Below are 56022 nucleotides of genomic sequence, written 5' to 3' on the forward strand. Positions count from 1 at the left end.
GAAATCAGGCGCCGTCCCGGGTCAGTTCCAAGTGGAAATCAACATCCTGCACTCTCGAGGTCGATGATGTTTAAAACCGCTGACGGCGGCCTGATGAGGCCTGCCGATTACCTGCCCACGGCCCGGCGCGTCCGTCTGAAGTCTTCCCGGACCTGCACCGGGAGCCTTGTGCTCGGCGCCGATTTCGGTCAGCGCCTGGAGTTCGAAAGCAAGCTCGAGCGCGATGCGATCTTGACTTTCTACGCGCGCCCTGATGTCGAGCGTGTTCTCAGCCAATACCCTCGTGTAGCCTACATCGGCGCCGATGGCAAGCCCCACCAATACACCTTCGACCTCCAGGTCACGCTGACCAGCGGCGAGGTCGTCGCCGTGGAAGTCAAGCCCGAGATCTACGTCGAAAAGAGGGACATTCGGGCCCTGCTGGCCCGGATCGCCGCCCAGATGCCGCGATCCGTTGCCGACCGCGTCAGCCTGGTGACGGAGCGCAACCTCGACGCGGTCACGGTCGCCAACGCCGAACTGATCCATACCTCCCGTTTCCATGATCCCCTCGCTGACGAACAGGTGAGCGCGGTGCTCGCCCGCGCCACGGGCACGGTCATCGTCGCTGAGATCGCCCGCCGCAGCGGCCTCGGCCCCCGCACCGTCAGCGCGGTTGCCCGGCTTATCCGGGCCGGCGAGGTGCGGCTGGAACGCCACGAGCACATCGGCATGGGGGCCCGCGTTTGCGCAACTGAGATCAGCCAGGAAAGGAAAGCAGCATGACCAACGTCGTCACCAAGTATCGCTTCAGCGACCAGGACCTGCTCCGCGTCTCGAACGTGCCCTATCGCCCGCTGGGCAAGAGCGCGAACGGCTACCTGATGGTGCGGCACGATCTGCCGGGCGGCCTCACCGAGGAGATGTCCCACGAGCAGATCGCCGAATACGCCCGGCGGGGCCACCTGCAGTTCGAACAGGGGTTCTTCTCCCCGCCCGGTGTCGCCAACCGGGCGCGCGCGCCTGAGCAGATGGTCTGTGGCCTTCCGGCCAGAGACAAGAAGGAGATCAAGCGTCGGGAATGCTACGTCCTCGCCTTCAAGCGGCTCGAGGCGGAGTGCGCAATCCGGCGAACGGAGCGCTCCATCAAAGACGCGGAATTTGCGATCCACGGCCTTGCGAACTCGATCTACCTCGAGGGCGAGAACCCGGGCCGCCGGCGCGCGGGCAAGGAGTTCAAGGGGATTTTGATGCCTTGCGCGCGGACGCTCAAGACCTGGGTCAGGAACTATGAGCGGGAGGGCCTGGCGGGTCTTCGCGACAGGTGGGAGAAGTGTGGCAAGAAAGGTCCCGACTTCAATTCCGTCGAGCAGGGCCTCCTGCATGAGGTTGTCCGCGGCTACGCGACGCCTCAGCGGCCTAACATGAAGATGATCCACCAGGCCCTTCAGGCCCGGTTCATGCAGGAAAACGAGGAGCGTCGCGTCAACGGCCTACCTCCGCTGAGGACGCCGTCCCGGAGCACGGTCGAACGGGCGATCCGGAAGCTTGATCCCCTGCTCGTCTACGCCGGCCGTTACGGCGAAGACGCCGCACTCCGGCACGCGCGCACCGTGGGGCGCGGGAAGACCACCATGCGGCCGTTGCAGATCGTCGAGATGGACGAGTGTGAGATGGATCTCTTGACGATCCTGGCCCTCTCCGGCGGGGACCGGATCGCCACCGAGGACGAGCTGAAAGCCATGGGACTCGACGGCGCCAAGAAGCGCATCTGGGTCACCGCCGCCATCGATCGGGCCACGCGCTGCATCCTGGCGATGCGGATCAGCTTGGCCCCGAGCCATCGCTCGGCGTTGGACGGGCTGCGGATGATCATGGAGGACAAGCGTGAATGGGCGGACAAGGTCGGCGCTCTGCGGCCCTGGTCGATGTGCGGACGCCCGGAGGAGATCGTCTCCGACAACGGTGCGGGCTTCGTCAGCAGCGAGTTTCGGACCGCGGCCGAGGACCTGGGTATTCGGGTGACCCGGACGGTGGCGAAGGTTCCGCAGATGCGGGGCGTGATCGAGAGTCTCTTCGCGACCATCGCGCAGGACCTCGTCGCCCGCCTGACCGGACGGACCTTCGGATCCATCGTCGAACGGGGTGACCACCCCAGCGAGAAGAACGCGGCGCTCACCCTTGATGACCTGGCGTTCGCGCTCGTCCGCTGGGCCGTTGACATCTATCACCGCCGTCCTCACTCCGGCCTCGCCGGCGAGACGCCGGCCGAGGCCTGGGAGCGGCTTACGGACGAGCACCACGTCCTGCCGCCGCCCGGCGCGCGCGAGATGCGGATCGCCTTCGGGGTGCAGCTGGAGCGCACTCTGGCCAAGGACGGTGTCCGCGTCATGCACGTGCGCTATCACGATCTGGCGCTCGCGCAGAAATATGTCCGCAACATGGGCACGAAAGTCACCGTCCGCGTCGATCCGCACAACCTCGGCGCGGTGGAGATCCTGGACAACGGGGTGTGGCGCGAGCTGCCCGCAGTTGACCAGCGGTTCGAAGGCATGAGCGCAGCGGACTGGGCCCGGGCGGTCGAGACCCGCAACCGGCGCCGTCGTGAGACCGAACAGGAGGTTTTCGAGGCGACCTGGGCCACCTACGAGGCCATCCGTGAACGCAATCGTGAGGCCCGCTCCCTGCGCGGGCTGGTGGAGGACGAGTGGAACCAGGATCGGTTCGATCGCACGCAGGAGCGTCTGACCGCCTTCTTCGCCACTCGGGACCGCGAGTTTGATCCGGAAGCTCCCGACCCGCTGGCGGCGGGGATCCCGACCGGGACGGGGCAGCCGCCTGCCCGGCGGTCCAGGCGCGGCGAAAGCGGCATCGGCCGCGTGCGGAAGGAGGACTAAGATGTCAGACCTGCGCAACAGTTATCTTCGGACCAGCCGCGACGACGAGATGGCGAGGAGGATCAAGCGCCTTCTCGCCCGAGACCCGGAGGGCAACGTCCGGCCTGCGACCATGGGCCCTAACGGCGAGACGCGGGGTTTGGTTGTGACCGGCCCCGCCGGCGAAGGGAAGACGACGCTGCTTCAGCGGTCGCTCTCCAATCACGAAGGGCTGCAGTCCAACGGCGACGACCTCCCGGTGCTGCACGTCGACGTTCCGAGCCCGGCAACGATGAAGAGCCTGGCGATCGAGATCGTGCGCGAGTCCGGCTACCCCGTCGTCTCCGAGCGCAAGGAGGGCTGGTTCCTGTGGGATCTGGCCCGCCGCCGCCTCCAGCTTCGCGGTGTGCGCGTCCTGTGGTTGGATGAGGCGCATGACCTCTTCAGGTCGGGAAACCAGGCCAACGTGCTCGCCGTGACCAACACCGTCAAGACGCTCATGAAGAAGGAGACCGGTGTCTCGATCGTGCTTTCCGGGCTCGAGATCCTCGAAGCGCTCGTCCGGAAGGACGACCAGCTCGCGCGGCGGATGTCTTTCCACCGCCTTTGCCCTCTCGACCCGGATGTCGACGTGGAGGCGGTGGAGGACGTTCTGAGGTCCAAGGCCGAGGACGCCGGCCTCGCGCTGAACCTTTCGGGAGATCTCGCCGGCCGTCTGCTCGCGTCGTGCGACGGCCGGTTCGGGATCATGGTGGAGACCGTCACGGAGGCGTGTGAACTGGCCCAGGACGAAGGCTTGACGACGCTGGATGTATCTGTGTTCGCCGACGCTCTGGCAGATCGGCTCGACGTGCTTCCGCCGGCCAACCATTTCCTTGCCCACGACTGGCGCGTGCTGCGCTCCCGGTTCGCCGATCAAGAGGCGACGGGGCCCGAGAGCCGGGGTCGGAAATGATGCGCCTTCAACCTCATGTCGCGATGGATTCCTCCGAGACCCTGTTCTCGTGGCTGGGCCGGCTCGCCGCCATCCACGCCGGTCTCGACCTGGTTCCGTTCCTCAACGATCTGCAGATCAAGTCGCGGGAAATCGAGATCGGCGCCGACGGCACGCACGCCCGCCTCGCCGACCTGACCGGCGTGTCGACCGCGCAGATGGCGCGGCAGCATTACTTCAGTGTCGACAGTCGCCGGCTGCGGTTCCGGGCCGAGACCTTCGCGTCGGAATTTGCTCCCAAGGTTCACCGGATGGTTTGCCCTCTCTGCCTCGAGGAGGACGGAGGGTCGGACCCGGTTCGCGGACCGCGCGGCTGGCGGTGCCGCCTTCTCTGGACGGTGCGCTATTGCGCCGCCTGCCCCAAACATGGCGTGGGCCTGGTCTCGCCGGTGAACAAGGAGATGGGCTACGTGCCCGCCCATGACACGGCGCGCGCGATCGGTGCCCGGCTTCCGGAGCTGATCGCCAAAACCGCTCCGCGCCCCGTCACGTCCCTTCAGCTCTGGGTGGCCCGTCGTATGATGGAGCAGCGCGGCGACGGCTGGCTGGACGGTCAGGACATCGACCAGGCAGCGAAAGCGACCGAGATGCTGGGCGTGGTGCTGGCGCACGGACCGATGCCGAACATGAACCTGATGTCGGCGCAGGACTGGGACCAAGCTTGGGAGGCGGGGTTCGAGGTGACGTCCCGCGGGGCCGAGGCGATCATGGGGGCACTGGAAGGCCTCACCATCCGGGGACGGGCATCCACACTTTCCTTCAAGGGTCCGCAAGCGAACCTCGGTCGGCTTTACCAGTGGCTGGCCTTCAACGAGGCGTCGGGCTGGCGAGCAGGCCCGATCCGGGATCTCGTCCGGGAGCACATCATCGACAATTACAACGTCGGCGCAGGTGACGTTGTGCTGGGTGAGGCTGTTCTGCGCCGCCGCACCCACACTGCGATCAGCCTCCATCGAGCTACAGGGATTAACTCCCGAACCGCTGCGAACCTGATGGAGGACGTCGGACGTCCTGGCGGGGTGATGGACGCCGCAGATGCGGAGAAGCTGGCTGCCGATTACGAGGCCAGCATTCCGCTGTTCCACGTTCCGAAATATCTCAACTGCAGCCGCGTTCATGCCCAGCTGTTGGCTGAGGCGAGGATCATCAGACCAATGGGCAAACCCGGGAAGTGCCGGCTTCATTCCCGTTACCTTCCCACGGAATTGGATTCGTTCCTCGATCAACTGATTGCGCGAACCGTAGACATAGAGATCACTGGTGACTTCGCGGATTTTGCCAAATGCGCCATGAAGGTCTGGGTGCCCAGCCCACGGATCGTTCAGGCTGTGCTGGATGGCACGCTTTCCAAGGTCGCCCTTGCGCCGGGAGTGCCAGGTTACTTGGGCATTCGGGTGTCAGTTTCGGAGGTCAAGGAAAAACTTCGTTCCGATTGACCTCCGGTGTGAATCGGCAGGATAGTGAGAGGGCCCGCGAAAGCGGGCCCTTCTTTGTTGCGGTGTGTGGATCATCAAGGAAAGACTCTCTGAAGATCGGGGCAAAGAAGGTGAAGATGCGGCAGGATTATCGTTTAAAATCAGTTGAAAACAACAAATCTATGTGACGTTAGCCATCGGCCGCCCGTCCGTCCTTGTCCGCCGCGCCCCGTTCCGGCGCGACGCGCGCAACGTCGTCGTGGCCAAGGTGTGCCGGGCGGTGAGGACGATCGCGGTTGCTGCCTGATGCCGGTGTCGGATGATGGCCGGCCCTTAACCCCGCGTTAGGCAGGACCGCGTAGGCAGGGCGGCATGGCGCGTCCTGTCCTTTCCCTCTTTCTGATGCTGCTGGCGCTGATCGCGCCGGTCGTGTCGCGGGCGGCTTCGGCGGCTGGCGACGGCCGCGCCGAAGCCTACGCCTCCGTGTGTGAACAGGCGGCACTGCAGGCCGCGGCCGAAAGCGGCGTGCCGCCCGACATCCTCACCGCGCTGACGCTTACCGAAACCGGCCGCAAGCTGAACGGCCGCCTGCGTCCCTGGGCGTGGAGCGTCAATGCCGAAGGCGCGGGCAACTGGCACGACGATCCCCGGTCCCTGCTGGCCTTCGCCGAAGAGCGGGTGCGGCAGGGTCGCACGAACATGGATCTTGGCTGCTTCCAGATCAACTACCGGTGGCACGGGGACCAGTTCGAGTCCCTGTCCGACATGCTCGACCCGCTGTCGAATGCCCGCTATGCGGCCCGCTTCGTGCGCGAGCTCTACGGGGAAAGCGGCGACTGGCGCGCGGCCGCCGGCGCGTTCCATTCCAAGACGCCGCAATACGCGACGAAGTACCTCGCCCGCTTCGACCAGCTGCGCGCGATGCTGAACCAGCGCGGCCTGCCAGCGGCCGAGCCGGGCGGCGTCCGGACAGCGGGACTTGGGGCGGGGGGCCCCGCCGCGGCGGGGCCGGGGGCGGAGACGGCTGAGCCGCGACGGCGTGGCGTGCGGCGGTTCTGGCGGTCGGACCTGCCGCGCGGCATCCCAGTCCGCGCGGGCACGTCGACCGCCCTGCCTGCGGGCCTGGAAACGGGAATGGAGATGTACGCCGGGTCAGACGGCCGCCGCCTGGCCGCGATTGATCCGGACATCGCGGCGCTCGACCGGTTCGTGGCACGGGCGAACGGCGCCTCAATCGACGACCTGCGCGGGCCGCCGGGCGCCGACTTCGGGAGCGACTTGGGGGCCGACTTCGGGGCCGATGACCTCCCCGGCGGCTGGTCGGGGCAGACGCCGGCCGCGTTGCCGGACGACCTGACAACGGTGGAGGTCGCCGCCCTGCCCGACCAGCCGCACGAGGTCATGATGCTGCTCGGCGCCGCGCCCGGGACCGGCGCGCAGGGCGGCGGGTCGCTTGCGGCGCTGGCGGATGGCAGGGTTTCCCTGCTGGGGCAGCCGCGCGCGCCGATCCTCGCCGGCGGGGCGCAACCGCTGCCGGGGCTGCCCCAGGCTCTTTTCGGGCCGCCTGCGTCGAATTCGTCGCTATGGCAGATGGCGGCGATCGAATGAGGCACAGACCCCGACAAGGCCGCAGGCCGGGTTGCCCGACAGGCTACCTTGCGGAACTGGCGGCATCGGCGCTAGTCGGGGACAGGGCGCGGATCGCCGACCCGCCGCGCCGCCCGTCCGGCCCAGGAACGATCCATGTCCCCGCCCAAGTTCGCGCCCGACTTCGCGCCCGGCTTCTCGCCCCGGTCCGATGTGGCCGTGATCATCGCCTGCGATGCCCGGTACCTGCCCTACGCCGCCGTGCCTGCGCTGCAGCTCGCGGCGCAGCCCGCGCGCGGCTTCGACGTGCTGATCGGATCGCCGCAGCGCGTCGAGTTGCCGCAATCGCTTGCCTCGGCCGGGATCGCGTCGTTCGGAGCGGTCGACCCGGACCTCGCGGGATCGCTGCCGGGGGACGCGCGACGGTCGCTCGCCACCTACATGGACGTGTTCGCGGCCCGCGCGATGGCGGGGGTCTATCGCCGCATCCTCGTCCTCGACGCGGACGTGGTGATCGATGGCGGCGATCCGGCGCGCCTGATGTCGGCCGACATGCGGGGGCGGGCAATCGCGGCCGTCCGCGACAACCGGCAGTGGCGCAATCCCGGCAAGCTCGCGCCCGAGTTCAGGACGATGGGCTGGAAGGCCGCGCCCTATTTCAACGCCGGCGTGGTGATGGCCGATCCTGCGGCCTGGGTCGCGCAGGACCTGCCCGCGCGCTCGGCGGCCTTCGCCCGCGACCATCTCGCGCGGCTCGGGCGCGACCAGGCGCTGCTGAACGGCGTCCTGCGCGGCGACTGGGCCGAGATGAGTCCGCTCTGGAACTGGCAGTTCACCTGGGCGTCATCGCATCTTCTGGGCATGGCGGACCCGTTCGTGGTCCACTTCATCGGCCCCCTGAAGCCCTGGCTTGCCGAGGCGGCCGGCACCGTCCCGACGCGCTACCGCAGCCTTTACGACCGGCTTCCCGGCGACATCCGTCCGGCCGACCTGCCTGCGGGCCTGGGTCGCCGGCACTGGCCGACGCCGCGGGCGCTGCGCCGCACGCTCTGGCGGCAGTGGCGCGCCGCGGGGCCGATGCTGGCCTACCTGGACCGCTTCGCCGACCCCTGCGACCTGCTCGATCCGTCCCGCGCCGCCTGATCGGCCGCCGCACCGCAGTCGGGTGGCTGGCCGATCAGGACGCGGACCTGCGCGGCGAGATCCGAAAGCGCCGCGTCGGGCAGGCCGAGGTGATCCAGGTGCGCCACCGTGTTGAACAGGTAATCGGCGTTCGGCCCCCGCTTTCCACGGGCCGCCGCGATGATCCGCGCCTGCTCGATGCCGCTCAGGCCGCCGGCGTACTGCCAGTGGTCCTGCCGCATGACGTAGGTCAGCGCCTGCACGTGGCGGCCGTCGACCAGCGCGACAGGCACCTCGACCTCGCGATAGGCTTCGGTGACCAGTTCGCGCCTGCGGATCTCGGCCACGGCGCCGGGCCACTGGTCCGGGTCGAACCGCAGCGCGACCCCGCTGCACGAGCCCTCGGCGCAGGGATCAAGGCCCAGCACCAGCCCCGGCGCCTCGACCGTGCCGCGATACTGGACCGAGCGCAGGCAGAAGCTGCGCGCGTAGCCCTCGACCCGCCCGACCACGGTTTCGGCGACGGGCACCTGCGGGTCCCACATCAGCGAGCCATAGGCGAAGATCCAGTATTCGGGCGGCATGGCTTGTCCTTTCACCGGGGGTCAGGTTAGGCGAAGCGGCCCGGCGATGCCAAGGCAGACGAACGGCCGCGGGTGCGGCGAGGGGGACGGCATGCGGATCTTTCTGGTATTGCTCGCGGCGGTCGCGGCGATGGTGGCGGGGGCCTGGCTCGGCGGCGAGACCCTGCTCGCGCGCCGGGCGGCGGCCTGGATCGCCCAGGATCCTGCCCTCGAAGCGGCCACCGTGGCCCCGCTGCGCGAGCCTGACCGGATCGGCCTCGGCCTGACCGGCGCGACGGTCGAGACCGCCGGGGGCCGGGCGGTCTTCCCGACGCTTGCGCTCTGGGCCGCGCCGACCAGGCCCAACCGCTTCCACGCGACGCTGCCGCCGCAGATGACGCTGCCCGTCGCGGGTCGCCCGCAGGAGGTCACGGCAGACGGCGCGGGCCTGTCCACCACGGTGTCACCGCTACATTCCATGTCGGTGACCGAGGCCGCGCTGACCAGCGGGCCGATCACGGTCGCGGGCGCGCCGGCGCTTCAGGGCATCAGCCTGACGGCCGCGATGGTGAAGCTCGGCAACCGTGCGCCGCGCGGCGCCCGGACGGCTTACCTGATCACCGCCGACGTGACCGGGCTCATGCCGGCTGCCTTCACGGCGGCGTCCGGAAATGCGGGCGCCGCGACCCTGTCTGGGCCGCTGGGGACGAAGGGGACGGCGCGGGTCTATCTCGACCGGCCGTGGACGGCGGGTGCGGGCGCGCCCCGGCCGCAGCTTCAGGGGCTGCAGACCGACGGGCTGGAGTTCACCCTGGGCGAGGCGTCGGCAAGGCTGCTGGGACGGGTCGAACGCGATGCGGCGGGCTTCGCCTCGGGCACCGCATACATCTATACCGCCGATGCCCGCGCGTTCCTTGATGCGGCGGCGGCGAGCGGCGCCATGCCTGCGGGGCTGGTGCCGCTGGCGGCGACGATGCTGACGAACCTGGCGGGCCAGCCGGCAGGCCAGTCGCCGGGCCAGTCCGCGGGTCAGCCGGAAGCTGGACCGCAGGCGTCCGCAGCGGCGGAGGCCGGTTCGCAACCTGCCGCCCCGCCCGCGCCCGAGCCGGGCGAGATTCGGCTGCCGCTGGTGTTCGAGAACGGCAAGGCCACCGTCGGCGGGATGCCGGTCGGGCCGGCCCCGCGTCTGGACTGAACCGCCCAGGGGGCGGCCCCTCAGCCCTGCGGCTTGCCGGCCGCCAGCAGCGCGCGGCCGAAATCGGGCGCGGCGGTGTCCTGGCCCGCGTCGATGATGCCGCGGCGGATCGCGCGGGTGCGGCCGAAATAGTCGTGCAGCAGCGGCCCGTCGCCCATCCGGATCGCGCGCTGCAGCATGAACAGCTCTTCCGTGAAGCGGCCGAGGATGTCCAGCGTCGCCTCGCGGTTGTGCAGGAACACGTCGCGCCACATCGTCGGGTCGGACGCCGCGATCCGGGTGAAGTCGCGGAACCCGGCGGCGGAATAGTTGATGACCTCGCTTTCGGTCACGCGGCTCAGGTGGTCGGCGACGCCCACCATCGTGTAGGCGATCAGGTGCGGCGCGTGGCTGGTGACCGCCAGCACGAGGTCGTGGTGAACCGCGTCCATCATGTCGGCCTTCGCGCCCATCCCGCGGATCAGCGCGCGCAGCCGCGACTGTGCCGCCTCGTCCGTGCCGGGCAGCGGCGTGAGAAGCCACCAGCGGTCGCGGAACAGCGTGGCGAAGCCGGATTCGGGCCCTGAATGTTCGGTCCCGGCCAGCGGGTGGCCGGGGATGAAGTGGACGCCCGCGGGAACATGGGGCGCGACCGCATCGATGACCGACTGCTTGACCGATCCCACGTCTGTCAGCACCGCGCCGGGCACGAGATGCGGCGCGATCTCGCGCGCGACCTCGGCCATCGCGCCCACCGGCACGCACAGCACGACGAGATCGGCGCCTTCGACGGCCTCGGCCGCGGTGTCGAAGACCCGGTCGACAAGCCCGATGCGGCGGGCGGTGTCGCGCGTCGCCTCGCTGCGCGCGTGGCCCGTGACCTCGTCCGCAAGGTCGCCCTGGCGGATCGCGTGGGCCATTGACCCCGCGATCAGGCCTAGCCCGATCAGCGCCACGCGGCGGAACGGCCGGTCGGTCATGCGGTCCGCTCCGCCGGGCCGGATGCCGCCCGGTCGGCCATGAAGCGGCCGACGATGTGGGCCACCCGGCGGCATGACGCCTCGTCGCCGACGGTGATGCGCAGGCATTCCGGCAGGCCGTAGCCCGCGACGCGGCGGACGACGATGCCTTCGGCCCGCAGCGCCTCGTCGCAGGCGGCGGCGGTCGGCTCGTCCTCGAAGCGGGCGAGGATGAAGTTCGCGGATGACGGATCGGACGGCACCCCGCGGTCGGCCAGCGCGTCGGCAAGCCAGGCCCGCATCCGCGCGTTCTCGGCCCGCGAGCGGTCCACGTGCTCGCGGTCCATGACCGCCGCCAGCGCCCCGTCGAGCGCGGGGCCGGACAGGTTGAAGGGGCCGCGGATGCGGTTCAACACGTCGATGACCCCGCGCGGGCCGTAGCCCCAGCCGACGCGCAAGCCGCCTAGGCCGTAGATCTTGGAGAAGGTGCGCAGCATGACGACGTTCGGCAGGTCGGTCGCCAGCGCCGCGCCGCCGTCATAGTCGGCGCCCGCGTATTCGGCATAGGCCGCGTCGATGGCGACGATCGCCTGCGGCACCGCGCGGGCCAGCCGTTCCAGGTCGGACAGCGGCACCATCGTCCCGGTCGGGTTGTTGGGGTTGGCCACGAACACCAGCCGCGTCGCGGGCGTCGCACCCTCGATCAGCGCGTCGATGTCGGTCGTGCGCTCGCGTTCCCGGACGCGCACCGGCGTCGCACCCGCGGCCATCGCGCTGATCGGGTACATGAGAAACCCGTGTTCCGTGAACAGGACCTCGGTCCCCGGTCCGGCATAGGCCTGGCAGAGAAAGTGGATGATCTCGTCCGATCCCACCCCGCAGATGATGCGGTCGGGGTCCAGCCGGTGAACCTCGCCGATCGCGCGGCGCAGGGTCGCGTGGTCGGTCGGCGGGTAGCGGTGCATGACGTGGGCGGCGCGGATCACCGCGTCGCGCGCCTTGGGCGACGGCCCGAACGGGTTCTCGTTCGAGCTCAGCTTCAGCACCTCGCTGCGCCCTGCGACCTGCGCCGCGCCGGGTTCGTACAGCGCGATGTCCATGATGCCGGGCTGTGGCTGGATCGTCTGGCTCATCGGCACTCTCCCTCGCGTCGGCGTTTCTTAGGCTTGCGGCGGACGCTTGGAAAGGGCCGCGGGCCGGGGCCGGGCGGCGCATGGCCCGCACGCCACAGGAAAGCCCCGGGCGCGGGGATGCCGCCGCCCGGGGCCCCGGTGCAAGCCCGATCAGAACGGGCTGTCGGGGAAGTAGTAGCGCTCGGCGTTCTCGGGCGTGATCAGCTGGCTGCCGATGATGTAGCGGCCCGCCATCGGCGCGTCCGACACGAAGTGCAGCGCCGTCATCTCGATCGCGGACGAGATCAGCGCCGGCGGGTAGGTCACGTTCACCGGCAGCTGCGGGTCCTTGTCCATGATCCGCTTGACGATGTCCTTCATGCCGGCGCCGCCGACGACGACCATTTCGTCCTCGCGGCCCGCCTGCGCGATCGCTTCCAGGACGCCCACGGCCATGTCGTCGTCGGCCGCCCAGACGGCGTCGATTTCCGGGTACTTGGCGAGGTAGTCCTGCATCACGTTGAAGGCGTCGTCGCGGTTCCAGTTGCCGTGCTGCATGTCGAGGATCTCCTTGTCGGAGCCTTCGAGCGCGGCCTGGAACGCCTCCACCCGCTCGTTGTCGAGCGTGGTCGGGATGCCGCGCAGGACGACGATCTTGCCGCCGGCCTTCAGGTTGTCGCGGAAGTATTCGCCCGCGACGCGGCCGAAGGCGGTGTTGTCGCCCGCGACGTACAGGTCCTCGATCCCCTCTTCCGCGAGGCCGCGGTCCACGACGGTCACGAACTTGCCCGCGGCCTTCACCTGCTTGACCGGGTCGGTCAGCGGCTCGGATTCGAAGGGCAGCACGACCAGCCCGTCGATGTCGCGTGTGGCCAGCATGTCCTCGATGTCCGAGACCTGCTTGGCGGCGTCGCCCGCGGTCGCCAGCACGAAGCTGACGTTCGGGTAGGTCTCGCCCAGCCGGTCGATGGTCTGCTGGGCGTGCCAGTTCAGCCCGCCCATGAAGCCGTGGGTCGCGGACGGGATCGACACCCCGATCACGACCGGCTCGGCGGCCCCGGCGGCGTCCTGCGCGAAGGCGGTCCCCGCCGCCATCGACAGCGCGGCCGCGGCCACGGTGAGTTTCAGCAAGTTGCGACGGATCATTGGTTCCTCCCTAGATTATCCGTTCGGGTCAGGTTGCGTCCTTAGGCATCGGCGGGGCGCTTCTCGCGCTGCAGGACCACGGCAAGCACGATGATGATCCCCTGGATCGCGCCGTTCAGGTACGGGCTGACCAGGTCCGCGAGGTTCAGGATGTTGTCGATCAGGCTGAGGATCAGGACGCCGACCACGGTGCCCCAGACCCGGCCCCGGCCCCCTTTCAGCGCGGTGCCGCCGATGATGACGGCGGCGATCGCCTCGAGTTCCCAAAGGACGCCGGTCGAGCCCGAGGCGGAACCGAGGCGCGGGACGTAGAGGATGGTCGCAAGCCCGACCAGCGCGCCCAGCAGGACGTAGGTCTGCAGGCGCACCCGCTCGACGTCCACCGCAGAGTAGCGGGCGACGCGGTCGTTCGACCCGATCGCCTCGACATGGCGCCCGAAGCGGGTGTGGCGCATCAGCCATTCGCCGAGGATCGCCACGACCGCGAAGATGATGATCGGCCAGGTGATCCAGCCGATCCCCGAGAAATAGACCGGCCGGTAGAGCCCGCGCAGCCCGGAATCGAGGCTCAGCGTGCCGCCGTCGGCCAGCCACGTCACGAGGCTGCGGAAGATCCCCATCGTGCCCAGCGTGACGATGAACGCCTCGATCCGCGCCTTGGTCACCAGCGCGCCGTTGACCCACCCGGCCAGCACCCCGCCCAGCAGCGCGGCGGCCATGCCGATCAGGATCGTGGACCAGTTTTCCCCCGTGATCGGCGCGAGCCAGTTCATCACCATGATCATCGCGCCGGCAAGGAACGCTGCCATCGATCCCACCGACAGGTCGAGGCCCCCCTGCGTGATCACGAAGGTCATGCCCACAGCGATCAGCCCGATGAAGGCCGACCGCGCCAGCACGTTCGACAGGTTCGCGGGCGCGAGAAAGGCGGGATTCAGCAGCGCGCCCAGGATGAACAGGCCGACCAGCGCGACCAGCGGGCCCAGCAGGTGAAAGTCGATGCGTCGCGTCATGCGGGTTCCTTCTGCGTATCACCTTGCTGCGTGTCACCCTGCGCGGCGCCGCCCGCGGCGCCCGCGACACCCATGGCAAGGCGGACGATGTTTTCCTCGGTGATCTGCGGCCCCGCGACCTCGCCCGCGATGCGACCCTGGCGCATGACCAGCACGCGGTCGGCTAGGCCCATCACCTCGGGGAGTTCGGAGGAAATCACGACGACGCCGCGTCCGCCCGCGGCAAGCGCGCGGACGAAGCGGTAGATCTGCTGCTTGGTGCCGACGTCGATCCCGCGCGTGGGTTCGTCGATGATGACGATCCTGGGCTCGGTCAGCATGGTCTTGGCCAGCAGCAGCTTCTGCTGGTTCCCGCCCGACAGCGCACCGGCCGGCATGTCGGGCGACGCGGCGCGGATGTCGAACTCGCGTGTTGCGTCCGCCATGGCGGCGGCTTCGCGCGCGCCGTCGATGCGGAAGCCGAAGCTGCCCAGCGCCGAGAGCGTCAGGTTCTGCGTCAGCGGCTTGTCCAGCAGCAGCCCCGCTTCCTTCCGGTCCTCGGTCAGGTAGGCAATGCCCGCCTGCGCCGCGTCGGCGGGGGTGCGGATCTGCACGGGCGCCCTGCGAACGGAGATCCGGCCCTCGCTGCGGCGCAGGCCCGCGATCGCCTCGGCAAGCTCGGTCCGGCCAGACCCAACCAGGCCCGCGATCCCCAGCACCTCGCCGTGCCGCAATGTCACGGTCGCGTCATGCACCGGCACCGTGCCGGGGACGTTCAGGTGCTCCACCCGCAGCAACTCGTCGCCGAAGCCCGCGGCCTTGGCCGGGAAGATGTCGGCGAGCTCGCGCCCCACCATCGCCGTGGCCATCCCGTCCTCGGTCATGTCGCCCCGGACGGCGCGGGCCACGACCGAACCGTCGCGCAGCACGGTGATGCGGTCGGCGAGCCGCGCGACCTCGTCCAGCCGGTGCGAACAGAACAGCAGCGCCACACCTTCCGCGCGCAGCCGGTCCACCTGCGCGTAGAGCGATTCGACCTCGCGGTGGGTCAGCGCGGCCGAGGGCTCGTCCATGATGAAGACGCGGGCTTGGCGGGACAGGGCCTTGGCGATCTCGACCATCTGCCGGTCGGGGACCGACAGGTCGCGGATCAGCGCCGTCGGGCGGATCGGGGTGTCGAGCCGCGCCAGCAACGCCGCCGCCGCTTCCGCCATCGCCCTGTGATCGAGACGCGGGCCGCGCGTGATCTCGCGCCCCAGAAAGATGTTCGCGGCCACCGACAGGTCGGGAACGAGGTTGAATTCCTGGTGGATCACCACGATCCCGGCCGCTTCCGCCGCCGGGCCGCTGAGATGGGTCGCGGGCTTGCCGTCCAGCAGCACCTGCCCCGTGGTGGGCTGCAGGAAGCCGCCGAGGATCTTCATGATCGTCGACTTGCCGGCGCCGTTCTCGCCGATCAGCGCGTGGACCTCGCCCGCCTGCAGGGGCAGGTCGACGCCGTGCAGCACCTCGATGTCGCCGAAGCGACGGGTGACGCCGGAAAGCGCGAGGACCGGGGTCATGGCCTCACCTCGACCCACGCGCCGTCGCGGGCGCCGGAGGCTTGCGCGGCGGCGATGAACGCCATGCCCGACAGCCCGTCGGACAGGCCGGGGATGCGGTCCTCGTTCCGGCAATCGCCTCCGATCACGTCGGCGATGTCGGCGTAGAGATTGGCGAAGGCTTCCAGGTAGCCTTCCGGGTGGCCCGTGGGCGTGCGCGACGATGCCGAGCGGTCGCGCGCGCGGGTCAGCAGTTGCGCAGGCCCGCCCTTGGGCGTGAAGACCAGCCGCTCGGCATCGTCGAGCCGCCATGCCAGCGCGGCCCTGGTGCCGAACACGCGCAGCGACAGCCCGCCTTCCTGCCCGACGGCGATTTGGCTGCACCACAGCCCGCCCTTCGCGCCCGACGCGTAGCGCAGCGCGATCCGGGCGTCGTCGTCCACCCGCCGCCCCGGCACCATGCTGGACAGATCGGCCGACAGCCGGTCCGGCACCTGCCCGGTCACGAAGGCCGCAAGCTGCCAGGCGTGGGTGCCGATGTCCCCGATCGCGCCCGCGCCGGCCTGCCCCGGGTCGGTGCGCCAGTCGGCCTGCTTGCTGCTGGTGTCGTCGGCCAGCCAGCCCTGCAGGAACTCCGCCTGCACCAGCCGCAGGTCGCCGATCCCGCCTTCGGCCACGATCGCGCGCGCCTCGCGCACCATGGGGTGGGCGCAGTAGTTGTGGGTCAGGAACAGCCGCGCCGTGCTGCGGGCCGCCGCGTCCGCGATGGCGCGGGCCTGGTCCGGCGTCGCGGCCAGCGGCTTGTCGCAGATGACGTGGATGCCTGCGTCGAGGAAGGCGGTCGCGACCGGCGCGTGCAGGTGGTTCGGCGTCACCACCGACACCGCGCGGATACCGTCCTGGCGCGCCGCCTCGGCCCGCGCCATCTCGCGGAAATCGGAATAGCTGCGGTCGAGCCCCACGGCGCGGGCCGATGCCTGCGCGCGGTCGGGATCCGACGACAGCGCCCCCGCGACCAGCCGGAACCGCCCGTCCATTCGCGCCGCGATGCGATGGATCGCGCCGATGAACGCGCCCTCGCCGCCGCCGACCATGCCAAGGGGGATCGCGCCCTTCATGCCAGCCCCAGCGCGGCGGCGACCGCCGCCTTGTCCACCGGCTGCGCGGCGAAGTCGTCGAAGGCGTGCGGGGTGGTGCGGATGATGTGGCGGCGCACGAACGCCGCGCCCTCGCGCGCCCCGTCCTCGGGGTGCTTCAACGCGCATTCCCATTCAACCACCGCCCAGCCGGGGAAGCCGTGCCCCGTCAGCCGCGAGAACACCTGCCCGAAATCCACCTGCCCGTCGCCCGGGCTGCGGAACCGCCCCGCGCGGCCGGCCCACGGCTGGAACCCGCCATAGACGCCCTGCCGCCCCGTCGGCCGGAACTCGGCGTCCTTGACGTGGAACATGCGAATGCGGTCGTGGTAGATGTCGATGTGGTCGAGATAGTCGAGCTGCTGCAGCACGAAGTGCGACGGATCATACAGCAGGTTCGCCCGGGCATGGTTGCCCACGCGGTCAAGGAACATCTCGAACGTGACGCCGTCGTGCAGATCCTCGCCCGGGTGAAGCTCGTAGCAAATGTCGACGCCCTGTTCGTCCGCGAGGTCCAGCAAGGGGCGCCAGCGGGCGGCCAGCGTGTCAAACGCGGTCTCCACCAGCCCCGGCGCCCGCTGCGGCCAGGGGTAGAGATAGGGCCACGCGAGCGCCCCGGAAAAGCTGGCCATCGCGTCGAGGCCCAGAAGGCGGCTTGCGTGGATGGTCTTTGCGACCTGATCCACGGCCCATTCCTGCCGCGCCGTCGCGTTGCCGCGCAGGGCGCCGGGGGCAAAGGCGTTGAACGCCGCATCGTAGGCGGGATGCACGGCGACCAGCTGTCCTTGCAGGTGGCTCGACAGCTCCGTCACGGCGATGCCGTTCGCGCTGGCGATGCCCAGGAACTCGTCGCGCCAGTCCTGCGAGGACACCGCCAGATCCAGATCGAACAGCCGCGTGTCGCCGCTGGGCACCTGCACGCCTTCGTAGCCCAGCGAGGCCGCCCAGGCCGTGATCCCGTGCCAGTCGTCGAACGGCGCGACGTCCGACGCGAACTGCGCCAGAAACAGCGCCGGTCCCTTCATGGTGCGCATGTCCACCCCCTGCCCTCGGCATCACCAATGCACGTCATGAAATCGGTTGCAATGATAATCAACGTACAATGCAATCAATTTCGCTGCCGGGTTGCACGACGGGGCGTCACGGCACTAGCCTGTTGCCATGACCGACGACGCACCCCCGACCGCCACCCGGCTGACCGACGTCGCCCGCCGCGCGGGCGTGTCCACGGCCACCGTCAGCCGCGCCCTGTCGCGCCCCGAGATGGTGTCGCCCGCCGCCCGCGACGCGGTGCAGCGCGCGGTCGCGGCGACGGGCTACCGGATGAACCACGCCGCGCGGAACCTGCGCAAGCAGCGGACCGGCGCCATCGTCGCGCTGGTGCCCAACCTCGGCAACCCGTTCTTCGCCAAGATCCTGTCCGGGATGGGGCAGGAACTGAGCGCCGCGGGCTACGACCTGCTCGTCGGCGACACGATGGAGGCGGGTGGCCGGCACCGTGCGCTGGACCGGTTCCTCGATCCCTCGCGCGCGGACGGGATCATCCTGCTGGACGGGCAGGTCACGCTGGACGACCTGCGCGCCCTTCCCGACGCGCCGCCGGTGGTGATGGCCTGCGAGTGGATCGAGGGCGCGGCCCTGCCCCGCGTCGTGCTGGACAACGCGGCCGGGGCCGGGATGGCCGCGCGGCACCTGTTGGACCTCGGGCACCGGCGGATCGGCTGGATCGGCGGTCCCGAGGGGAACGTGCTGCACCTGTCGCGGCTGGCGGGGCTGCGCCGCGCGCTGCCGGACCTGGCCGAGGGCTACGTGGGCGATTTCTCGCTGCAGGCCGGCGCGCGCGCGGGGGCGGAGTGGCTGGCCCGCGATCCCGCCGCGCGAGCGACCGGGATCGCGGCCTTCAGCGACGAGATGGCCGCGGGCTTCATGGCCGAGCTGCAGCGCGCGGGCGTGTCGATCCCGGCCGAGGTGTCGGTGGTGGGTTTCGACGGGATCGACTGGGTCGCGCACCTGCCGACGCCGCTCACGACCGTGCGCCAGCCCAAGCAGGACCTGGGCCGCACCGCCGCCCGCACCCTGCTGGCGCGGATCCGGGGCGAGACGATCCCGGTCGAGACCGTGCTGCAACCCGAACTGCTCGTCCGCGCCTCGACCGGCCCAGAGCCGGGTTGAGCCGGGTTGAGCCGGGTTGAGCCGGATCAGTCCGCCGGCGGCTCGCCGTCCGGCCCGGGCCCGACGCCGGTGTCGGCATCCGGATCGGCGCCCGTGTCGGCATCCGGATCGTCGCCCGGCTCGAGATCCGTATCGCCGCCGCCGTCCGCAGCGAATTCTTCCGGCGCGGGGCCACCCTCGCCCGCGTCCTCGGGCTGCGGTTCGGTGTCGGGCTCATAGACCAGCTCGGGCTGTGCCGGGTTGGTGCCGTCGTTGCAGGTCACGACCCAGATATCGTAGCGCGCATCGTCCAGCGCCGACAGCGCGGGCGACGACGCGATCATCCACCCCGAAAAGGGCGTGGTCCCGGTTTTGCGGTTGGTGATCGTCATCTGCGCGAAGGCGTCGGAATCGGGGTCGTCCGCGGGTTCCCGGCACTCGCCCAGCCGCACGGTCAGGCGGCCGAAATCGACGCTGTCGCCCACCGCCAGCGGCAGGTCGGTCGTGACGCCCGAAATCTTGTCGAGGCCCCGCAGCAGGGCGCCATCCGCGCGCACGACCCGCGGACCCGCATCCTGCGCCGCGGCTGCCCGGCGGGCGGCGGGCCGGTCGGACGGGGCCTGGGCGAAGGCAGCCTGGGCGAACACGGTCCCACCGGACGCCGGGATCATCGCCCCGATCGCCGTCAGTGCCACGGCACCCGCCGCCACGCGCGCGCCTGCCCGCATCATCCCCGCCATCCGCATGGCGGCCGGTTACTCGGGCCGCCAGGCGTCGTAGTCGCGCCGCTCGATCGGGTCGGCGCGCAGCAGCGAGCCCGCGGGAACGTAGGCGGCGGGGGTGCCGGTCAGGTTCGGGCGATGCGGCGCTTCCCACGGCTTGCGGACCAGCGGCGCGCGGGTTGGCGGCTCGTCATAGGTGTGGTGCAGCCAACCGTGCCATTCGGGGCTGACCCGGCTCGCCTCGGATTCACCGTTGTAGATGACCCAGCGCCGCTTGCCGCCGGCCGTCTGGTAATAGACGTTGCCCTGTTCGTCCTCGCCGACCTTCGCGCCGTTGAGCGCGGTCCAGACCTGCGTGTTGAGCGTCTGCCCGTTCCACCAGGTCAGCAGGCGATGGATGATCGACTTCGACGACATGGGAGATGATCCTTGCGGCAACCTTGCCGGGCGGTATCGCGCAATCCGGGGACGAGGTCCAGCGCCTTGCGGGGACCGTGCGCGCCCCCTTGCGCGGATGAGCGCGGTGCGCCATCGCTGGCGCGGGGCAAGGGGGAGGAGCTTCGGACATGGTCGACGTGCTGATCGCGGGGGGCGCGGTGATGGGCGCATCGGTGGCGTTCTGGCTGAAGCGGCTGGACCCCGCGCTCGACATCGAGGTGGTCGAGCCGGACCCGACCTACGCCACCAGCTCGACCGCGCTTGCCGCCTCGGGGATCCGGATGCAGTTCTCGGACCCTGTAAACGTCGAGATCAGCCGCTTCGGCGTCGACTTCATCCGCGACTTCGCCCGCCACACCGGCCCCGCCGGCGAGGTGCCTGACCTCGGCTTCAAGGAGAACGGCTACCTGTTCCTCGCCTCGACCGACACCGGGGCGGCGACGATGGAAAGCCTTGCCGCCATGCAGCGCGGGCTCGGCGCGGGAACGCGGGTGCTGGGCCGGGGCGAGCTGGCCGAGAAGTTCCCCTGGATGCAGCTCGACGACATCGTGGCGGGGTCGCTGGGGTCGCGGGACGAGGGGTTCTTCGACAACATGGGCCTGCTCTACGGCTTCCGGAACGCGGCCCGCGCCGCGGGCGTCAGGTTCGTGCGCGACCGCGTGGTGGCGCTGGAACGGGACGGCGACCGCGTTGCGGCGGCGGTCCTGGAACAGGGCGGGCCCCGGACGGCGCAGGCTTACGTCAACTGCATCGGCCCGCGCGCGGCGACGCTGATGAGGACCGCGGGCCTCGACCTTCCGGTCGAGCCGCGGAAGCGCACCGTTTTCGTCGTGGACGCGCCGCAGGCCCGCCACCCGGACGCACCGCTGGTGATCGACCCTTCGGGCATCTGGTTCCGGCCCGAACATGGCCAATGGCTCGCCGCGACGGTCCCTGCAACGGACGGCCCCTGCGACGAGAACGACTTCGACCCCGAGCACGCGCTCTTCGAGGACGAGGTCTGGCCCGCGCTCTACAACCGCGCCGAGGGCTTCGGCGAGGCGAAGGTGGTGCGGATGTGGGCCGGGCACTATGCCTTCAACACGCTCGACCAGAACGCGATCCTCGGGCGCAACCCGCAGGTGCCGAACCTCTATCACGCGAACGGCTTCTCCGGGCACGGGCTGCAGCAGGCCCCGGCGGTCGGGCGCGGCATCGCCGAGCAGATCGTGCACGGCGACTGGGTGACGCTGGACCTGTCGCCCCTGTCGCTGCAGCGTGTCCTGGACGGCCGCCCGATGACCGAGGCGGCCGTGGTCTGACCCTCGACCGCTTTCCTGCGCCGCCCGACCGTGGCATGAAGCGGCCACCCTGCGAGAGACGTCACATGCCCTTCACCATCGCCATCGACGGACCCGCCGCGTCGGGAAAGGGGACCATCGCGCGCGCGCTGGCCGCGCATTACGGCTTTGCCCATCTCGATACGGGGCTGCTGTACCGCGCGGTCGGCGCGCGCGGCGGCGATCCCGTCGCGGCCGCGCGGGCGCTGGAGCCTGCGGACCTCGCCCGCCCCGGCCTCCGCACCGCCGAGGCGGGGATCGCGGCCAGCATCGTCGCGGCGATCCCCGAGGTGCGGGCGGCGCTCGTCGACTTCCAGCGCCGCTTCGCCGCGCAGGAGCCGGGGGCGATCCTCGACGGGCGCGACATCGGCACCGCGATCTGCCCGCACGCCGAGGTGAAACTCTACGTCATCGCCGACGACCGCACCCGCGCGCAGCGCCGCGCGGCCGAACTGGACGCCGACGAGGACGAGACCCTCGCCCAGCTGCGCGACCGCGATGCCCGCGACAGCACCCGCGCGACGACACCGCTGCGCCCCGCACCCGACGCGGTGTTCCTCGACACTACCACGCTCACCATCGACGAGGCGATCGCCCGCGCGGTGGCCGAGGTCGAGGCCAGGATGGACGACTGAGGCCGGATCGGCCGGGCGGTCGGGACCCGTGGTCGTCCGGTTCGGCCGCGACCCGGCTTCGAGCGCCCGCCCCCCTCGCCCGGCTTGCGCCGGCGGACGTGGCGCGGTATAGGCGCGCCAGTCTTCCAGGCGACGTGCTTTCAGGCGACATGGCCACAACAGGCCGCTGCAGATCGGGTCGGGCGCACAGCCGCGACCCTTTGTCGTTGCCCGGCCACCGCCGCCTGCGGGACATCACAATCAGACCGGCGGAGCCAACCGCCCGGCCCGTAAAGTGCAACGCAAAGGATATCACCGCCACATGGCGAAAAACGCATCCATGGAGGAGTTCGAGGCCCTCCTGAACGACAGCCTCGAGATCGACACGCCCAGCGAAGGCTCGGTCGTGCGCGGCAAGGTCATCGCCATCGAGGCGGGCCAAGCCATCATCGACGTCGGCTACAAGATGGAAGGCCGCGTCGATCTGAAGGAATTCGCAGGGCCTGGCGAGGAAGCCAGCCTGCAGGTCGGCGACGAAGTCGAAGTGTTCCTCGACCGGGTCGAGAACGCGCGCGGCGAAGCCTCGATCAGCCGCGAGAAGGCCCGCCGCGAAGAGGCGTGGGACCGCCTGGAGCAGGCCTACGCCAAGGAAGAGCGCGTCGACGGCGCCATCTTCGGCCGCGTCAAGGGCGGCTTCACCGTGGACCTGGGCGGCGCTGTCGCGTTCCTGCCGGGTTCGCAGGTCGACGTGCGCCCCGTGCGCGATGCCGGCCCGCTGATGGGCCTGAAGCAGCCGTTCCAGATCCTCAAGATGGACCGCCGCCGCGGCAACATCGTCGTGTCGCGCCGCGCCATTCTTGAAGAGAGCCGCGCCGAGCAGCGCGCCGAGGTCATCGCCAACCTGCACGAAGGTCAGGTCGTCGACGGCGTGGTCAAGAACATCACCGAATACGGCGCGTTCGTCGACCTCGGCGGCGTGGACGGCCTGCTGCACGTCACCGACATGGCGTGGCGCCGCGTGAACCACCCGTCCGAGATCCTGGCGATCGGCGAAACCGTCAAGGTGCAGGTCGTCAAGATCAACAAGGAAACCCACCGCATCAGCCTGGGCATGAAGCAGCTCCAGTCCGATCCGTGGGACACCGTGGCCGACAAGTTCCCGATCGGGTCGGTCCACAAGGGCCGCGTCACCAACATCACCGACTACGGCGCCTTCGTGGAGCTGGAAGCCGGGATCGAGGGCCTGGTCCACGTCTCGGAAATGTCCTGGACCAAGAAGAACGTCCACCCCGGCAAGATCGTCTCGACCTCGCAGGAAGTCGACGTCATGGTGCTGGAGATCGACGAGCAGAAGCGCCGCGTGAGCCTGGGCCTGAAGCAGACCCAGCGTAACCCGTGGGAAGTGTTCGCCGAGACCCACCCCGCCGGCACCCAGATCGAGGGCGAGGTCAAGAACATCACCGAGTTCGGTCTGTTCGTGGGCCTGGAAGGCGACATCGACGGCATGGTCCACCTGTCGGACCTGTCGTGGGACCAGCGCGGCGAGGACGCGATCCAGAACTTCCGCAAGGGCGACGTCGTCCGCGCGGCGGTCCAGGAAGTCGACGTCGAGAAGGAGCGGATCTCGCTCTCGATCAAGGCGCTGGAAAACGACACCATGTCGGAAGCCGTTGACGGCGTGAAGCGTGGCTCGGTCGTGTCGGTCGTCGTGACCGCCGTCGAGGACGGCGGGATCGAGGTGGAATACAACGGCGTGAAGTCGTTCATCCGCCGCTCGGACCTCGCCCGCGACCGCCAGGACCAGCGCCCCGAGCGCTTCCAGGTCGGCGACACCATCGACGCCCGCGTGACCAACATCGACACCAAGACCCGCCGCCTGGGCCTGTCGATCAAGGCCCGCGAGATCGCCGAGGAAAAGGAGGCGATCGACCAGTACGGCTCGTCCGATTCGGGCGCTTCGCTGGGCGACATCCTGGGCGCCGCGCTGAAGAACCGCGGCTGATCCCGGCCCTACATGGCGAAACACGGTGCGCCGCCCCTCGGGGCGGCGTTGCCATTTCCGCGCGGGACCATGTCCAAGGTGTCGCAGGCCGGCGGAAAACTGCGTGCAACCATTTGGCTTTATTCGCGTTCCTCGTGACAGGCTTGGCTGGCCCGCATGGCTCCGGCCCGAGGGTTCTGCCCCCGGACGGGGTCGCCGAGCACGGGGTCGCCGAGCACGGGGCTTGCCGCGCACGCAGGGGTTCAGATGATCCGGTCCGAATTGATCCAGAAGATTGCCGATGAGAACCCCCACCTGGTCCAGCGTGATGTCGAGAAGATCGTGGCGACCGTGTTCGAGGAAGTGATCGCCGCCATGGCGCGCGGTGATCGGGTCGAGCTGCGGGGGTTCGGCGCGTTCTCGGTCAAGAAGCGGGACGCAAGGCAAGGCCGCAATCCGCGCACGGGCGACATGGTGCAGGTAGAACAGAAGCACGTCCCGTTCTTCAAGACCGGCAAGCTGCTGCGGGACCGCCTGAACGCCGGCGAGTGACACCGGCGCCGCCGTCGTGCCCGGACGATTGCTCGTGGTCGGCACCGGACAACGCGGCGCGGCAATGACCGGGTCGCCAGCCCGCCTTTGCGGGCGGCGGTTGCGGGCGGCGGCGCGATGCGCCAGATTGCGGCCAACGCGCACGCCGCCGCGACAGCGCCGCGCAATCCCGACTTCGGCCCGAGGAGCCTGCCCATGCGAACCCTTCGCCTTCTGTTCGTGATCTTGCTGGGGCTCGTGCTGATCTGCGTGGCGCTTGCGAACCGCGCGCCCGTCACCGTAAGCCTGATGCCCCAGAACGTGGCCGACTTCATCGGTGGGCGCTGGTCGCTTTCGATGCCGCTGTTCCTTCTGATCTTCCTGACGCTGGTGATCGGGCTGGTCCTGGGCATCGTCGCCGAATGGATGCGGGAATCGCATTACCGGAACATTGCCGCGCAGCGGCGGCGCGAAGTGGCCGCGCGGACGCGCGGGGGGCCCGTCACCGTGGCCGCGACCGGCGTGGCCGTCCCGCAGGACGACGTGCTGGCGATCCTCGACGCGTCCCGGCCGCAGCCCGCCGGCGCCGCGACCTCCGGCCCGCTCGTTCCCGCCCGCATCCCCGCGACCACGCCCGGCGCCGTCGCCGCCCGCCCGTGATCCGCTGGATGACCGGGCCGTGACCGCCGCCGTCAAGATCTGCGGCCTGAGCCGGGCCGAGGATGTCCGCGCCGCCGCGCAGGCCGGCGCGCGGTACGCGGGCTTCGTTTTCTTCCCCCGCTCGCCCCGCAACGTGTCGCCCGAACAGGCGGCGGCGCTGGCGATTGCCGCGCCCGAGGGGCTCGCGCGGGTCGGGCTGTTCGTTGACCCGGACGACGCCGACCTCGACCGCGTGCTGGCGACCGTACCGCTCGACATCGTGCAGCTGCACGGGGCCGAGACGCCCGCCCGCGTGGCCGCGATCCGCGCCCTGACGGGGCTGCCGGTGATGAAGGCCGTGGGGGTTGCCGAGGCCGCCGACCTGCCCGCGCTGACCGACTACGGTGTCGTGGCCGACATCCTGCTGATCGACGCCAAGGCACCGAAGGACGCGGCGCTGCCGGGCGGAAACGGGCTGTCATTCGACTGGCGGCTTCTGGCGGGGCGACGGATGCTGCGGCCCTGGATGCTGGCGGGCGGCCTGACCCCCGCCAACGTGGCCGAGGCGATCGCCCTGACCGGCGCGGCCGCGGTCGACGTCAGTTCCGGCGTGGAAAGCGCACCCGGCGTGAAGGACGCAGGGCTGATCCGCGGCTTCGTCGCCGCCGCGACCCAAGGCGATCGCGCCCGGTGATCTGGCGCGAGGCCACCCGCCTCGACGTCCCGGCCATCGTGGCGCTGCTCGCCGCCGACTCGCTTGGCCAGTCGCGCGAGATCGCGGACCCGTCCGCCTATCTCGCCGCCTTCGACGCGATGGCGGCCGAGGGCGCGAACCACCAGATCGTGGCCGAGGACGGCGGCCGCGTCGTCGCCTGCTACCAGATCACCTTCATTTCCGGCCTGTCGCTGCAGGGCACCCGCCGCGCGCTGGTCGAGGCCGTCCGGGTTTCCCCGGGGCTGCGCGGGCAGGGCATCGGCGCGCAGATGTTCGCCGATGCCGAGGCGCGCGCCCGCGCCGCGGGTTGCAGGATCATGCAGCTGACCACCAACGCCGCCCGCACCGACGCGCACCGCTTCTACGACCGGCTCGGGTTTACCGCGTCCCATGTCGGGTTTAAGAAAACGCTCTGATCCCGGCCGACAGGAGCGTGCGATGGACGATCTGCTGAACAGCTACATGAGCGGCCCCGACGAGCAGGGCCGTTTCGGCATCTTCGGCGGCCGCTTCGTCAGCGAGACGCTGATGCCGCTGATCCTGGACCTGCAGGCCGAATACGACCGCGCCAAGGCCGACCCCGCCTTCGCCGCCGAGATGGAGGACCTGCAGGTCAACTACGTCGGCCGCCCCTCGCCGCTCTACAAGGCCGAGCGGCTGACCGAACGGCTTGGCGGCGCGACGGTGTATTTCAAGCGCGAGGAGCTGAACCACACCGGCAGCCACAAGGTGAACAACGTGCTGGGGCAGATCCTGCTGGCGCGGCGCATGGGCAAGACCCGGATCATCGCGGAAACCGGCGCGGGCCAGCACGGGGTCGCCACCGCGACCGTCTGCGCGCGGTTCGGGCTGAAATGCGTGGTCTACATGGGCGCGCACGACGTCGAGCGCCAGCAGCCGAACGTGTTCCGCATGCGCCTGCTCGGGGCCGAGGTCGTCGCGGTGAAGTCCGGCCGCGGCACCCTGAAGGACGCGATGAACGACGCGATGCGCGACTGGGTCACGAACGTGCACGACACCTTCTACTGCATCGGCACCGTGGCGGGCCCGCATCCCTACCCCGCAATGGTCCGCGACTTCCAGTCGATCATCGGACGCGAGACAAAGACGCAGATCATGTCCGCCGAAGGGCGCCTGCCCGACACGATCATCGCCGCGATCGGCGGCGGGTCGAACGCCATGGGGCTGTTCCACCCGTTCCTCGACGACCCGTCGGTCCGGATCATCGGGGTCGAGGCCGGCGGCAAGGGCGTTGACGCCCGGATGGAGCACTGCGCGAGCCTGTCGGGCGGCCGCCCGGGCGTCCTTCACGGCAACCGCACCTATCTTCTGCAGGACGACGACGGCCAGATCCTCGAAGGCAGCTCGATCAGCGCGGGCCTCGACTATCCCGGGATCGGTCCGGAACATGCGTGGCTGCACGAGGTGGGCCGCGCCGAATACGTCGCCATCACCGACAACGAGGCGCTCGCGGCCTTCGCGCTCTGCTGCGAGACGGAAGGGATCATCCCCGCGCTCGAGCCCAGCCACGCGCTGGCCCACGTGGCGAAGATCGCCCCCGCGCTGCCGCGCGAGCACCTGATCGTGCTAAACCTGTCGGGCCGGGGCGACAAGGACATCTTCACCGTGGCCCGGCATCTGGGGGTGGAGATCACGGCCTGACGCAGGGGCCGCTCAGCGGGTCAGCGTCAGGACGTTCAGGACCGATTCGCGGTAGGGAAGCGGAAAGGTGATCCGGGCGGTATCGGGCCCGGTGAGTTCCAGCACGCCCACGTCCGGCAGGGTCTCGCCGGTCGAGATGTCCACGACCTCGGGAAAATCCGCGTAGGGCATCGGCTGCTCACCTTCCACGAAGGTCGAGCCGAGATAGACCCAGCGCCCGTCCGACATCTGCAGCGTTCCCCGGGTGCGCTGTGATCCGGTGAGCTTGTCGAAGGTCAGGCGGTCGCCGTCCCTTCCGAGCCGGCAGCGGAACGGCGGGTAGCTCACCGCTGGCAGCAGCCCGCCGATCTTCGTCATGCTGCAATTCCATTCGCCCTCGAGGTCCGCCGCGTCGGCCGGCACGGCGTCGCCCTTCAGCGCCGCCCGTGCCAGCGCCACCTGCGCCGCGTCGCCTTCCACCACGAGCTGCCGCAGGGCAATCCCGGTCGCCGCGTCGAGGTTGGCCAGCCGCTCTGCGTCAGCCTCGCGGATGGGCGGCGCTCCGGGCGCGGGTTGCGGCAGCGCGGCGGTCGGCAGCGTGGCGGTCGGCAGGGCGGCCACCAGCACGGCAGCGACGAGGGCGGTGCGGGTCATCTGCAAGCTCCTTCTGCACGGCCGGACAGCGCGGGAAGATCAGCCCTGACCCGTCCCGTCCCCGTTCCGGGTCGGGGCGTCAACCGCGTGCGCGCGCAGCAGTTCCAGCGGCACCACCCGGGTCGCGGCGCTGTGCGTCGCCGCGAGGACGACGCGGGGCGCCGCAAATTCCTGCGCCGCCTGCAGGAAGCGGCCGGCGCACAGGCACCAGCGATCGCCCGGCTTCAACCCGGCGAAGCGGTACTCGGGGCGCGGCGTCGACAGGTCATTGCCGAGATACTTCGAGAAGGCGAGGAACTCCGCCGTCACCACCACGCAGACGGTATGGTTGCCGCGATCCTCGGGCCCGGTGTCGCAGCAGCCGTTGCGGTAGAACCCGGTCATCGGGTCGGTCGAGCAGCTTTCCAGCGGCCCCCCAAGGACATTGAGCGACGGTTCCATCACGACTTTCCCCCGAACAGCGACCGCAGCGCGTCCAGCTTGCCGGCAAGGTCGGTCGTACGTTCCGCGGGTGCGGGCGCGGGCACGGGTGTGGACCTGGGCGGCGGTTTCGGCCCCGGCGCGTCATTCGGCCGCGCGGTGCCGCTGTTCCGCGCCGGCTGGGTCCGCGCCGCGACGAGGGTGGCGAACCGGACGTCGTCCCGCGCGGCCAGGGCCGGCGCGCCGTCCGAGACGCCCCGGATCACGTCGTCCAGCCAGTCCGCGTCGGCCTTGGCGAAGTCCGACAGCACGTAGCCCGACACCCGGTCCTTGTGCCCCGGATGACCGATCCCCAGCCGCACGCGGCGATACCCCTCGCCCACGTGCTGGTGGATCGACCGCAGCCCGTTATGGCCCGCGTGACCCCCGCCCGTCTTGACCCGGACCTTGCCCGGCGCGAGGTCCAGTTCGTCGTGCAGCACCACGACATCGGCCGGATCGAGCTTCAGGTACCGCATCGCCTCGCCCACCGACTGGCCGCTGGCGTTCATGAAGGTCTGCGGCTTCAGGGCCACGACCTTCTCGCCCCCGAGCCGCCCTTCCGCGGCCAGCCCCTGGAACCGCGCCCGCCAGGGCGAGAAGCCGTGGTCGGCCGCGATCCGATCAACGGCCATCCAGCCGATGTTGTGGCGGTTGCCCGCGTATTGCGCGCCCGGGTTGCCCAGTCCGACGATCAGCTGCACCGGCCCACCTTTCCCTGCAATTCGACCCATACCTTGCAGGTGGCGTCGCGCGTTACTAAGACTCTGTCAACCTTTCGCCCGTAAAGACGGTGGACGGGCAGGACCGCGGGCGGGTGTGCCCGCGACGGACGATCACAGGGGCTGAGATGCACGATCCGCAAGAATTCTACATGAACAACCTTGTCCCGATGGTAGTGGAACAGACCAGCCGGGGCGAACGCGCCTACGACATCTTCTCGCGCCTGCTCAAGGAACGCATCATCTTCGTGGCGGGGCCCGTCCACGACGGCATGGCCACGCTGATCTCGGCCCAGCTGCTGTTCCTCGAGGCGGAGAACCCGTCCAAGGACATCAGCATCTACATCAACAGCCCGGGCGGCGTGGTGACGGCGGGCCTGTCGATCTACGACACCATGCAGTACGTCCGCCCGCGGATTTCCACCCTGGTGATCGGGCAGGCCGCCTCGATGGGCGCGCTGCTGCTGATGGGCGGCGAGAAGGGGGCGCGCTATTCGCTTCCGAACAGCCGGATCATGGTGCACCAGCCCTCGGGCGGGTTCCGCGGCAACACCTCGGACCTGCTGATCCACGCCGAGGAAACGCACAAGCTGAAGCACCGGATGAACGAAATCTACGTCGAACATACCGGCCGCTCCCTGGAAGAGGTGGAACGCGCGCTCGACCGCGACCGCTTCATGTCGCCCGAGGAGGCGAGGGAGTTCGGGTTGATCGACGAGATTCTGCAGAACCGCGGCAAGGCGGTCCCCGACAGCTGAGCAGGGACGGAGCGGCGGAGGCTGCCTGCCGCTGCCCCGCCCCTCACAACATTTCCATGATCCGTTTTGGGATTGTGACAACATGGCGGCGTCCCTAGATTGGGACGACGAGCGGAGCCGGCGCTTCTGCCGCCTCCGGCATCTGCCGGCGCTATCAGCCCGCAGCGACGAAGGACAAGGAACTGACCATGGCGAACCAGCCCGGCAGCGACAGCAAGAACACGCTCTATTGCAGCTTCTGCGGCAAGAGCCAGCACGAGGTCCGCAAGCTGATCGCGGGCCCGACGGTGTTCATCTGCGACGAATGCGTCGAGCTGTGCATGGACATCATCCGCGAGGAAACCAAGTCGTCGGGCCTGAAATCCGGCGAGGGCGTGCCGACCCCGCGCGAGCTGATGGCGGTCCTCGACGACTACGTGATCGGCCAGGAACACGCCAAGCGCGTGCTGTCGGTCGCCGTCCACAACCACTACAAGCGGCTGAACCACGGCTCGAAGGCCGATATCGAGCTGGCGAAGTCGAACATCCTGCTGATCGGCCCGACCGGCTGCGGCAAGACGCTGCTGGCGCAGACGCTCGCCCGGATCCTCGACGTGCCGTTCACCATGGCCGACGCGACGACGCTGACCGAGGCGGGCTACGTCGGCGAGGACGTCGAGAACATCATCCTCAAGCTGCTGCAGGCGTCGGAATACAACGTCGAGCGGGCGCAGCGCGGCATCGTCTACATCGACGAGGTCGACAAGATCACCCGCAAGTCCGACAACCCCTCGATCACCCGCGACGTCTCGGGCGAGGGCGTGCAGCAGGCGCTGCTGAAGATCATGGAAGGGACGGTCGCGTCCGTGCCGCCGCAGGGTGGCCGCAAGCATCCGCAGCAGGAATTCCTGCAGGTGGACACGACCAACATCCTGTTCATCTGCGGCGGCGCCTTCGCGGGGCTGGAACGCATCATCGCGCAGCGCAACAAGGGCACGGCGATGGGCTTCGGCGCCACCGTCAAGGACAACGACGACCGCGGCGTGGGCGAGATGTTCAAGGAACTCGAGCCCGAGGACCTGCTGAAGTTCGGCCTGATCCCCGAGTTCGTCGGCCGCCTGCCGGTGATCGCAACGCTGACCGACCTCGACGAAGAGGCGCTGATCATCATCCTGACCCAGCCCAAGAACGCGCTGGTGAAGCAGTACCAGCGGCTCTTCGACCTGGAAGACGTGAAGCTGACCTTCACCGACGATGCGCTGAAGGCGATCGCGCGGCGCGCGATCAAGCGCAAGACCGGCGCCCGCGGCCTGCGTTCGATCATGGAAGACATCCTGCTCGACACCATGTTCGAACTGCCGGGGCTGGGCAGCGTGGACGAGGTCGTCGTGAACGAGGAAGCGGTGGACAACCCCGCAGCGAAGCCGCTGCTGATCCACGCCGAGCCGAAGAAGGAAGTCTCGGCCGGCTGATCGGCAGCCAAGTCGAAGTAACGAACCGCCGCCCTCCGGGGCGGCGTTGTTCTGTCGCCGCCGGAAGATCCACTCGCAGCCGACGCCGTTCCCCTACCCGCCGGCGACGAACGGCAACCGGTACCCCAGCGCCTCGGCCAGGTGCGGCGCGCGCACGTCGGGCGACGCATCGAGATCCGCGATGGTGCGCGCGGTCCGCAGCACCCGATGATAGCCCCGCGCGGTCAGGCCCAGCCGCTCGGCGGCGCGGTGGATCAGGTCGCGCCCCTCGGCGTCGGGGCGGGCGATCTCGTCCAGAACGGCGCCGGAGGCGTCGGCATTGACGCGCATCCGCGGCTGATCCGCGAAGCGGTCGGCCTGCACGGCGCGCGCCGCCCGAACGCGCGCGGCGACCTCGGCCGAGCTTTCCGCGGACGCAGGCCGTTCGAGGTCGGCGACCGACACCGCCGGCACCTCGATCCTCAGGTCGAAGCGGTCCAACAGCGGACCCGAGATGCGGCCCATGTAGTCCGACCCGCAGGCCGGCGCCTTGGCGCAGGCGCGCGCCGCATCGGCAAGCTGCCCGCAGCGGCAGGGGTTCGCGGCCGCGACGAGCAGGAAGCGGCAGGGATAGCGGACATGGGCGTTGGCGCGGGCGACCACGACCTCTCCCGTCTCGATCGGCTGGCGCAGGGTTTCCAGAACCGGACGCGAGAACTCGGGCAGCTCATCGAGGAACAGGACGCCGTTATGGGCCAGGCTGATCTGGCCGGGTTTCGCGCCGCGCCCGCCGCCGACGATCGCGGCCATCGACGCGGTGTGGTGCGGCTCGCAGAACGGCGCCTCGCGCGAGATGCCGCCATCGGCCAGCACGCCCGCGAGCGAATGGATCATCGAGGTTTCCAGCGCCTCGGCCGGGCTGAGCGGCGGCATGATGCCGGGCAGGCAGGCGGCGAGCATCGACTTGCCGGTGCCGGGCGGGCCGGTCATCAGCAGGTGGTGGCGGCCGGCGGCGGCGATCTCCAGCGCGCGGCGGGCGCGTTCCTGCCCGCGCACGTGGGCAAGGTCGCGCAGGCACGGGGCGGCGGCGACCTCGCCCGGTTTCGCGCGGGCCAGCGGCGCGCGCCCCGTCAGGTGATCCAGCGCCTGCTTCAGCGTCGCGGGCGCCAGCACGGGGACCGAGGCGACCCACGCCGCTTCCGCGCCGCAGGGCGCGGGGCAGATCAGGGTCCGGTCGTCCTCGGCCGCGGCCATGGCGGCGGGCAGCGCGCCCGCGACCGCGACCAGCCGCCCGTCGAGCGCCAGTTCCCCCAGCGACACGACCCCCGCGAGTTCGTCCGGCGGCACGATGTCCAGCGCCGCCAGCACCGCAAGCGCGATCGGCAGGTCGAAATGCGACCCCTCCTTCGGCAGGTCGGCCGGCGACAGGTTCACCGTCACGCGCCGCGACGGCATGGCGATCGACAGCGCGTTGAAGGCGGCGCGGACGCGGTCGCGCGCCTCGCTCACCGCCTTGTCGGGCAGGCCCACGATGCCGAAGGACGGCATGCCCGCGCTGACCGAGGCCTGCACCTCGACCAGCCGCGCCTCGACCCCCTCGAACGCCACCGTGAAGGCGATCGCGACCATTCCTGCCTCCTGCTGCCCGCGGAATGGCTAACGGCGCGCCGTTAACGCGGGGTTAACGGCGGCTTCCTTGTCGATCGGATCGCCCGCGCCTAGGTTCCGGGCAACGGACGAAGCTGGAGGGGCACGGACATGCAGGGCAAGCGGATCTTGCTGGTGGTGGGGGGCGGCGTCGCCGCCTTCAAGGCGCCGGAACTCGTGCGCCTGATCCGCAAGGCGGGCGCGTCGGTCACGCCGGTCCTGACCCGGGGCGGCGCCGAGTTCGTGACCCCGCTGACGCTGTCGGCGCTGGCGGGCGCGCCCTGCCACACCGATCTGTTCGACCTGACGCGCGAGGCCGAGATGGGGCATATCCAGCTGTCCCGCGCGGCCGATCTCGTGGTGGTCGTGCCGGCAACGGCCGACCTGATGGCGAAGATGGCGAACGGGCACGCGGACGACCTCGCTTCGACGCTGCTGATGGCGACCGACAAGCGGGTGCTGATCGCGCCCGCGATGAACGTGCGGATGTGGGACCACGCCGCGACCCGCCGCAACCGCGCCACGCTGGAGGGCGACGGCATCCTGTTCGTCGGCCCGGACGAGGGCGAGATGGCATGCGGCGAGTGGGGCGAGGGCCGCATGGCCGAGCCCGACCAGATCCTGGCCGCGATCCGCGCCGCGCTGTCGCCGCTGCCGACGCTACCGGCCGGCATGCCGTCCCTGCGCCTGCCGCCCGAGACGCTGGTGACGCCCCCTGCCCCGCAGCCGCTGAAGGGCCGCCACGTGATCGTGACCTCGGGCCCCACCTACGAGCCGATCGATCCCGTCCGCTACATCGCCAACCGCTCGTCTGGCGCGCAGGGGACCGCCATTGCCACGGCGCTGCGCGACCTCGGCGCGCGTGTGAGCTTCGTCACCGGCCCCGCGACCGTGCCCCCGCCCGAACGGGTGGACGTGATCCGGGTGGAGACCGCGCGCGAGATGCGCGACGCGGTGGAGGCCGCGCTGCCCGCTGACGCCGCGGTCATGGCGGCGGCGGTGGCCGACTGGCAGGTGGTGAATGCCTCCGCCCGCAAGATGAAGAAGGACGGGTCGGGCCGGCCGCCCGCGCTGGAGATGGCGGAGAACCCGGACATCCTCGCCTGGATCGGGTCAGATGCGCGGCGGCCGGCGCTGGTCGTGGGGTTCGCGGCCGAAACGCACGACGTGGTCGCCAACGCCACCTCGAAGCGGCAGCGCAAGAACGCCGACTGGATCGTGGCGAACGACGTGAGCGACGGGACCGGGATCATGGGCGGAACCGAGAACGAGATCACGCTGGTGACGTCGGACGGTGCCGAGCCGTGGCCGCGCCTCGCAAAGGCCGAGGTCGCGCGCAGGCTTGCGGCGCGGATCGCCGAGGCGCTGCAGGACGCGGGGGTGGCGGCCTCATGAGCCGCGTCTATCTCGACTGGAACGCGACGGCCCCGCTGCGGCCCGAGGCGCGGGCGGCCATGGCCGATGCGATGGACCTGATCGGCAACCCGTCCAGCGTCCATGCCGAAGGGCGCGCGGCGAAGATGCTGCTGGAACGCGCGCGCGAGGCGGTGGCGCAGGCGGCGGGCGCGCAGGCGGCGGACGTGATCTTCACCTCGGGCGCGACGGAAGCCGCGGCGCTGGTCATGGCGGGTCGCGGCCTCGCCTGTTCGGCGATCGAGCATGACGTGGTCCGGGCGTGGTCCGACGACAGCCTGCCCGCCGACGCGGGCGGCCGCGTCGCGGTTCCCGACCCGGCGCGCGCGTCGCTGCAGATGGCGAACAGCGAAACGGGCGTGCTTCAGGACCTGCCCGAAGGCCTTGCCGTCAGCGATTTGACGCAGGCCTTCGGCAAGGTGCCGCTCGCCTTCGACTGGCTGGGGATCGAGGCGGGGTTCGTCAGCGCCCACAAGCTGGGCGGCCCCAAGGGCATCGGCGCGCTGATCGTGAAGCGCGGAACCGACATCGAGGCGCGGATCCGCGGCGGCGGGCAGGAACAGGGCCGCCGCGCCGGGACGGAAAACCTGATCGGGATCGCGGGCTTCGCCGCCGCCGCCGCCGCCGCGCAGGACGACCTGGCGGCGGGATCGGCCGAAAAACAGGCCGAACTGCGGGACCGGTTGCAGAACGCTCTGGATATTGATGACGAAAACACTATGTATCCCGGGCGCGCGTCACGCAGGTTGCCGCAGACGCTGTCCATCCTGACGCCGGGGTGGAAGGGCGAGACGCAGGTGATGCAGATGGACCTGGCGGGCTTCGCGGTTTCGGCCGGGTCGGCCTGTTCGTCCGGGAAGGTCAGGCCAAGCGGCGTGCTGCGCGCGATGGGCGTGCCCGAGGCGGATGCCGCATGCGCGCTGCGCGTGTCGTTCGGCCGGGCCACGACCGCCGGGGAATTGGATCGCTTCGCCGACGCCTGGCTTACCGCCCGGTCGCGCTGGCAGAGCAAGCAGGGAAAGACAGGTTGATGGCCGCACTCGACGCAACCGAACTGGAAGTCCGCGAAGGCGTGGACCGCGAGACGGTCGAGACCGTCGCGAACATGGGGTCCTACAAGTACGGCTGGGACACCGAGATCGAGATGGAATACGCCCCCAGGGGCATCAACGAGGACATCGTCCGCCTCATCTCGGAAAAGAACGGCGAGCCGGAGTGGATGACCGACTGGCGGCTGGCCGCGTTCCGCCGCTGGGAAGGCATGACCGAGCCCCGCTGGGCGATGCTGAACTATCCCCACATCGACTACCAGGACCAGTTCTACTACGCCCGCCCGAAAAGCATGGCGGTAAAGCCGAAGTCGCTGGACGAGGTCGATCCCAAGCTGCTGGCGACGTACGCCAAGCTGGGGATCCCGCTGAAGGAACAGGCGATCCTCGCCGGGGTCGAGGGCGCCGACGCGTCCCCCATCCAGGCCCCCGGCGACGAGCGGCGCGTGGCCGTCGATGCCGTGTTCGACAGCGTCAGCGTGGGCACGACCTTCAAGGACGAGCTGGCAAAGGCCGGCGTGATCTTCTGCTCGATCAGCGAGGCGATCCGCAACCACCCCGAGCTGGTTAAGAAGTACCTCGGCTCGGTCGTGCCGCCCTCCGACAACTTCTTCGCGACGCTGAACAGCGCGGTCTTTTCGGACGGGTCGTTCGTCTACATCCCGCCGGGCGTCCGCTGCCCGATGGAGCTGTCGACCTATTTCCGCATCAATGCGGAAAACACCGGCCAGTTCGAGCGCACGCTCATCATCGCCGACAAGGGCAGCTACGTCAGCTACCTGGAAGGCTGCACCGCGCCCAAGCGCGACACCGCGCAACTGCACGCCGCCGTGGTCGAGATCGTCGTCCTCGAGGACGCCGAGGTGAAGTATTCCACCGTCCAGAACTGGTTCCCCGGCGACGAGGACGGCAAGGGCGGGATCTACAACTTCGTGACCAAGCGCGCCGACTGCCGCGAGGCGCGGGCCAAGGTCATGTGGACGCAGGTCGAGACCGGCTCGGCGATCACCTGGAAATACCCGTCCTGCATCCTGCGCGGCGAGGAAAGCCAGGGCGAGTTCTACTCCATCGCCATCGCCAACAACCTCCAGCAGGCCGATACCGGCACGAAGATGGTGCACCTGGGCAAGAACACCCGGTCGCGCATCGTGTCCAAGGGGATTTCGGCGGGCCGCGCGCAGAACACCTATCGCGGGCTCGTGTCCATGCACCCGCGCGCAACGAACAGCCGCAACTACACCCAGTGCGACAGCCTGCTGATCGGCGACAAGTGCGGCGCGCATACCGTGCCCTACATCGAGGTCAAGAACACCTCGTCGCGCGTCGAGCACGAGGCGACTACGTCCAAGGTGGACGACGACCAGCTGTTCTACTGCCGCGCCCGCGGCATGGACGAGGAAGAGGCGGTGGCGCTCGTCGTCAACGGCTTCTGCCGCGAGGTGCTGCAGGCGCTGCCGATGGAGTTCGCGATGGAAGCGCAGAGCCTCGTCGCGATCAGCCTTGAAGGGTCGGTCGGATGAGCCAGCCCTGGGGCGGCGCAGCGCGCGGGAACGTCGGCAGTGATGCGGGGGCGATGGTCGTCACCACGACGCCGACGGTCGAGGGCCGACCGGTGCGCGCCTATCACGGCATCGTCACCGGCGAGACGATCCTGGGCGCCAACATCTTCCGCGACGTGTTCGCCGGGATCCGCGACATCGTGGGCGGCCGCTCCGCCGCCTACGAGCAATCGCTGGCGCAGGCACGCGAGACCGCGATCGGCGAGATGATGGCCCGGGCGCGTGACCTCGGCGGCAACGCCATCGTGGGCGTGGACCTCGATTACGAGGTCATCAACAACATGCTGATGGTGTCGGCGTCCGGCACCGCGGTCACGATCGCCGAGGCGGGGTGAAGGCATCGTGCGGGACGAAGTGGTGAAGCCCATCAAGGTCTTTCACTGGCGCGGCGAGAACTTCGGCGACGCCCTGTCCCTTGACGTGGTGGCGCATGTCAGCGGCCGGCAGGCGGTCTGGGCCGGTCCGCTCGAATGCGACCTGTTCGCGGTCGGCTCCGTCATCAGCCTGATCGGCGAACGCTTCAGCGAGGCGCCGGAAAACGGCCACCTCCCGTTCATGTGGGGCAGCGGGATCCTGTCGCCTCGCCCCTCGCCCTTCATGTCGCGGATCGAGGTCGTGGCGCTGCGCGGGCCGATCACCGCCGCGCTGACCAACCAAGCTCCTGCACTGCCCTACGGCGATCCGGGGCTTTTCGCCGACGAGCTGCTGGACGAGCGCCCCGAACAGGCCGACCGCATCGGTCTCGTCCCGCATTGGCAGCTGGTGGACACGCCCGAGATGCGGGACCTTGCCCGCGACCCGCGGATCGACCTGATCGACCCGCGCACCACGGACGCGCTGTCGGTCGTGCGCCGGATCGCGGCGTGCCGGTTCGTCCTGTCCTCGTCGCTCCACGGCCTCATCGTCGCGGACGCGCTGGGGATCCCGAACCACTGGCTCACGCCCATCGGGGCGCATGCCACGCCGACGCTCAAGTTCATCGACTACGCCGCCGCCATCGGCCGCCTTCTGGGCGCGCCGCTGGACCCCGACCAGGTGCCGGGCTATCTGTCCGCGCTCCGGTCTGAAACGATGCCCGAGACACTGCCCTACGCCGACGGGATCGCTGCCGCCAAGCAGGCGCTACGCGACAGCTTCCCGGCCGAGCTTCGGGCGAACTGAATGGATGTGACGATATGCTCGAAGTGACCAACCTGCAGGTGAAGCTGGAAGACGAGGACAAGCAGATCCTCAAGGGCCTGACGCTGACCGTCCCCGCGGGCGAAGTGCACGCGATCATGGGCCCGAACGGGTCGGGCAAGTCCACGCTGTCCTACGTCCTGTCCGGCCGCGACGGCTACGAGGTGACGGGCGGCAGCGCGACGCTGGACGGCGAGAACCTGCTGGAGATGGAGCCGGAAGAACGCGCCGCCGCGGGCCTGTTCCTGGCCTTCCAGTACCCGGTGGAAATCCCCGGCGTCGGCAACATGACCTTCCTGCGGACCGCCGTGAACGCGCAGCGGAAGGCGCGCGGCGAGGACGAACTGTCCTCGGGCGACTTCCTGCGGGTGGTGCGAGAGCGCGCCAAGGCGCTTCACATCGACGCCGACATGCTGAAGCGCCCGGTCAACGTGGGCTTTTCGGGCGGCGAGAAGAAGCGCAACGAGATCCTGCAGATGGCGATGCTGCAGCCGCGCATGTGCATCATGGACGAGACCGACAGCGGCCTTGACGTGGACGCGATGCGGCTGGTCGCGGACGGGGTGAACGCGCTCCGCTCGCCCGACCGCGCCTTCCTCGTCATCACCCACTACCAGCGCCTGCTGGACCACATCCGCCCCGACGTCGTCCACATCATGGCCGACGGCCGGATCGTGCGGACGGGCGGCCCCGACCTGGCGCTGGAGGTCGAGCGCAACGGCTATGCCGGCATCGTTGCGGAGGGAACGTGATGACCGACACCGCCGCCCGCACGGCCCCGGCCGAAATACAGGCCCAGGCCCAGACTCAGGCCCAGACCCAGACCCGGGCCGACGCGCCGCAGAAGTCGCGCGGCATCCAGACGCCCGAGGTCGTGGGCGGCACCCAGCCCGCCCCCGCGCCGCGCCTCGAGGCGCTGCAGGCGCCGCAGGACGGCTGCACCGCGGCCGCGCGGCGCGACGCGATGCAGCGGCTCGTCGCTGCGGGCCTGCCGAAGCCCCGCGACGAATACTGGCGCTACACCGATCCGAAGCTGCTGAACGCCGACACCCCGGCCCCCCTCGCCATCGGCGACGAGGAGCCGCAGATGTTCGGCTCGCTCGACCGGCTGCGGCTGGTGTTCGTGGACGGCGTGTTCGACCCCGCGGCCTCGGACGCGCCGGACGCGGACGGCGTGCGGATCGAGACGCTGCAGGCCGCCGACGCGCAGCCGGGCCACTGGATCGCGCAAAGCTACGGCGCGCTGGAGGCGGCGGGGCAGAAGCCCGTCGTCCGGCCCTTCGCCGCGCTGAACACGGCGGTCGCGACGAACGGCCTTGCGATTCACGTCTCGGCCCGGGTCGCGCGCCCGGTCCACATCATCCACCGCCGCCGGGACGAGGCTGCCGACGTCGTCCTGCACCACGTCATCAGGCTGGACGCGGGCGCCGAACTCACGCTGATCGAGACCGGCATGGCCGGCGCGCGCGAGAACACCGTGATCGAGGCCGATCTGGCCCCGGGCGCGCGGCTGCACCACATCGCGGCGATCCGCGCGGCCGGCACCCGGATCGGCGCGCGCCACATCTTCGCCTGCGTGGACGAGGATGCGGCCTTCAAGTCCTTCACCCTGTCGCTCAACGGCACGCTGATGCGGCATGAATCCGTCATCGACATCGCCGGCGACGACAGCGTGGCGCACGTCGCGGGCGCGGTGCTGGGCGACGGCGCGCAGGGTCCGTTCCACCACGACGACACCGTCTTCGTGACCCACGGGGCCGAGCGCTGCGAAAGCCGGCAGGTCTTCAAGAAGGTGCTGAAGAACGGCGCCGTCGGCGTGTTCCAGGGCAAGATCCTCGTGAAGCCCGGCGCGCAGAAGACGGACGGCTACCAGATCAGCCAGGCCCTGCTGCTGGACGACGACAGCCAGTTCCTCGCCAAGCCCGAGCTGGAAATCTACGCCGACGACGTGCGTTGCAGCCACGGCTCGACCACCGGCGCGATCGATCCTGTCGCGCTCTACTACCTGCGCTCGCGCGGGGTGCCGAAGGACAGGGCGATCGTGATGCTGGTCCTGTCGTTCCTGGCCGAGGCGCTGGCCGAGGTCGAGGATGACGACCTGCGAGCCGAGATCGGCGACCGGCTGGAGCTGTGGCTGAACCGTCACGCGACGGCGGACAGCCACCGCGCAGGGTCGGCCTGATGATGGCTGCGCCGGGCCTGATCCCGCGGCTGGCGATGGGGTGGCGCGCGCCTGCGCGCACCGTCCGCGGCCTGCGGGGCATGCGCGACCCGGCGCTGCTGGCGCTGCTGCTGGGCACGCTGGCGATGTATTTCGTAGCCCAGTGGCCCGCCCATGTGCGCGCGGCGGAGGTCGATCCGTCGATCCCGCTGGGCGCGCGGCTGGGCGGCGCGCTGATGGCGACGATGTTCCTGATGCCGCTGGTGGTCTATCTTCTGGCCGCGCTGTCGGGCGTCATCGCGCGCGCGTTCGGCTGGACGGGCACAGGCGCGGACGCGCGGCTCGCGCTGATCTGGACGATGGCGGTGGTCACGCCCCTGATGCTGCTCGCCGGCCTGACGCAGGGGATCGTCGGCCCCGGACCGACTGCGGACCTGGCGCAGGGCATCGCCGGGGCGGCCTTCCTGGTCCTGTGGTTCGTCAACCTGCGCGCGCTGGACGACCGCGCGCCCGATCCGCGCGGCGCGCCATGATCGGCCGGATCATCGACCTGATTGGCGTCAGCGTACGCGACCCCGGCGCCGCCATTGCCGCGCTGAAGGGCCTGGGGGTGGGCCGGCGCGAAAGCTGGCTCACGATCTTCCTTGCCGCATCGGTCGGCGCGATCATGTCGTGCCTCCTGATGCGGACGCTGCCCGGGGCCGAGGCGGGGATGGATCGCCTCGCCTCGCAGCCGATGGGCATGGCGCTGCTGCAGGTCGGGGCAGCTGCGCTTTTCGCCGCGCTCGTCGACCGCGTGGGCCGCCTGTTCGGCGGCACCGGCCGCTTCGACGACGCGCTGCTGGTCACCGCGTGGATCGAAGTCGCGATGCTCGTCGTGCAGATCCCGCAGATCCTGATCAGCATCGCCCTTCCCGCGATCGGCGGCATCCTCAGCCTGCTGTCCTTCGCGCTTTATTTCGTCCTTGCCGTGCAACTGATCCGTGCCGTCCACGGCTTCCGCAATCCGCTGCTGGTGGCGCTCGGCATCGTCGGCACGGTGTTCGTGGCCGGCTTCGCGCTGAGCCTGCTGGCCGCGTCGCTCGGCATCATGCCGGAGGTGTTCGCATGAACTTCGACGCAAGCCGCGTCCGCGCCGATTTCCCGATCCTGTCGCGGCAGGTGAACGGGCGGCCGCTGGTCTATCTGGACAGCGGCGCCAGCGCGCAGAAGCCGCAGGTCGTCATCGACGCGATCAGCGCCGCCTATGCCGGCGAATACGCCAATGTCCACCGCGGGCTGCACTTCCTGTCGAACCTCGCGACCGACAACTACGAACGCGTGCGCGCCACCATCGCCCGGTTCCTGAACGCGCCGCATGAGGACGAGGTGATCTTCACCACCGGCACGACCGAGGCGATCAACCTGGTCAGCTATGCCTGGGCCGCGCCGCGGCTGCAGGCGGGCGACGAGATCGTGCTGAGCGTGCTGGAACACCACGCCAACATCGTCCCCTGGCACTTCCTGCGCGAACGGCAGGGGGTGGTCCTGAAATGGGTCGAGCCCGAGCCGGACGGCAGCCTGCCACCCGAAAAGGTGCTGGCCGCGATCGGGCCGCGCACCCGGCTGGTCGCCGTCACCCACATGTCGAACGTGACCGGCACCATCGTCGATGTCGCCGCGATCGCGCGCGGGACTGACGTGCCGGTCCTGGTCGACGGCAGCCAGGCGGCGGTCCACATGCCGGTGGACGTGGCCGGGATCGGCTGCGACTTCTACGCGATCACCGGGCACAAGCTCTATGGCCCGTCCGGGTCCGGCGCGATCTGGATCTCGCGCGAGCGGCAGGCCGAGATGCGCCCCTTCCTCGGCGGCGGCGACATGATCCGCGACGTCACCCGCGACGCCGTCACCTACGCCGACCCGCCCCTGAAGTTCGAGGCGGGCACCCCTGGCATCGTCAACCAGATCGGCCTCGGCGTCGCGCTGGACTACCTGATGAGCCTGGGGATGGAGAACATCGCCGCCTACGAGGCGACCTTGCGCGACTACACCCGCGGCCGCCTGCGCGAGCTGGACTGGATCGACGTCCAGGGGGACGCGCCGCACAAGGGCGCGATCTTCTCGCTGACGATGGAGGGCGCGCATGCGCACGACATCTCGACCGTGCTCGACAAGCGCGGCATCGCGGTGCGCGCGGGCACGCACTGCGCGATGCCGCTGATGCAGCATTACGGCCTGTCCGCGACGGCGCGGGCGAGCTTTGCGATGTACAACACCACCCGCGACGCCGACGCGCTCATCGACGGGCTGGTGTTCTGCCGCGAGCTGTTCGGGTAAGGCGCCGCGATCCGGGGCGCTGCCCGTGGATGGGCCGACGCCCATCCATCCGGATATTCATCGACAGAAGATGCCGGTTGTTGCGGAAATGCGCGTCCTCACGCCCGGCTTCGAACCGGGAAGCCCGAAGGCGGCGGATTTTCGTCCCACTTCGGCTTCCGCCGCCGCCGCTGTCCGCGGCGTTCGTGGGCTGGACTATCCCTTCAGCAGGGCCGCCCCGAAAGGCTGCCGGAAGCTGCGGCCCGTCTAGTCTCTACACCTTCCCCGACCCGCAGGCCGTGCCGGGGCTTGGCTCGGGATTGCCACCGGCGCGACCCGTGAGGTTTCCCCGAATTTGAGCCGTTCTACGCCGCGCGTTTCCGCGCGGGCACTCCGTTGAAGTCCGCTGCGTTTACCAGTTTCGCCACGTGAGGCGACGCGGGATCCCTTGTGCCGGAACCCGGGCGCGCGGGCAAGGTGCTGGCGGCCCTTCGCGAGTCTGGCGGGTCGTTTGCGCGCGGGATAGATTGCCGGCCATGAACACGCGACTGCGATCCGCCGCCCCGTTCTGGATGTCGCTGGGGCTGGTGCCCCTGGCCATCCTGGCCGCCATGCGCGGCGGCTGGTGGTTTGTGCTGATGCCGGTCTACGCGTGGTACCTGGTGACGGCGCTCGACGCGCTTCTGGGCCTGAACGGCGACAACCCGGACCCCGAAACGCCGACGGCGCAGCTGTTCTGGCACCGCGCGATCACGGTGATCTGGTTCCCGGTGCAGGCGGCGGTGATCTTTGGCGCGATCTGGTATGTGGCGCACACCGGCCATCTCGGCGGATGGGAAAAGATCGGGCTGTTCTTCGGAATCGGGGTCATGTCAGGCACGATCGGGATGGTCTACGCCCACGAGCTGCTGCACCAGAAGCCGGGGCACGAACGCTGGCTGGGCGACCTCCTGCTGGCCTCGACGCTGTATTCGCATTTCCGGACCGAGCATCTGCTGGTGCACCACTCCTGGGTCGCGACGCCCGCCGATGCGGTGTCGGCGCGCTACAACGAGGGGTTCTTCCGCTACTTCCTGCGCGTCCTCTGGACCTGCCCGCGATCGGCGTGGCGGGCAGAGACGCGGCTTCTCGCCCGCGCCGGGCGCAAGGTGCACGACCGGCGCAACCCCTTCTGGCGCTACGCCGCGCTGCAGCTGGGGATGCTGGCGCTCGCGGGAGCCCTGGGCGGGTGGCAGGGTGTCCTGCTGTTCGCCTGGCAGGCCTTCGTCGCGATCTGGCAGCTCGAACTCACGAACTACGTCGAACATTACGGGCTCACGCGCCGGCATCTCGGCGCGGGGCGGTACGAGCATGTCCTGCCGCGGCACAGCTGGAACGCCAGCCACACCGCGTCGAACTGGCTGCTCATCAATCTCCAGCGCCATTCGGACCACCACTACAAGCCCGACCGGCGCTTCCCGCTTCTTCAGACCTACGAGGCGGACGAGGCGCCGCAACTGCCCTTCGGCTATCCGGCGATGACCTTCGTCGCGATGGTGCCGCCCTGGTGGCGGCGGCGGATGAACCCGCGCGTGCGCGCCTGGCGGCGGCAGTTCTATCCCGACATCGAGGACTGGCGCCCCTACACCACCGGCGCCAACCCCCGGCCGCGCGGGGCCTTGTAGCGGCGTCGCCTGCGAGAGGGCCTGCCTTCGTGACCTGGCATGGCATCAGCGACCACGCGATGCATCGCGGCCACCTGCCCGCGTGAGCCGCGCCGCCGCTGACATGAAAAAGCCCCGCCGTGCGTCACCGCGCGGCGGGGCGAGTTTGTCCCCCGGACCCCGTGACGGAACCACGGGCAGGGGGACACCGGCGAGCCGGTCAGGCGAGGTCGCTCTGCGACATCTCGGCCCGGATCTGCTGGCGCAGAAGGTCGATCGGAACCATCCGACCCTCGCGCCTGAAGTGCCAGTAGGTCCATCCGTTGCAGCTGGGCGCGCCTTCCAGCGCCGCGCCGACCTGGTGGATGGACCCCTTCACGTCGTTCCCGATCAGCGAGCCGTCCGCCCGCACCCGCGCCTTGTGGCGCGCGTTGATCGACCACAATTCCTCGCCCGGGCGCAGCATCCCGCGCTCGACCACCTGCCCGAACGGCACACGCGGCTCGGCCCGCTTGCCGGTGGTGGTGCCGAGCGCGCTCATGTCGAGCCGGCGCACGCGCGAAAGGCGGCGCTCCGCGACGTCGCGGTACGCGGCCTCGCGCTCGATCCCGATGAAGTCGCGGCCCAGCATCTTGGCGACCGCGCCGGTGGTGCCGGTGCCGAAGAACGGGTCGAGGATCACGTCGCCGGGGTTGGTCGTCCCCACGATGACGCGGTGAAGCAGGCTTTCGGGCTTCTGGGTCGGGTGCGCCTTGCCGCCGTCCTCGCCCTTGATCCGCTCGGACCCGGTGCAGATCGGCAGCGTCCAGTCCGAGCGCATCTGGATGCCGTCATTGAGCGACTTCAGCGCCTCGTAGTTGAAGGTGTACCTGCCGCCCTCGCTGCGCGAGGCCCAGATCAGCGTCTCGTGCGCGTTGGTCAGGCGCTTGCCGCGAAAGTTCGGCATCGGGTTCGACTTGCGCCAGATCACGTCGTTCAGAAGCCAGTAGCCCTGGTTCTGCATTTCCGCGCCCACGCGGAAGATGTTGTGATAGCTGCCGATCACCCAGATCGCCCCGTCGGGCTTCAACAGCCGGCGGGCCGCGGCGAGCCAGTCGCGGGTGAAGGCGTCGTAGGCCGCGAAGCTGCCGAACTGGTCCCACGCGTCGTCCACCGCGGCGACCTTGGAGTTGTCGGGGCGGTGCAGGTCGCCGCGCAGCTGCAGGTTGTAGGGCGGGTCGGCGAAGATCAGGTCGACGCTCGCCTCGGGCAGCGCGCGCATCTGTTCGACGCAGTCGCCCGCGAGAATGCTGTTCAGGGGCAGCGCGGCGCCCGTGCGGGTCTGGTCGGCCGGCGCGCGTGGCGCGCGGCGGGTCGGGATGGTCTGCGTCATGGACTGCCTCAGGGGTCGCCGGCTGGTGCCGATCTTTCTGCCCCGGATGATGAGTCAGGACCGATTCGCGGTCAAATAGTATTTTGAATCAAGCACTTGCCTTTTCGTCTTTACACAAGATGTTGTGCACCGGCGCAAAGTCGCGCCTATGGAACGGGGTTGCGCCCAGTTCCCGCAGCGCCTTCTTGTGCGCGGGCGTGGGATAGCCCGCGTTGATGTCCCAGCCATAGCCGGGGTGCTGTTGCGCCAAATCCACCATCACCCGGTCGCGCGTCACCTTGGCAATGATCGAGGCGGCCGCGATCGACGCCGACTGCGCGTCGCCGCCGATGATGGCGCGGCCGGCGACCGACAGCCCACTCGGGATACGGTTGCCGTCGATCAGGGCGACGCAGGGGCGGGCCCTCAGCGCCTCGACCGCGCGGCACATGGCCAGGTGCGCGGCGTGGTAGATGTTGATCGCGTCGATCTCCTCCACCGTGGCGTGGGCCACGGCCCAGTCGGCGCAGGCCATGATCCGGAGCGCGAGGCGTTCGCGGTCGGCGGCGTTCAGCTTTTTCGAGTCGTTGAGACCGCGGGGGATGCCACGAGCGGGCAGGATCACCGCCGCCGCCGTCACGGGTCCGGCAAGGGGGCCGCGCCCCGCCTCGTCCACGCCGCAGACGAGGATCGCGCCGTCGGCCACGGCCTCGCGTTCGTGGCGCATGCCGCAGGGCGCGCCCGGCCGCGCGCGGGGGCGCGGGCGCGGGTCGTGCAACTGTGGTCCGAAAAGATCCTTCATGCGCCCTGTCCCTTTTCCCGGGACAATAGCGCAGGCGGCGCCGGCGGTGAAACCCCGCCGGCGCCGGTTCGTCAGCGCGAGAGCGCGGTCGTGATCGCGTCCACGAAGTCCGGGATGTCGGCGGGCTTGCGGCTGGTGATGTAGTTGCCGTCCACGACGACGCTTTCGTCCTGCACGTCGGCGCCGGCGTTCTTCATGTCGGTGCGGATGCTTTCGTAGCTCGTCATGCGCTTGCCGTTGACCAGCCCCGCCTCGATCAGAAGCCACGGCGCGTGGCAGATCGCGGCGACGGTCTTGTTCGCGGCGGCGAAGTTGCGGACGAGATCGACGGCGGACTTCTCGACCCGCAGCAGGTCCGGGTTGATCTGCCCGCCGGGCAGCACCAGCGCATCCCATTCATCGACCTTCACGTCGTCGATGGCGAGGCCCGCCTTCACCGTCTTGCCCCAGTCGGTCTTGTCCCAGCCTCGGATCTTGCCGGTCTTGAGCGAGGCGATCTCGACCGTCGCGCCGGCCTTTTCCAGCTGCTTCATCGGCTCGGTCAGCTCGGATTCCTCGAACCCGTCGGTGGCCATGATGAGCACGCGCTTGCCGGTGATGTCCTGTGCCATGCGGCATTCCTTTCCGTTTCGTCCCATCGGCAACGTCGGGCCCGGGCGGGCCGTTCCGCCTCATGTTTGATGGATCAGAACGGGAAGGTCGCGGGCGGCAGCGTCTCGGCCACGGCCCGCATCATCGCAAGCTGCCCGCCGCGGTCCGACAGCATCCGCACGGCGGCGCGTGCGGCGGCCGTCATGTCCCGGCAGGCGGCGGGATTGGTGCGGGCCCAGTCCAGCCGCTCGGGCAGGTCGGGGCAGCCGGGTTCAAGCGGGATGTAGTGTTCCCAAGGGCGGAACAGGGCGGAGTAGTAGACCTCCCACCCCGCCTCTTCCTTCAGGACGACGGAGTTCGAGTTCGCGGCCCAGATGAAGTTGGTGCCCACGTCGAAGCCCGACAGGCAAAGCTGGTAGCGATAGGCCAGCATCTGCGCGCGCGACAGCCGCGGACGTGCAAGGCGGGCCAGCGGGTCGCGGTCGGCGTAGGGCTGCAGAACCATCGCGGGGACAAGGCCCAGGTCCATGTCGGGCCGGTCCGCGTACCGCGCCAGGATCGCCGCGCGGGGGATGGTCGCGGCGGCATCGCCCGCCGCCTGCCACGCGGCGGGGTCGCCCGGCGTGCGCGCGGCGCGGCCGAACAGGGTGTGCGCGGCGGGACCGATGGTCCCGTCCGGCTGGCGGCTGTTCCCCGACAGGCTGCCGCGCCACACCACGGCATCCTGCTTGTCCGCGAAGTCGCGGTCGTCGGGGCTTTCCGGCAGTGCGAAGCTGGTGTTGCCAATCGCATGAAGGCCGGGCAGCGGCCACAGGACGACGTTCTGCGCCCCGTCGCGGCGGTTGTAGGCCAGCACCGGCTCGGCCAGCGGCTCGCCCTCGTCCGACCCGATCCGGCGGCCGTCCTGCATGTCGATGTGGAAGGGCTTGCCGAAGGCCACCGCGCGCAGGTCGTTCGCCACCCCCTCGATCCGTTCGATCTTGTGGGGACCGGGCCGCGCGACCAGCCGGCGCGGCTCGGCGGTGGTGAGCGCCAACGGCCAACGCGACCCGTCGCGCCGCCATGCTCCCTGCCTGCCGTTGAACCAGGCATAGACCCCGGACACCGCCTGCGTCACGCCGCCCGGCCCCGGCTCGATCCGGCCGACGCAATGCGCGACCAGCCGGTCGATCGTGGCCGCGTCGATCAGCCCGCGAGCGCGGTTCACCGGCGCGCGGTCATCGTCGATGAGCGCGAGCGCGCGGGCGGGATCGGCAGGCTCGACCCGCATCGGCAGGCCCGCCGCCTTCAGTCCCGGCACATGGGGCGCCAGCGCGCGGCGCAACCCCTCTTCGTCCAGCCGGTCGATCGCCAGCTCAACGTAGCGCCCGGTCGCGCCGAAGCGCGCGCGCACGGCGTTCAGGTGTTCGTTCCAGTCGGCCGTCCAGAGTTGCGGCAGGTCCGCCACCGCGCAGCCCCGGTGCAGGGCCGTCATCGGCGCCGACCGGCCGAGATCGGTCGCGGTCAGTCGCTCGGCCAGCCAAGGCTCGATCTCGCGCGTCGTCATCACGATCAGCGCGCCGGGAAAGTGCCGGTCGATCCAGTCGAGTTCGCGGAACGCCTCGACCGGCGGCCGTTCGGGACCGGCATGGCTGTGGAGTTCAGCGATCAGGGACAGGCCGCGCCACGCCTCGACAGGGGGGCGGTTCGCGGCGGCGAGATACGCGATCTCGCGCGCGGCATGGCCCCGGTCCCAGCACAGCACGGGCAGCCCGTTGCGACGGAACAGACGCGCGAGCGCCTGCCCGCCGCAACTGTCGAAGCCCACGTGGATCACCTGCCGCGACGGCGCGGCGGGCCGGGCAGCTTCCGTCATCAGGCCTTCAGCGATGCTTCGCGCGGCAGCAGGATCGTGGTCAGACCCAGCACCGGCAGGAACGAGCAGACGAGGTACACGAACTCGATCCCGCGCGCGTCGGCCACCTGCCCGAGGAATGCCGCCGCGACCCCGCCCATGCCGAAGGCGAAGCCGAAGAACAGCCCGGCGATCATGCCGGTGCGGCCCGGCACCAGCTCCTGCGCGTAGACGACGATCGCCGGGAAGGCCGAGGCGAGGATCAGCCCGATCAGCACCGAGAGGATCGCGGTCGGGACCAGCCCGACATGCGGCAGCAGCAGCGTCAGCGGCAGGACGCCCAGGATCGACACCCAGATTACCGTGAGCGGGCCGACCCGGTCGCCGATGATCCCGCCCAGCATGACACCCGCCGCCATGCCGCCGAGGAACAGAAACAGCATGACCTGGCTCATCTGGGTGCTGATGCCGAACTTCTCGATCAGGAAGAAGGTGTAGTAGCTCGACAGGCTCGCGGTGTAGAAGTTCTTGGTCATCACCAGGAGCGCCAGCACCGCGATCGCGCCCACGACCCGGCCGCGCGGCAGGGTCGGCGCGGGGGCGTGAAGCACCTTGGCGGCGCGGCGGCGCCCTTCGGCCCAGGTGCCCACGCGCCAGAGCGTCGCGGCCCCGGCCAGGGCGAACAGCGCGACCCAGCCGATCACCGGGCGGCCCAGCGGCACGACCAGGAACGCCGCCAGAAGCGGCCCGAGCGCCTGCCCGAAGTTCCCGCCGAGCTGGAACAGCGACTGCGCCGTCCCGAAGCGCCCGCCCGACGCGATCCGCGCCACCCGCGAGCTTTCGGGGTGGAACACCGACGACCCGATCCCGATCAGCATCGCGCCGACCAGCAGCCAGCTGTAGCCGGGCGCGCGCGACAGCAGCGCGACCCCGGCGAACGTAGCGAGCATGCCCACCGCGAGCGACCTCGGCATCGGCCGCTTGTCGGTCACCATGCCGATGAGCGGCTGCAGGATCGACGCGGTCACCTGGAACGCGAAGGTCATCAGCCCGATCTGCGCGTAGGTCAGCGCGAACTCGTCCTGCAGCAGGGGGTAGATCGCCGACAGCAGCGACTGCATGACGTCGTTGATCATGTGGCACAGGCTGAGCGTGGCGAGGACGGACCATGCCGTGACGGATGCGGCCGAGGCAAGGGGCGCGGCCGAGGCAAGGGGCGCGGCGGATGCGGTCGTTCTGGCGGCGGACTGGCTCACGGTGCGACTTCCCGGGACGGCGATGAGGGTATCTGCCGGAAAGGGCGCCTGCGGCCGCCGATTGTCAACGTCCCGCAGGCGCTTCGCTGGTCGATCCGGCATTGCGCCGGGCGCATCACTCGGGCGCTGCGTCGCCCCGGGCGCCGGCGCGAAGGGCTGCGTAGTCGGGCGGCCGCTTGCCGAGGAAGGCGGCCATCCCCTCGCGAGCCTCGGGGCTGCCGATGGCGCGCGCCATCAGGGGGGTCTCGGCGGCAAGCTGGCGCTCCATCAACTGCTCGCGGGCGCTGGTCAGCAGCGACTTGATCGCCTGCTGGCCGCCGCCGGGCCCGGCGGCGAGCCGGTCTGCCAGCACGTCCGCAGCGGCCAGGGCCTGCCCCGGTTCGGCCAGCGCGTTGATCGCGCCCAGGTGGTGCAGCCGCTCGGCCCCGATCGGCTGGCCCAGCAGCAGCAGTTCGGCGGCCAGCGCGGGCGGCAGCGCGGCCGAAACGCTGGCCGACAGGCCGCCGTCGGGGACGAGGCCCGCGTTGACGTAGGCCGCCGTGAACTTCGCATCGCGCGCCGCCACGATCAGGTCGCAGGCGAAGGCGATCGAGAAGCCCGCCCCTGCCGCGCCGCCGTCGACGGCGGCGATCACCGGGCAGGGGCAGCGCATGATGTCGCGGATGAGGTTCGCGAGGTTGTCGATGCCCTCGCGGCGGCGGTCCTCGCTGAGGCCGGCGGCCTTCATCAGCTTGTTAAGGTCTCCGCCCGCGCAGAAGAACCCGCCTTCGCCCACCAGTATCACGGCCGCGATCCGCGGCTCTGCCGCAGCCTGCGCGAAGGCCCGGCGCATCCCGGCGGTCCATTCCGGCGACATGGCGTTGCGGCGCGCGGCGTTGCGGTTGACGACGACCAGCCGGTCGCCCTTGTCGATGATCTCACATCCAGCGGTCATGCGCGCCCCTTCCCTGTTCGCGTCGCGTGCGGCCGTGCCGCCCTGCGCCCCGGGGCCGCACTTCACGGCATCCGCCCCGCCGCCGCAAGGGGGCGCGCCCGGCCACGTTGCGGCGCGCGCCCTCGATTCAAGCATTCTTGACCGCCTCCGCCCCGCGGCGGCCTTGCCCGCGCCCCCGTTCCCGCCGACAAGCAAAAGGAGCCAACAAGAACCCCGTCCGGAGGTCACATGCCCCTGCCCCGCCCCACCATCCTCCGATCCTCCCTCGCTGCCTGCCTGCTGCTGACAACCGCGCTTCCCGCTGCCGCGCAGACGGCGCGGGTGGCGATGACCTCGCAGGACATCGAGATGGCGGAATACACTGGCGGCGACCTGCCCGCCGGGCAGTCGGCGCTGACGGCGCGGGTGCAGATCCTGCTGGACAGGTCGGGGGTGTCGCCGGGCGTCGTGGACGGCTTCAAGGGGGGCATGAGCCAAAGCGCGATCCTCGCGTTCGAGCGCGGGCACGGCCTGCCGCAGGACGGGATCATGGACGCGGAGATCTGGAACCTTCTCCACGCCTATGCCGCCGCGCCCGTGACGATGGACTACACCATCGTCGACGCGGACGCCGAGGGGCTGGTGGACAGCATCCCCGCTGATTACGCCGAAAAGGCCGCCATGACCTCGCAGGGCTATACCTCGGTGGTCGAGAAGCTGGGCGAGCGGTTCCACATGGACGACAAGTTCCTCGCGCAGCTGAACCCCGGCGCGGCGTTCGTGCCCGGCGAAACGATCCGCGTCACGGTCCCCGCCAAGCCGATCAAGGCCAAGGTCGCACGGATCATCGTGGACAAGCAGACGAGCCGGGTCGCGGCCTATGACGCGAACGGGCGCATGGTCGCGGACTATCCCGCGACCGTCGGGTCGGGCGAGACGCCGTCTCCGCACGGCGTCCACAAGGTCACGGCGGTCGCGCTGGACCCGACCTACACCTACGATCCGTCCAAGAACTTCAAGCAGGGCGACAACGACAAGGTGCTGGTCGTGCCGCCCGGTCCCAACGCGCCGGTCGGCAACGTGTGGATCGACCTCAGCGAGCCGACCTACGGGTTGCACGGCACGCCGACGCCGTCGCGACTGTTCGTGCAGCAGTCGCATGGCTGCGTGCGCCTGACCAACTGGGATGCGCGCGAGCTTGCGCACATGGTCCAGCCCGGCAGCACCGAGGTCGAGTTCCTGGCGCCCGGCGTCACCATCGCGGACGCGGCGGGCGCGAACGCGACGATGGCCGGCAGCCGCCCACCGGTCCCGTCGGTGGCGCGCACGGCGGGCGACCTTGCGCTGCCCGGCGCGGGCGCGCTGGACGCGGCCGTGGCGCAGGCGATCGGCGCCGCCGCCGCGCCGGTGACGCTGGTGGAATCGCAGCGCCCCGGCGTCAATCCGCTGCGGGGCGCGGCGACGGCCAGCACGCCGCTGCCCGACATGGCCGCCGCCGAAACGGCTCCGCTGCCCGCCGACATGCCGCAGCAGGCGGCCGGGACCGAGCCGATGCCCCTGCCCGGCAACGTCGCGTCCGGCCAGGCGGTCCCGTTCGAGCTGCCGCCGGTCGGTGCGCCGCAGGCGGGTGTGCAGGTGCCGCAGGCGGGTGTGCAGGTGCCGCAGGCAAGTGCGCCGGCTCCGGCGGCGCCCCAGCCCGCGACGCAGGTTCCGCAGATGGCGCCGGGTCAGCTCGTGATCGATCCTTTCGCCACCCCCGTCGCCGTTCCGCAAGCGCCGCAGGCCGTGCCGCCCGCCGACGCCGGTGGCCTGACCCTGCCGCCGTCCATGTCGGATCGCTGAGTGACCCCCGCGCGCCTTCTGGCGGTCGGGGCGCTGTGCGCGCTGCCGCTTTCGGCGGGCTTGTCCCAGGCGCAGGCTCCGCCGCCCGAGCGGCCGGAAAGCGCGGCACTGGCTGGCGTTGGGCCGGCGGAGGGGGGACCAGCGGAAGTGGGGCCGGAAGACCGTCCGGCCGAGCGGCCCGACGCGCCCGCGCCCCAGCCGCAGCCGCAAGGCAGCCTCATCCCGCCCGAAGCCGATCCGCCGGAATCTCCTCCGCCCGCGACCGATCAGCCCGCCACGCACGGCCGGCTGATCCCGCCCGAGGAGATGCCCCCGATCGAGCCGCTGGCCCCCGCCGGCCCGCCCGCCCCCGAACTGCTGCGCGAAAGCGACTTTGACCTTGCCGCCTGCAAGCTGGAACTGACGGTGCTTGGCGCCACCTACGAGGACGCGGACCCGATCACCGACCCGCAGGACCGCGACTGCGGCATCGCGCGGCCGCTGAGGGTCACGCAAATCCTGCCAGGGGTGGAACTGGAAGGCGGCGCCGACATGCGGTGCGATACCGCCCGCGCCCTCGCCCACTGGACCCGCGACTTCGTGCTGCCGGCCACCTCGCGCCTGCCCAACGCGCCGCGGCTTGCGGGCATGACGCTGGGCACGACGTATTTCTGCCGCCCGGTCGTGGGCGGGGCCAGCACGTCGCGCCTGTCGGAACACGCGCTCGGCAACGCGATCGACATTGCATCGTTCCGGTTCGACGACGGGACCGAGATCGTCGTCGCGCCGCGCGAGGACAGCGGCGACCTGCTCGAATCTTTCCAGGCGGCGGTCCGCAGCAGCGCCTGCATGGATTTCACGACGGTGCTGGGCCCGGGATCGAACGACGCGCATTCCGACCACCTGCACCTCGACATCAAGGCGCGCGGCAGCGGCTATCGCCTGTGCCAGTGATCGATCGCAAGGTTGGCCGGAACGGTCAGCGGGGCCGCCGCTCGACCTCGATATAGGTCGGATCGAACCGGGCGAGTTGAGTCAGCCCGTGCCACGACAGGATCTCGACCTCGGCCGCCTGCCAGCGGACCAGCTTGCGGTCCCGCAGGTCGCGGACCGCGCGGTTGATGTGGATCGGCGAATACCCGAGGATGTCGGCCAGCTCGCGCTGCAGAAGCGGCAGCGTCATGGTGTAGTCGCGGGCGACGCCCACCATCTCCATTCGGAGGTACATTTCGCACAGCAGGTGCGCGAGATGCGCGCTCGACCGCAGGACCGAGCTGGCGAACAGCCACTGGCGATGGATTGCCGCGTCGATGGCCGTGGTCATCCAGAACAGGCGTGTCAGGTGCGGGAAGCTTTCGGTCATCCGCACGAGATCGGCATGCTCGACGAACTCGACCTCTACCTGGCCGAAGGCCACGACCGAGTGGTTCAGCTTCTTCAGGACGAAGGCGTGCAGGTCGACGAAGTCACCGGGCACGTGCAGCGCCGTGATGGCGCGCGCATCGGCCTTGCCGACGATCCTGTTAACGCGTCCGGTCAAGCCGCGGACCATCAGGCAACTGCGCGTATGCGCGCCGACAGACACGACCTCCTCGCCCGAATCGTAGGTTCGCACGGTGGTCGGAATCTCGCGCAGAAGCTCCAGGTCGCGTGCGGACAATTCGTCGCGCAGCTGCAGGAAGCGTGTGAAGTAGTCGCTGATGGCCATGTCTGTCCGGGGGCAAGCTGCGCGGAAAAGCGCGGTCAAGATGTCGCAGGCACGCGCCCGGCACAAGCCTGTGCACCGCGCAAAAGGGCAGCCCCTGAAGGGGCTGCCCGATTGGTCCCGAACTGGACGCCCGGCTTAGCGGAAGGTGTCGTCGCGGTCCGTGATGCCGCGATCGACGGTGCGGTCTGCCGTCCGTTCGTCCTCGATCTCCACTTCCGTCTTGCGGACGGTGTCGCGGACGGTTTCGGTGTGGCTTTCCACGTTCTTGCTCAGGTCGACTTCCTCGACCACGCGGGCGTCCTTGTGGACGACCGGGGTCTCGCGGTACTCGCGGGCCTCGATCGTACGCTCCTGGAACGCCGAGGCGTCGGCGGGGCGGTCGACGGGACGACGCTCGACCTGCACCGTCTCGCTGCGGAGCTGGACTTCTTCCTCGACCGGGATCTCGCGGACGTAGGAGCGGACGCGGACGCGGCCGGCATCGGTTTCACGCTTGGCGACGTTCAGCCGCTCTTCGACGATGTCGATCTTCTCGTTGCCGGTCAGGTCGCGATCGACGCCACGGTCGGCGTAGTCGGCCCCGGTCGCGGCACCCGCAGCGGCGCCCGTCGCCGCACCCGTCGCGCCGGTGTAGCCGGTCCAGCCCTGGCTGCGCCATTCGCTTTCGCGGGCGTCAAGGTCGACAGCGCCTTCATCGTCGAGGATGTCGAGCGCGCGGTCGTACATGTTTTCGGGCACGTTCGACACGGTGACTAGGTAGCCGCCGCGGTTCAGGCCCTCGGCATAGGCGTAGCGGTCTTCCTCGGGGAAGAAGAAGTCGCCGATCGATTCGAAGAAGCCGCGGTCACGATCCGAGACGCTGGGCGCCGTCTCGACCGAGTAACCGCCGTTCTCCTCGCCGGTCAGGACGACGTCCGCGATCCCGGCTTCCTTCAGCCGCGTCACGGCGCGGTCGGCGTCGTCGCGGGTGTCGAACATGGCAGAGAGGCTGCGCGCCGAGCCGGCTTGATAGTTCTGTTCCATGGCCATCGTGAAAATCCTATCGCTCAAGGTGAAGTTGATGGAGAGGTTGCTGACGAGTGCAGTCTACCGGGTTCCGGAAACCGGGGGTCCTAAGCAGGAAAACCAGGGTTCGTGCCAGCCGCGCCGTCCCGGTCAGGCAGCACGCGCCCTTCGGCGTCGACGCGTTCGACGACGACCCGCTGGCGGCGCAGGCTGACCGGCAGTTCGGTCGGTTCTTCCGTGACCTTGCGCCGGACATGGATCTCCTCGGTGACGAAGAGGCGGGTCACGACGACCGCGCGTTCCTCGACGACGGGGATGATGGTCACGTCGCCTTCCGTCCGGGGTTCGGGGGCGGTGTCGACCTCGCGATCCACCGGGTGGCGGGTCACCTCGACCATTTCGCCCCGCACGGTCGCGGAAAC

General features: G+C 70.1%; 54 protein-coding genes (1 of these 54 only partly in view). 31 read left to right on the top strand and 23 right to left on the bottom strand.

Going from position 1 to position 56022, the window contains the following annotated elements; all coding sequences use genetic code 11:
* The 6 genes from ELI80_RS04290 to ELI80_RS04315 form a co-directional block, all read left to right on the top strand.
* Positions 1–765: PDDEXK family nuclease (locus ELI80_RS04290; RefSeq protein WP_236641319.1), on the top strand; the 765-nt coding region annotated here is incomplete at its 5' end.
* Positions 762–2876 (top strand): TnsB C-terminal domain-containing protein, encoded by a 2115-nt coding sequence (locus ELI80_RS04295; protein WP_136649798.1) that lies wholly within the window; start codon positions 762–764, stop codon positions 2874–2876. The genes ELI80_RS04290 and ELI80_RS04295, both read left to right, overlap by 4 nt.
* A gap of 1 nt (position 2877) precedes the next feature.
* Positions 2878–3810, top strand: coding sequence for a TniB family NTP-binding protein (locus ELI80_RS04300; RefSeq protein WP_136649799.1), 933 nt, complete (start codon positions 2878–2880; stop codon positions 3808–3810).
* Positions 3807–5285, top strand: coding sequence for a TniQ family protein (locus tag ELI80_RS04305; RefSeq protein ID WP_136649800.1), 1479 nt, complete (start codon positions 3807–3809; stop codon positions 5283–5285). The genes ELI80_RS04300 and ELI80_RS04305 overlap by 4 nt, the downstream gene beginning before the upstream one ends.
* A 351-nt stretch (positions 5286–5636) precedes the next feature.
* Positions 5637–6872 carry a lysozyme family protein gene (locus ELI80_RS16175; protein ID WP_201740552.1) on the top strand — a complete coding sequence of 412 codons (1236 nt, stop codon included), beginning with the start codon at positions 5637–5639 and terminating at the stop codon, positions 6870–6872.
* A gap of 135 nt (positions 6873–7007) precedes the next feature.
* Entirely contained in the window at positions 7008–7994 is a 987-nt protein-coding gene (locus tag ELI80_RS04315; protein ID WP_136649801.1) for a glycosyltransferase family 8 protein, read from the top strand.
* Here ELI80_RS04315 and ELI80_RS04320 read toward each other — a convergent pair.
* Positions 7937–8557, bottom strand: a complete 621-nt coding sequence (locus ELI80_RS04320; RefSeq protein WP_136649802.1) for a gamma-glutamylcyclotransferase — start codon at positions 8555–8557, stop codon at positions 7937–7939. The genes ELI80_RS04315 and ELI80_RS04320 overlap by 58 nt on opposite strands.
* Positions 8558–8648: 91 nt before the next feature.
* On the opposite strand from ELI80_RS04320, the gene ELI80_RS04325 reads away from it, so the two are divergent.
* Positions 8649–9731 carry a DUF2125 domain-containing protein gene (locus tag ELI80_RS04325; protein WP_161596423.1) on the top strand — a complete coding sequence of 361 codons (1083 nt, stop codon included), beginning with the start codon at positions 8649–8651 and terminating at the stop codon, positions 9729–9731.
* A gap of 20 nt (positions 9732–9751) precedes the next feature.
* On the opposite strand, the gene ELI80_RS04330 is transcribed toward ELI80_RS04325, so the two are convergent.
* The 7 genes from ELI80_RS04330 to ELI80_RS04360 all read right to left on the bottom strand — a co-directional run bounded on the left by ELI80_RS04330 (position 9752) and on the right by ELI80_RS04360 (position 17630).
* The gene (locus ELI80_RS04330) at positions 9752–10690 is read right to left on the bottom strand and encodes a prephenate/arogenate dehydrogenase family protein (protein ID WP_136649804.1); all 939 of its coding nucleotides are present in this window, start codon (positions 10688–10690) and stop codon (positions 9752–9754) included.
* Positions 10687–11802 carry a histidinol-phosphate transaminase gene (gene hisC, locus ELI80_RS04335; RefSeq protein ID WP_136649805.1) on the bottom strand — a complete coding sequence of 372 codons (1116 nt, stop codon included), beginning with the start codon at positions 11800–11802 and terminating at the stop codon, positions 10687–10689. The genes ELI80_RS04330 and hisC overlap by 4 nt, the downstream gene beginning before the upstream one ends.
* A 150-nt stretch (positions 11803–11952) precedes the next feature.
* Entirely contained in the window at positions 11953–12927 is a 975-nt protein-coding gene (locus ELI80_RS04340; RefSeq protein WP_136649806.1) for an ABC transporter substrate-binding protein, read from the bottom strand.
* A 41-nt stretch (positions 12928–12968) separates the two neighbouring features.
* Complete coding sequence (locus ELI80_RS04345; protein ID WP_136649807.1) at positions 12969–13940, bottom strand: ABC transporter permease; 972 nt, start codon at positions 13938–13940, stop codon at positions 12969–12971.
* Positions 13937–15481 (bottom strand): sugar ABC transporter ATP-binding protein, encoded by a 1545-nt coding sequence (locus ELI80_RS04350; RefSeq protein ID WP_136649808.1) that lies wholly within the window; start codon positions 15479–15481, stop codon positions 13937–13939. The genes ELI80_RS04345 and ELI80_RS04350 overlap by 4 nt, the downstream gene beginning before the upstream one ends.
* A complete protein-coding gene (locus ELI80_RS04355) occupies positions 15478–16578 on the bottom strand; it encodes a Gfo/Idh/MocA family protein (protein ID WP_236641320.1) in 1101 nt (366 codons plus the stop codon). The genes ELI80_RS04350 and ELI80_RS04355 overlap by 4 nt, the downstream gene beginning before the upstream one ends.
* Positions 16575–17630 (bottom strand): sugar phosphate isomerase/epimerase family protein, encoded by a 1056-nt coding sequence (locus ELI80_RS04360; RefSeq protein WP_136649809.1) that lies wholly within the window; start codon positions 17628–17630, stop codon positions 16575–16577. Before ELI80_RS04360 ends, ELI80_RS04355 begins: the two co-directional genes overlap by 4 nt.
* Positions 17631–17757: 127 nt before the next feature.
* Here ELI80_RS04360 and ELI80_RS04365 point away from each other — a divergent pair, with 127 nt between their 5' ends.
* Positions 17758–18768, top strand: coding sequence for a LacI family DNA-binding transcriptional regulator (locus ELI80_RS04365; protein ID WP_136649810.1), 1011 nt, complete (start codon positions 17758–17760; stop codon positions 18766–18768).
* 26 nt (positions 18769–18794) lie between these two features.
* Here ELI80_RS04365 and ELI80_RS04370 read toward each other — a convergent pair whose 3' ends face one another.
* Together ELI80_RS04370 and ELI80_RS04375 are read right to left on the bottom strand one after the other, a co-directional pair.
* A complete protein-coding gene (locus tag ELI80_RS04370) occupies positions 18795–19478 on the bottom strand; it encodes a DUF2155 domain-containing protein (RefSeq protein ID WP_236641321.1) in 684 nt (227 codons plus the stop codon).
* Between the two features lie 24 nt (positions 19479–19502).
* The gene (locus ELI80_RS04375) at positions 19503–19886 is read right to left on the bottom strand and encodes an NADH:ubiquinone oxidoreductase subunit NDUFA12 (protein ID WP_136649812.1); all 384 of its coding nucleotides are present in this window, start codon (positions 19884–19886) and stop codon (positions 19503–19505) included.
* Positions 19887–20035: 149 nt separating this feature from the next.
* Here ELI80_RS04375 and ELI80_RS04380 point away from each other — a divergent pair, with 149 nt between their 5' ends.
* The 8 genes from ELI80_RS04380 (at position 20036) to trpB (ending at position 27368) form a co-directional block, all read left to right on the top strand.
* Positions 20036–21208, top strand: a complete 1173-nt coding sequence (locus ELI80_RS04380; protein WP_136649813.1) for an NAD(P)/FAD-dependent oxidoreductase — start codon at positions 20036–20038, stop codon at positions 21206–21208.
* A gap of 65 nt (positions 21209–21273) precedes the next feature.
* On the top strand, positions 21274–21861 hold the full coding sequence (locus ELI80_RS04385) for a (d)CMP kinase (protein ID WP_136649814.1): 588 nt from the start codon (positions 21274–21276) through the stop codon (positions 21859–21861).
* Between the two features lie 301 nt (positions 21862–22162).
* The gene (rpsA, locus tag ELI80_RS04390; RefSeq protein WP_136649815.1) at positions 22163–23842 is read left to right on the top strand and encodes a 30S ribosomal protein S1; all 1680 of its coding nucleotides are present in this window, start codon (positions 22163–22165) and stop codon (positions 23840–23842) included.
* Between the two features lie 246 nt (positions 23843–24088).
* Positions 24089–24373, top strand: coding sequence for an integration host factor subunit beta (gene ihfB / locus ELI80_RS04395; protein ID WP_136649816.1), 285 nt, complete (start codon positions 24089–24091; stop codon positions 24371–24373).
* 195 nt (positions 24374–24568) lie between these two features.
* On the top strand, positions 24569–25012 hold the full coding sequence (locus ELI80_RS04400; protein WP_161596424.1) for a LapA family protein: 444 nt from the start codon (positions 24569–24571) through the stop codon (positions 25010–25012).
* Between the two features lie 19 nt (positions 25013–25031).
* Positions 25032–25685 carry a phosphoribosylanthranilate isomerase gene (locus ELI80_RS04405; protein ID WP_136649818.1) on the top strand — a complete coding sequence of 218 codons (654 nt, stop codon included), beginning with the start codon at positions 25032–25034 and terminating at the stop codon, positions 25683–25685.
* Positions 25682–26122 (top strand): GNAT family N-acetyltransferase, encoded by a 441-nt coding sequence (locus tag ELI80_RS04410; RefSeq protein ID WP_136649819.1) that lies wholly within the window; start codon positions 25682–25684, stop codon positions 26120–26122. Before ELI80_RS04405 ends, ELI80_RS04410 begins: the two co-directional genes overlap by 4 nt.
* Positions 26123–26144: 22 nt before the next feature.
* Entirely contained in the window at positions 26145–27368 is a 1224-nt protein-coding gene (gene trpB / locus ELI80_RS04415) for a tryptophan synthase subunit beta (protein WP_136649820.1), read from the top strand.
* 12 nt (positions 27369–27380) lie between these two features.
* On the opposite strand, the gene ELI80_RS04420 is transcribed toward trpB, so the two are convergent.
* The 3 genes from ELI80_RS04420 to pth are packed head-to-tail and all read right to left on the bottom strand — an operon-like array spanning position 27381 to position 29164.
* Positions 27381–28001 carry a DUF4893 domain-containing protein gene (locus ELI80_RS04420; RefSeq protein WP_136649821.1) on the bottom strand — a complete coding sequence of 207 codons (621 nt, stop codon included), beginning with the start codon at positions 27999–28001 and terminating at the stop codon, positions 27381–27383.
* Positions 28002–28040: 39 nt separating this feature from the next.
* Positions 28041–28442, bottom strand: coding sequence for a DUF2237 family protein (locus tag ELI80_RS04425; RefSeq protein WP_201740553.1), 402 nt, complete (start codon positions 28440–28442; stop codon positions 28041–28043).
* Complete coding sequence (gene pth, locus ELI80_RS04430) at positions 28442–29164, bottom strand: aminoacyl-tRNA hydrolase (protein WP_136649823.1); 723 nt, start codon at positions 29162–29164, stop codon at positions 28442–28444. The genes ELI80_RS04425 and pth overlap by 1 nt, the downstream gene beginning before the upstream one ends.
* 146 nt (positions 29165–29310) lie before the next feature.
* On the opposite strand from pth, the gene ELI80_RS04435 reads away from it, so the two are divergent.
* Positions 29311–29940 (top strand): ATP-dependent Clp protease proteolytic subunit, encoded by a 630-nt coding sequence (locus ELI80_RS04435; RefSeq protein WP_136649824.1) that lies wholly within the window; start codon positions 29311–29313, stop codon positions 29938–29940.
* A gap of 188 nt (positions 29941–30128) precedes the next feature.
* Positions 30129–31391 carry an ATP-dependent Clp protease ATP-binding subunit ClpX gene (clpX, locus tag ELI80_RS04440; RefSeq protein WP_136649825.1) on the top strand — a complete coding sequence of 421 codons (1263 nt, stop codon included), beginning with the start codon at positions 30129–30131 and terminating at the stop codon, positions 31389–31391.
* A gap of 93 nt (positions 31392–31484) precedes the next feature.
* On the opposite strand, the gene ELI80_RS04445 is transcribed toward clpX, so the two are convergent.
* Positions 31485–32999 (bottom strand): YifB family Mg chelatase-like AAA ATPase, encoded by a 1515-nt coding sequence (locus ELI80_RS04445; RefSeq protein ID WP_136649826.1) that lies wholly within the window; start codon positions 32997–32999, stop codon positions 31485–31487.
* Between the two features lie 129 nt (positions 33000–33128).
* Here ELI80_RS04445 and ELI80_RS04450 point away from each other — a divergent pair, with 129 nt between their 5' ends.
* The 11 genes from ELI80_RS04450 to ELI80_RS04500 all read left to right on the top strand — a co-directional run bounded on the left by ELI80_RS04450 (position 33129) and on the right by ELI80_RS04500 (position 44340).
* Positions 33129–34412 (top strand): bifunctional phosphopantothenoylcysteine decarboxylase/phosphopantothenate synthase, encoded by a 1284-nt coding sequence (locus ELI80_RS04450; protein WP_136649827.1) that lies wholly within the window; start codon positions 33129–33131, stop codon positions 34410–34412.
* Complete coding sequence (locus ELI80_RS04455; protein ID WP_136649828.1) at positions 34409–35461, top strand: cysteine desulfurase family protein; 1053 nt, start codon at positions 34409–34411, stop codon at positions 35459–35461. Before ELI80_RS04450 ends, ELI80_RS04455 begins: the two co-directional genes overlap by 4 nt.
* The gene (sufB, locus tag ELI80_RS04460; RefSeq protein WP_136649829.1) at positions 35461–36999 is read left to right on the top strand and encodes a Fe-S cluster assembly protein SufB; all 1539 of its coding nucleotides are present in this window, start codon (positions 35461–35463) and stop codon (positions 36997–36999) included. The genes ELI80_RS04455 and sufB overlap by 1 nt, the downstream gene beginning before the upstream one ends.
* A 53-nt stretch (positions 37000–37052) precedes the next feature.
* A complete protein-coding gene (locus ELI80_RS04465; protein ID WP_136649895.1) occupies positions 37053–37373 on the top strand; it encodes a heavy metal-binding domain-containing protein in 321 nt (106 codons plus the stop codon).
* Positions 37374–37395: 22 nt separating this feature from the next.
* Positions 37396–38199 (top strand): polysaccharide pyruvyl transferase family protein, encoded by an 804-nt coding sequence (locus tag ELI80_RS04470; protein WP_161596425.1) that lies wholly within the window; start codon positions 37396–37398, stop codon positions 38197–38199.
* 14 nt (positions 38200–38213) lie between these two features.
* Positions 38214–38969 carry a Fe-S cluster assembly ATPase SufC gene (gene sufC, locus ELI80_RS04475; RefSeq protein WP_136649831.1) on the top strand — a complete coding sequence of 252 codons (756 nt, stop codon included), beginning with the start codon at positions 38214–38216 and terminating at the stop codon, positions 38967–38969.
* Positions 38969–40399: a SufB/SufD family protein gene (locus ELI80_RS04480; protein ID WP_136649832.1), complete on the top strand. Its 1431-nt coding sequence runs from the start codon at positions 38969–38971 to the stop codon at positions 40397–40399. The genes sufC and ELI80_RS04480 overlap by 1 nt, the downstream gene beginning before the upstream one ends.
* Positions 40399–40911, top strand: a complete 513-nt coding sequence (locus tag ELI80_RS04485; protein ID WP_136649833.1) for a hypothetical protein — start codon at positions 40399–40401, stop codon at positions 40909–40911. The genes ELI80_RS04480 and ELI80_RS04485 overlap by 1 nt, the downstream gene beginning before the upstream one ends.
* Entirely contained in the window at positions 40908–41489 is a 582-nt protein-coding gene (locus ELI80_RS04490) for a Yip1 family protein (RefSeq protein ID WP_136649834.1), read from the top strand. The genes ELI80_RS04485 and ELI80_RS04490 overlap by 4 nt, the downstream gene beginning before the upstream one ends.
* Entirely contained in the window at positions 41486–42697 is a 1212-nt protein-coding gene (locus tag ELI80_RS04495) for a cysteine desulfurase (RefSeq protein WP_136649835.1), read from the top strand. Before ELI80_RS04490 ends, ELI80_RS04495 begins: the two co-directional genes overlap by 4 nt.
* A gap of 515 nt (positions 42698–43212) precedes the next feature.
* Positions 43213–44340: an alkane 1-monooxygenase gene (locus tag ELI80_RS04500; protein ID WP_136649836.1), complete on the top strand. Its 1128-nt coding sequence runs from the start codon at positions 43213–43215 to the stop codon at positions 44338–44340.
* 199 nt (positions 44341–44539) lie between these two features.
* On the opposite strand, the gene ELI80_RS04505 is transcribed toward ELI80_RS04500, so the two are convergent.
* The 6 genes from ELI80_RS04505 to ELI80_RS04530 form a co-directional block, all read right to left on the bottom strand.
* On the bottom strand, positions 44540–45691 hold the full coding sequence (locus ELI80_RS04505) for a site-specific DNA-methyltransferase (RefSeq protein WP_136649837.1): 1152 nt from the start codon (positions 45689–45691) through the stop codon (positions 44540–44542).
* Positions 45692–45779: 88 nt separating this feature from the next.
* Positions 45780–46397 (bottom strand): ribonuclease HII, encoded by a 618-nt coding sequence (gene rnhB / locus ELI80_RS04510; RefSeq protein ID WP_136649896.1) that lies wholly within the window; start codon positions 46395–46397, stop codon positions 45780–45782.
* A 146-nt stretch (positions 46398–46543) separates the two neighbouring features.
* On the bottom strand, positions 46544–47083 hold the full coding sequence (locus tag ELI80_RS04515) for a type 1 glutamine amidotransferase domain-containing protein (protein WP_136649838.1): 540 nt from the start codon (positions 47081–47083) through the stop codon (positions 46544–46546).
* A gap of 74 nt (positions 47084–47157) precedes the next feature.
* Positions 47158–48918 (bottom strand): glycosyl transferase family 90, encoded by a 1761-nt coding sequence (locus ELI80_RS04520; protein WP_136649839.1) that lies wholly within the window; start codon positions 48916–48918, stop codon positions 47158–47160.
* On the bottom strand, positions 48918–50153 hold the full coding sequence (locus ELI80_RS04525) for an MFS transporter (protein ID WP_236641322.1): 1236 nt from the start codon (positions 50151–50153) through the stop codon (positions 48918–48920). Before ELI80_RS04525 ends, ELI80_RS04520 begins: the two co-directional genes overlap by 1 nt.
* A 115-nt stretch (positions 50154–50268) precedes the next feature.
* Complete coding sequence (locus ELI80_RS04530; protein WP_136649841.1) at positions 50269–51087, bottom strand: oxepin-CoA hydrolase, alternative type; 819 nt, start codon at positions 51085–51087, stop codon at positions 50269–50271.
* A gap of 228 nt (positions 51088–51315) precedes the next feature.
* Between ELI80_RS04530 and ELI80_RS04535 the strand changes: the two genes are divergently transcribed.
* Entirely contained in the window at positions 51316–52908 is a 1593-nt protein-coding gene (locus tag ELI80_RS04535; protein ID WP_136649842.1) for a L,D-transpeptidase family protein, read from the top strand.
* Positions 52909–53841: an extensin-like domain-containing protein gene (locus ELI80_RS04540; protein ID WP_236641323.1), complete on the top strand. Its 933-nt coding sequence runs from the start codon at positions 52909–52911 to the stop codon at positions 53839–53841.
* A 25-nt stretch (positions 53842–53866) separates the two neighbouring features.
* Here ELI80_RS04540 and ELI80_RS04545 read toward each other — a convergent pair whose 3' ends face one another.
* From ELI80_RS04545 to ELI80_RS04555, 3 genes are all read right to left on the bottom strand, one after another.
* The gene (locus ELI80_RS04545; protein WP_136649843.1) at positions 53867–54595 is read right to left on the bottom strand and encodes a Crp/Fnr family transcriptional regulator; all 729 of its coding nucleotides are present in this window, start codon (positions 54593–54595) and stop codon (positions 53867–53869) included.
* 135 nt (positions 54596–54730) lie between these two features.
* The gene (locus ELI80_RS04550) at positions 54731–55624 is read right to left on the bottom strand and encodes a YsnF/AvaK domain-containing protein (protein ID WP_236641324.1); all 894 of its coding nucleotides are present in this window, start codon (positions 55622–55624) and stop codon (positions 54731–54733) included.
* Positions 55625–55707: 83 nt separating this feature from the next.
* On the bottom strand, positions 55708–56022 hold the 3' portion of the coding sequence (locus ELI80_RS04555) for a YsnF/AvaK domain-containing protein (protein ID WP_136649845.1). It continues 213 nt past the right edge of the window; the window shows 315 of its 528 coding nt (coding positions 214–528); its start codon lies off the right edge, out of view; the stop codon is at positions 55708–55710.

The sequence above is a fragment of the Paracoccus aeridis genome, from assembly GCF_004923205.2.
Taxonomy (GTDB): domain Bacteria; phylum Pseudomonadota; class Alphaproteobacteria; order Rhodobacterales; family Rhodobacteraceae; genus Paracoccus; species Paracoccus aeridis.

Bases quoted from the DNA above. Each gene is read 5' to 3' on its own strand.
- ELI80_RS04295 (WP_136649798.1), top strand. From the start codon at position 762: ATGACCAACGTCGTCACCAAGTATCGCTTCAGCGACCAGGACCTGCTC.
- ELI80_RS04300 (WP_136649799.1), top strand. From the start codon at position 2,878: ATGTCAGACCTGCGCAACAGTTATCTTCGGACCAGCCGCGACGACGAG.
- ELI80_RS04305 (WP_136649800.1), top strand. From the start codon at position 3,807: ATGATGCGCCTTCAACCTCATGTCGCGATGGATTCCTCCGAGACCCTG.
- ELI80_RS16175 (WP_201740552.1), top strand. From the start codon at position 5,637: ATGGCGCGTCCTGTCCTTTCCCTCTTTCTGATGCTGCTGGCGCTGATC.
- ELI80_RS04315 (WP_136649801.1), top strand. From the start codon at position 7,008: ATGTCCCCGCCCAAGTTCGCGCCCGACTTCGCGCCCGGCTTCTCGCCC.
- ELI80_RS04320 (WP_136649802.1), bottom strand. From the start codon at position 8,557: ATGCCGCCCGAATACTGGATCTTCGCCTATGGCTCGCTGATGTGGGAC.
- ELI80_RS04325 (WP_161596423.1), top strand. From the start codon at position 8,649: ATGCGGATCTTTCTGGTATTGCTCGCGGCGGTCGCGGCGATGGTGGCG.
- ELI80_RS04330 (WP_136649804.1), bottom strand. From the start codon at position 10,690: ATGACCGACCGGCCGTTCCGCCGCGTGGCGCTGATCGGGCTAGGCCTG.
- hisC (WP_136649805.1), bottom strand. From the start codon at position 11,802: ATGAGCCAGACGATCCAGCCACAGCCCGGCATCATGGACATCGCGCTG.
- ELI80_RS04340 (WP_136649806.1), bottom strand. From the start codon at position 12,927: ATGATCCGTCGCAACTTGCTGAAACTCACCGTGGCCGCGGCCGCGCTG.
- ELI80_RS04345 (WP_136649807.1), bottom strand. From the start codon at position 13,940: ATGACGCGACGCATCGACTTTCACCTGCTGGGCCCGCTGGTCGCGCTG.
- ELI80_RS04350 (WP_136649808.1), bottom strand. From the start codon at position 15,481: ATGACCCCGGTCCTCGCGCTTTCCGGCGTCACCCGTCGCTTCGGCGAC.
- ELI80_RS04355 (WP_236641320.1), bottom strand. From the start codon at position 16,578: ATGAAGGGCGCGATCCCCCTTGGCATGGTCGGCGGCGGCGAGGGCGCG.
- ELI80_RS04360 (WP_136649809.1), bottom strand. From the start codon at position 17,630: ATGCGCACCATGAAGGGACCGGCGCTGTTTCTGGCGCAGTTCGCGTCG.
- ELI80_RS04365 (WP_136649810.1), top strand. From the start codon at position 17,758: ATGACCGACGACGCACCCCCGACCGCCACCCGGCTGACCGACGTCGCC.
- ELI80_RS04370 (WP_236641321.1), bottom strand. From the start codon at position 19,478: ATGATGCGGGCAGGCGCGCGCGTGGCGGCGGGTGCCGTGGCACTGACG.
- ELI80_RS04375 (WP_136649812.1), bottom strand. From the start codon at position 19,886: ATGTCGTCGAAGTCGATCATCCATCGCCTGCTGACCTGGTGGAACGGG.
- ELI80_RS04380 (WP_136649813.1), top strand. From the start codon at position 20,036: ATGGTCGACGTGCTGATCGCGGGGGGCGCGGTGATGGGCGCATCGGTG.
- ELI80_RS04385 (WP_136649814.1), top strand. From the start codon at position 21,274: ATGCCCTTCACCATCGCCATCGACGGACCCGCCGCGTCGGGAAAGGGG.
- rpsA (WP_136649815.1), top strand. From the start codon at position 22,163: ATGGCGAAAAACGCATCCATGGAGGAGTTCGAGGCCCTCCTGAACGAC.
- ihfB (WP_136649816.1), top strand. From the start codon at position 24,089: ATGATCCGGTCCGAATTGATCCAGAAGATTGCCGATGAGAACCCCCAC.
- ELI80_RS04400 (WP_161596424.1), top strand. From the start codon at position 24,569: ATGCGAACCCTTCGCCTTCTGTTCGTGATCTTGCTGGGGCTCGTGCTG.
- trpB (WP_136649820.1), top strand. From the start codon at position 26,145: ATGGACGATCTGCTGAACAGCTACATGAGCGGCCCCGACGAGCAGGGC.
- ELI80_RS04420 (WP_136649821.1), bottom strand. From the start codon at position 28,001: ATGACCCGCACCGCCCTCGTCGCTGCCGTGCTGGTGGCCGCCCTGCCG.
- ELI80_RS04425 (WP_201740553.1), bottom strand. From the start codon at position 28,442: ATGGAACCGTCGCTCAATGTCCTTGGGGGGCCGCTGGAAAGCTGCTCG.
- ELI80_RS04435 (WP_136649824.1), top strand. From the start codon at position 29,311: ATGCACGATCCGCAAGAATTCTACATGAACAACCTTGTCCCGATGGTA.
- clpX (WP_136649825.1), top strand. From the start codon at position 30,129: ATGGCGAACCAGCCCGGCAGCGACAGCAAGAACACGCTCTATTGCAGC.
- ELI80_RS04445 (WP_136649826.1), bottom strand. From the start codon at position 32,999: ATGGTCGCGATCGCCTTCACGGTGGCGTTCGAGGGGGTCGAGGCGCGG.
- ELI80_RS04450 (WP_136649827.1), top strand. From the start codon at position 33,129: ATGCAGGGCAAGCGGATCTTGCTGGTGGTGGGGGGCGGCGTCGCCGCC.
- ELI80_RS04455 (WP_136649828.1), top strand. From the start codon at position 34,409: ATGAGCCGCGTCTATCTCGACTGGAACGCGACGGCCCCGCTGCGGCCC.
- sufB (WP_136649829.1), top strand. From the start codon at position 35,461: ATGGCCGCACTCGACGCAACCGAACTGGAAGTCCGCGAAGGCGTGGAC.
- ELI80_RS04465 (WP_136649895.1), top strand. From the start codon at position 37,053: ATGGTCGTCACCACGACGCCGACGGTCGAGGGCCGACCGGTGCGCGCC.
- sufC (WP_136649831.1), top strand. From the start codon at position 38,214: ATGCTCGAAGTGACCAACCTGCAGGTGAAGCTGGAAGACGAGGACAAG.
- ELI80_RS04480 (WP_136649832.1), top strand. From the start codon at position 38,969: ATGACCGACACCGCCGCCCGCACGGCCCCGGCCGAAATACAGGCCCAG.
- ELI80_RS04485 (WP_136649833.1), top strand. From the start codon at position 40,399: ATGATGGCTGCGCCGGGCCTGATCCCGCGGCTGGCGATGGGGTGGCGC.
- ELI80_RS04490 (WP_136649834.1), top strand. From the start codon at position 40,908: ATGATCGGCCGGATCATCGACCTGATTGGCGTCAGCGTACGCGACCCC.
- ELI80_RS04495 (WP_136649835.1), top strand. From the start codon at position 41,486: ATGAACTTCGACGCAAGCCGCGTCCGCGCCGATTTCCCGATCCTGTCG.
- ELI80_RS04500 (WP_136649836.1), top strand. From the start codon at position 43,213: ATGAACACGCGACTGCGATCCGCCGCCCCGTTCTGGATGTCGCTGGGG.
- ELI80_RS04505 (WP_136649837.1), bottom strand. From the start codon at position 45,691: ATGACGCAGACCATCCCGACCCGCCGCGCGCCACGCGCGCCGGCCGAC.
- rnhB (WP_136649896.1), bottom strand. From the start codon at position 46,397: ATGCGCCACGAACGCGAGGCCGTGGCCGACGGCGCGATCCTCGTCTGC.
- ELI80_RS04515 (WP_136649838.1), bottom strand. From the start codon at position 47,083: ATGGCACAGGACATCACCGGCAAGCGCGTGCTCATCATGGCCACCGAC.
- ELI80_RS04520 (WP_136649839.1), bottom strand. From the start codon at position 48,918: ATGACGGAAGCTGCCCGGCCCGCCGCGCCGTCGCGGCAGGTGATCCAC.
- ELI80_RS04530 (WP_136649841.1), bottom strand. From the start codon at position 51,087: ATGACCGCTGGATGTGAGATCATCGACAAGGGCGACCGGCTGGTCGTC.
- ELI80_RS04535 (WP_136649842.1), top strand. From the start codon at position 51,316: ATGCCCCTGCCCCGCCCCACCATCCTCCGATCCTCCCTCGCTGCCTGC.
- ELI80_RS04545 (WP_136649843.1), bottom strand. From the start codon at position 54,595: ATGGCCATCAGCGACTACTTCACACGCTTCCTGCAGCTGCGCGACGAA.
- ELI80_RS04550 (WP_236641324.1), bottom strand. From the start codon at position 55,624: ATGGCCATGGAACAGAACTATCAAGCCGGCTCGGCGCGCAGCCTCTCT.